Source organism: Cupriavidus sp. YAF13 (assembly GCF_052113425.1).
Classification (GTDB): Bacteria; Pseudomonadota; Gammaproteobacteria; order Burkholderiales; family Burkholderiaceae; genus Cupriavidus.
On sequence record NZ_JBFRDD010000033.1, the window covers coordinates 1 to 56,531 of the forward strand.

Annotated in this window: 53 protein-coding genes and 3 pseudogenes; 31 read left to right on the forward strand and 25 right to left on the reverse strand. The window is 66.1% G+C overall.

The features are described 5' to 3' along the window. The 6 genes and pseudogenes from AB4061_RS24540 to AB4061_RS24565 form a co-directional block, all read left to right on the forward strand. A pseudogene (locus AB4061_RS24540) lies at positions 1-237 on the forward strand (iron-containing redox enzyme family protein); the annotation flags it as partial. 82 nt (positions 238-319) lie between these two features. Further along, on the forward strand, positions 320-688 hold the full coding sequence (locus AB4061_RS24545; RefSeq protein WP_441638361.1) for a 2Fe-2S iron-sulfur cluster-binding protein: 369 nt from the start codon (positions 320-322) through the stop codon (positions 686-688). A gap of 29 nt (positions 689-717) precedes the next feature. Further along, positions 718-1,071 (forward strand): ferredoxin, encoded by a 354-nt coding sequence (locus AB4061_RS24550; RefSeq protein WP_441638363.1) that lies wholly within the window; start codon positions 718-720, stop codon positions 1,069-1,071. A gap of 60 nt (positions 1,072-1,131) precedes the next feature. Beyond that, a complete protein-coding gene (locus AB4061_RS24555; RefSeq protein ID WP_441638365.1) occupies positions 1,132-1,467 on the forward strand; it encodes a 2Fe-2S iron-sulfur cluster-binding protein in 336 nt (111 codons plus the stop codon). Positions 1,468-1,623: 156 nt separating this feature from the next. After that, a complete protein-coding gene (locus AB4061_RS24560; protein ID WP_441638367.1) occupies positions 1,624-3,117 on the forward strand; it encodes a gamma-glutamyltransferase family protein in 1,494 nt (497 codons plus the stop codon). A gap of 113 nt (positions 3,118-3,230) precedes the next feature. Next, positions 3,231-3,401 (forward strand): annotated as a pseudogene (locus tag AB4061_RS24565) (IS4 family transposase); the annotation flags it as partial. 48 nt (positions 3,402-3,449) lie between these two features. On the opposite strand, the gene AB4061_RS24570 reads toward AB4061_RS24565, so the two are convergent. From AB4061_RS24570 to AB4061_RS24585, 4 genes and pseudogenes are all read right to left on the reverse strand, one after another. After that, complete coding sequence (locus tag AB4061_RS24570) at positions 3,450-3,884, reverse strand: hypothetical protein (RefSeq protein WP_441638369.1); 435 nt, start codon at positions 3,882-3,884, stop codon at positions 3,450-3,452. Further along, positions 3,838-4,500 carry a M35 family metallo-endopeptidase gene (locus AB4061_RS24575; RefSeq protein ID WP_441638541.1) on the reverse strand — a complete coding sequence of 221 codons (663 nt, stop codon included), beginning with the start codon at positions 4,498-4,500 and terminating at the stop codon, positions 3,838-3,840. Before AB4061_RS24575 ends, AB4061_RS24570 begins: the two co-directional genes overlap by 47 nt. Before the next feature lie 120 nt (positions 4,501-4,620). Then, positions 4,621-4,893 (reverse strand): annotated as a pseudogene (locus AB4061_RS24580) (PAAR domain-containing protein); the annotation flags it as partial. Further along, positions 4,835-5,491: a hypothetical protein gene (locus tag AB4061_RS24585; RefSeq protein WP_441638371.1), complete on the reverse strand. Its 657-nt coding sequence runs from the start codon at positions 5,489-5,491 to the stop codon at positions 4,835-4,837. The pseudogene AB4061_RS24580 and the gene AB4061_RS24585, both read right to left, overlap by 59 nt. A gap of 444 nt (positions 5,492-5,935) precedes the next feature. On the opposite strand from AB4061_RS24585, the gene AB4061_RS24590 reads away from it, so the two are divergent. Further along, positions 5,936-6,178, forward strand: coding sequence for a hypothetical protein (locus AB4061_RS24590; protein WP_441638373.1), 243 nt, complete (start codon positions 5,936-5,938; stop codon positions 6,176-6,178). 158 nt (positions 6,179-6,336) lie between these two features. Here the strand turns inward: AB4061_RS24590 and AB4061_RS24595 are convergent, their stop codons facing one another. Further along, entirely contained in the window at positions 6,337-7,023 is a 687-nt protein-coding gene (locus AB4061_RS24595; protein ID WP_441638375.1) for a GntR family transcriptional regulator, read from the reverse strand. Positions 7,024-7,351: 328 nt separating this feature from the next. On the opposite strand from AB4061_RS24595, the gene pdxA reads away from it, so the two are divergent. From pdxA to AB4061_RS24620, 5 genes are all read left to right on the forward strand, one after another. Further along, positions 7,352-9,793, forward strand: coding sequence for a 4-hydroxythreonine-4-phosphate dehydrogenase PdxA (gene pdxA, locus AB4061_RS24600; RefSeq protein WP_441638377.1), 2,442 nt, complete (start codon positions 7,352-7,354; stop codon positions 9,791-9,793). A 29-nt stretch (positions 9,794-9,822) separates the two neighbouring features. Continuing rightward, positions 9,823-10,803: a Bug family tripartite tricarboxylate transporter substrate binding protein gene (locus tag AB4061_RS24605; RefSeq protein WP_441638379.1), complete on the forward strand. Its 981-nt coding sequence runs from the start codon at positions 9,823-9,825 to the stop codon at positions 10,801-10,803. 76 nt (positions 10,804-10,879) lie between these two features. Then, the gene (locus tag AB4061_RS24610) at positions 10,880-11,647 is read left to right on the forward strand and encodes an HpcH/HpaI aldolase family protein (RefSeq protein WP_441638381.1); all 768 of its coding nucleotides are present in this window, start codon (positions 10,880-10,882) and stop codon (positions 11,645-11,647) included. Between the two features lie 78 nt (positions 11,648-11,725). Continuing rightward, positions 11,726-12,757, forward strand: a complete 1,032-nt coding sequence (locus AB4061_RS24615; RefSeq protein ID WP_441638383.1) for an aldo/keto reductase — start codon at positions 11,726-11,728, stop codon at positions 12,755-12,757. 95 nt (positions 12,758-12,852) lie between these two features. Continuing rightward, the gene (locus AB4061_RS24620) at positions 12,853-13,842 is read left to right on the forward strand and encodes a Bug family tripartite tricarboxylate transporter substrate binding protein (RefSeq protein WP_441638385.1); all 990 of its coding nucleotides are present in this window, start codon (positions 12,853-12,855) and stop codon (positions 13,840-13,842) included. A gap of 57 nt (positions 13,843-13,899) precedes the next feature. On the opposite strand, the gene AB4061_RS24625 is transcribed toward AB4061_RS24620, so the two are convergent. The 3 genes from AB4061_RS24625 to AB4061_RS24635 all read right to left on the reverse strand — a co-directional run bounded on the left by AB4061_RS24625 (position 13,900) and on the right by AB4061_RS24635 (position 17,545). Next, a complete protein-coding gene (locus AB4061_RS24625) occupies positions 13,900-15,069 on the reverse strand; it encodes an OpgC domain-containing protein (protein WP_441638387.1) in 1,170 nt (389 codons plus the stop codon). Positions 15,070-15,493: 424 nt separating this feature from the next. Continuing rightward, entirely contained in the window at positions 15,494-16,240 is a 747-nt protein-coding gene (locus AB4061_RS24630) for a hypothetical protein (protein ID WP_441638389.1), read from the reverse strand. A gap of 381 nt (positions 16,241-16,621) precedes the next feature. Further along, positions 16,622-17,545: a LysR substrate-binding domain-containing protein gene (locus AB4061_RS24635; RefSeq protein ID WP_441638391.1), complete on the reverse strand. Its 924-nt coding sequence runs from the start codon at positions 17,543-17,545 to the stop codon at positions 16,622-16,624. A 107-nt stretch (positions 17,546-17,652) separates the two neighbouring features. Here AB4061_RS24635 and AB4061_RS24640 point away from each other — a divergent pair, with 107 nt between their 5' ends. The 7 genes from AB4061_RS24640 to AB4061_RS24670 all read left to right on the forward strand — a co-directional run bounded on the left by AB4061_RS24640 (position 17,653) and on the right by AB4061_RS24670 (position 24,482). Continuing rightward, entirely contained in the window at positions 17,653-17,901 is a 249-nt protein-coding gene (locus AB4061_RS24640) for a DUF2917 domain-containing protein (protein WP_441638393.1), read from the forward strand. Positions 17,902-17,991: 90 nt separating this feature from the next. After that, positions 17,992-18,810 (forward strand): crotonase/enoyl-CoA hydratase family protein, encoded by an 819-nt coding sequence (locus tag AB4061_RS24645; RefSeq protein WP_441638395.1) that lies wholly within the window; start codon positions 17,992-17,994, stop codon positions 18,808-18,810. A gap of 175 nt (positions 18,811-18,985) precedes the next feature. Further along, positions 18,986-20,284, forward strand: coding sequence for an MFS transporter (locus tag AB4061_RS24650; protein ID WP_441638397.1), 1,299 nt, complete (start codon positions 18,986-18,988; stop codon positions 20,282-20,284). A gap of 163 nt (positions 20,285-20,447) precedes the next feature. Further along, positions 20,448-20,939 (forward strand): hypothetical protein, encoded by a 492-nt coding sequence (locus AB4061_RS24655; protein WP_441638399.1) that lies wholly within the window; start codon positions 20,448-20,450, stop codon positions 20,937-20,939. Positions 20,940-21,221: 282 nt separating this feature from the next. Beyond that, positions 21,222-22,775, forward strand: a complete 1,554-nt coding sequence (locus AB4061_RS24660; protein WP_441638401.1) for a class I adenylate-forming enzyme family protein — start codon at positions 21,222-21,224, stop codon at positions 22,773-22,775. Between the two features lie 128 nt (positions 22,776-22,903). Beyond that, on the forward strand, positions 22,904-24,070 hold the full coding sequence (locus tag AB4061_RS24665) for a thiolase domain-containing protein (RefSeq protein ID WP_150988223.1): 1,167 nt from the start codon (positions 22,904-22,906) through the stop codon (positions 24,068-24,070). 4 nt (positions 24,071-24,074) lie between these two features. Next, entirely contained in the window at positions 24,075-24,482 is a 408-nt protein-coding gene (locus AB4061_RS24670) for a Zn-ribbon domain-containing OB-fold protein (protein WP_150988226.1), read from the forward strand. Positions 24,483-24,814: 332 nt separating this feature from the next. Here AB4061_RS24670 and AB4061_RS24675 read toward each other — a convergent pair whose 3' ends face one another. The 6 genes from AB4061_RS24675 to AB4061_RS24700 form a co-directional block, all read right to left on the reverse strand. Continuing rightward, entirely contained in the window at positions 24,815-25,849 is a 1,035-nt protein-coding gene (locus tag AB4061_RS24675) for a D-2-hydroxyacid dehydrogenase (protein WP_441638404.1), read from the reverse strand. Further along, on the reverse strand, positions 25,846-26,844 hold the full coding sequence (locus tag AB4061_RS24680; protein WP_441638406.1) for a Bug family tripartite tricarboxylate transporter substrate binding protein: 999 nt from the start codon (positions 26,842-26,844) through the stop codon (positions 25,846-25,848). The genes AB4061_RS24675 and AB4061_RS24680 overlap by 4 nt, the downstream gene beginning before the upstream one ends. 94 nt (positions 26,845-26,938) lie before the next feature. After that, positions 26,939-27,727 (reverse strand): class II aldolase/adducin family protein, encoded by a 789-nt coding sequence (locus AB4061_RS24685; protein ID WP_441638408.1) that lies wholly within the window; start codon positions 27,725-27,727, stop codon positions 26,939-26,941. 33 nt (positions 27,728-27,760) lie between these two features. After that, the gene (gene tcuB, locus AB4061_RS24690) at positions 27,761-28,933 is read right to left on the reverse strand and encodes a tricarballylate utilization 4Fe-4S protein TcuB (protein WP_441638410.1); all 1,173 of its coding nucleotides are present in this window, start codon (positions 28,931-28,933) and stop codon (positions 27,761-27,763) included. Further along, on the reverse strand, positions 28,920-30,347 hold the full coding sequence (gene tcuA / locus AB4061_RS24695; RefSeq protein WP_441638412.1) for an FAD-dependent tricarballylate dehydrogenase TcuA: 1,428 nt from the start codon (positions 30,345-30,347) through the stop codon (positions 28,920-28,922). The genes tcuB and tcuA overlap by 14 nt, the downstream gene beginning before the upstream one ends. Before the next feature lie 184 nt (positions 30,348-30,531). Beyond that, positions 30,532-31,482, reverse strand: coding sequence for a LysR family transcriptional regulator (locus tag AB4061_RS24700; protein ID WP_441638414.1), 951 nt, complete (start codon positions 31,480-31,482; stop codon positions 30,532-30,534). A gap of 461 nt (positions 31,483-31,943) precedes the next feature. Here AB4061_RS24700 and AB4061_RS24705 point away from each other — a divergent pair, with 461 nt between their 5' ends. Next, positions 31,944-33,776, forward strand: coding sequence for a methyl-accepting chemotaxis protein (locus AB4061_RS24705; protein WP_441638416.1), 1,833 nt, complete (start codon positions 31,944-31,946; stop codon positions 33,774-33,776). Between the two features lie 217 nt (positions 33,777-33,993). Beyond that, a complete protein-coding gene (locus AB4061_RS24710; RefSeq protein ID WP_441638418.1) occupies positions 33,994-35,241 on the forward strand; it encodes a cation:proton antiporter in 1,248 nt (415 codons plus the stop codon). A gap of 54 nt (positions 35,242-35,295) precedes the next feature. Here the strand turns inward: AB4061_RS24710 and AB4061_RS24715 are convergent, their stop codons facing one another. Together AB4061_RS24715 and AB4061_RS24720 are read right to left on the reverse strand one after the other, a co-directional pair. Beyond that, positions 35,296-36,300, reverse strand: coding sequence for a sulfate ABC transporter substrate-binding protein (locus AB4061_RS24715; protein WP_441638420.1), 1,005 nt, complete (start codon positions 36,298-36,300; stop codon positions 35,296-35,298). 202 nt (positions 36,301-36,502) lie between these two features. Further along, positions 36,503-37,039 carry a carboxymuconolactone decarboxylase family protein gene (locus tag AB4061_RS24720; protein WP_441638422.1) on the reverse strand — a complete coding sequence of 179 codons (537 nt, stop codon included), beginning with the start codon at positions 37,037-37,039 and terminating at the stop codon, positions 36,503-36,505. Positions 37,040-37,207: 168 nt separating this feature from the next. Here AB4061_RS24720 and AB4061_RS24725 point away from each other — a divergent pair, with 168 nt between their 5' ends. Next, a complete protein-coding gene (locus AB4061_RS24725) occupies positions 37,208-38,167 on the forward strand; it encodes a cupin domain-containing protein (RefSeq protein ID WP_441638424.1) in 960 nt (319 codons plus the stop codon). Here the strand turns inward: AB4061_RS24725 and AB4061_RS24730 are convergent. The 7 genes from AB4061_RS24730 to AB4061_RS24760 form a co-directional block, all read right to left on the reverse strand. Continuing rightward, complete coding sequence (locus AB4061_RS24730) at positions 38,164-39,102, reverse strand: 2-dehydropantoate 2-reductase (protein WP_441638426.1); 939 nt, start codon at positions 39,100-39,102, stop codon at positions 38,164-38,166. The two genes, AB4061_RS24725 and AB4061_RS24730, sit on opposite strands and share 4 nt — an antisense overlap. An 89-nt stretch (positions 39,103-39,191) precedes the next feature. Continuing rightward, positions 39,192-39,740, reverse strand: a complete 549-nt coding sequence (locus AB4061_RS24735; RefSeq protein ID WP_441638428.1) for a winged helix-turn-helix transcriptional regulator — start codon at positions 39,738-39,740, stop codon at positions 39,192-39,194. A gap of 85 nt (positions 39,741-39,825) precedes the next feature. Next, positions 39,826-41,013 carry a thiolase family protein gene (locus AB4061_RS24740; RefSeq protein WP_441638430.1) on the reverse strand — a complete coding sequence of 396 codons (1,188 nt, stop codon included), beginning with the start codon at positions 41,011-41,013 and terminating at the stop codon, positions 39,826-39,828. After that, on the reverse strand, positions 41,013-41,240 hold the full coding sequence (locus tag AB4061_RS24745) for a hypothetical protein (RefSeq protein ID WP_441638432.1): 228 nt from the start codon (positions 41,238-41,240) through the stop codon (positions 41,013-41,015). Before AB4061_RS24745 ends, AB4061_RS24740 begins: the two co-directional genes overlap by 1 nt. Positions 41,241-41,266: 26 nt before the next feature. Beyond that, on the reverse strand, positions 41,267-42,901 hold the full coding sequence (locus tag AB4061_RS24750) for a DHA2 family efflux MFS transporter permease subunit (protein ID WP_441638434.1): 1,635 nt from the start codon (positions 42,899-42,901) through the stop codon (positions 41,267-41,269). After that, positions 42,898-44,010, reverse strand: coding sequence for an HlyD family secretion protein (locus AB4061_RS24755; RefSeq protein WP_441638436.1), 1,113 nt, complete (start codon positions 44,008-44,010; stop codon positions 42,898-42,900). Before AB4061_RS24755 ends, AB4061_RS24750 begins: the two co-directional genes overlap by 4 nt. A 59-nt stretch (positions 44,011-44,069) precedes the next feature. Next, a complete protein-coding gene (locus AB4061_RS24760) occupies positions 44,070-44,603 on the reverse strand; it encodes a winged helix-turn-helix transcriptional regulator (protein WP_441638438.1) in 534 nt (177 codons plus the stop codon). 158 nt (positions 44,604-44,761) lie between these two features. On the opposite strand from AB4061_RS24760, the gene AB4061_RS24765 reads away from it, so the two are divergent. The 6 genes from AB4061_RS24765 (at position 44,762) to AB4061_RS24790 (ending at position 50,473) form a co-directional block, all read left to right on the forward strand. After that, entirely contained in the window at positions 44,762-46,273 is a 1,512-nt protein-coding gene (locus AB4061_RS24765) for an efflux transporter outer membrane subunit (protein WP_441638440.1), read from the forward strand. 410 nt (positions 46,274-46,683) lie between these two features. Further along, entirely contained in the window at positions 46,684-47,418 is a 735-nt protein-coding gene (locus tag AB4061_RS24770; RefSeq protein WP_441638442.1) for a GntR family transcriptional regulator, read from the forward strand. Between the two features lie 91 nt (positions 47,419-47,509). After that, the gene (locus tag AB4061_RS24775) at positions 47,510-48,292 is read left to right on the forward strand and encodes a transporter substrate-binding domain-containing protein (RefSeq protein WP_441638444.1); all 783 of its coding nucleotides are present in this window, start codon (positions 47,510-47,512) and stop codon (positions 48,290-48,292) included. 153 nt (positions 48,293-48,445) lie between these two features. Beyond that, positions 48,446-49,111 (forward strand): amino acid ABC transporter permease, encoded by a 666-nt coding sequence (locus AB4061_RS24780; RefSeq protein WP_441638446.1) that lies wholly within the window; start codon positions 48,446-48,448, stop codon positions 49,109-49,111. Further along, positions 49,108-49,764: an amino acid ABC transporter permease gene (locus AB4061_RS24785; RefSeq protein WP_441638448.1), complete on the forward strand. Its 657-nt coding sequence runs from the start codon at positions 49,108-49,110 to the stop codon at positions 49,762-49,764. The genes AB4061_RS24780 and AB4061_RS24785 overlap by 4 nt, the downstream gene beginning before the upstream one ends. After that, a complete protein-coding gene (locus AB4061_RS24790; RefSeq protein ID WP_441638450.1) occupies positions 49,745-50,473 on the forward strand; it encodes an amino acid ABC transporter ATP-binding protein in 729 nt (242 codons plus the stop codon). The genes AB4061_RS24785 and AB4061_RS24790 overlap by 20 nt, the downstream gene beginning before the upstream one ends. A gap of 235 nt (positions 50,474-50,708) precedes the next feature. Here the strand turns inward: AB4061_RS24790 and AB4061_RS24795 are convergent, their stop codons facing one another. Both AB4061_RS24795 and gnd read right to left on the reverse strand, forming a co-directional pair. Beyond that, a complete protein-coding gene (locus AB4061_RS24795) occupies positions 50,709-51,671 on the reverse strand; it encodes a chemotaxis protein (RefSeq protein ID WP_441638452.1) in 963 nt (320 codons plus the stop codon). Positions 51,672-51,875: 204 nt separating this feature from the next. After that, positions 51,876-52,913, reverse strand: a complete 1,038-nt coding sequence (gnd, locus tag AB4061_RS24800; protein ID WP_441638454.1) for a phosphogluconate dehydrogenase (NAD(+)-dependent, decarboxylating) — start codon at positions 52,911-52,913, stop codon at positions 51,876-51,878. A gap of 545 nt (positions 52,914-53,458) precedes the next feature. Here gnd and AB4061_RS24805 point away from each other — a divergent pair. From AB4061_RS24805 to AB4061_RS24815, 3 genes are all read left to right on the forward strand, one after another. Next, entirely contained in the window at positions 53,459-54,697 is a 1,239-nt protein-coding gene (locus AB4061_RS24805; RefSeq protein ID WP_441638456.1) for an MFS transporter, read from the forward strand. A gap of 485 nt (positions 54,698-55,182) precedes the next feature. After that, the gene (locus AB4061_RS24810) at positions 55,183-55,884 is read left to right on the forward strand and encodes an MgtC/SapB family protein (protein ID WP_201777403.1); all 702 of its coding nucleotides are present in this window, start codon (positions 55,183-55,185) and stop codon (positions 55,882-55,884) included. Positions 55,885-55,911: 27 nt separating this feature from the next. After that, positions 55,912-56,268 (forward strand): hypothetical protein, encoded by a 357-nt coding sequence (locus AB4061_RS24815; protein ID WP_441638458.1) that lies wholly within the window; start codon positions 55,912-55,914, stop codon positions 56,266-56,268. The last annotated feature ends 263 nt before the right edge of the window (positions 56,269-56,531 follow it).

Sequence of the window (56,531 nt, forward strand, 5' to 3'; positions counted from 1 at the left end):
TACAACTTCACCGACGAAGAAGTCGAGTTCTTCGACCTGCATATCGTCTCCGATGAAATCCACGGCGAACGCGGCTACCAGATCGTGCTGGAACACGCCAACACCCCGGAGCTGCAGCAGCGCTGCCTCAAGATCTGCGAGATCGGCGCACAGATGCGCCTGCTCTACACCACCGCCCTCTATCACGACTACGTCGCACAGGAAATTCCCCTGCCTGAACTGGACATGGCCGCCTGAAGCGCCGCCAGGTCCAGCAATCACGCGCGGCCGGTGCGCATCCGCCCGGCCGCCCCTGACAGACCGCTTACGGAAACGTTGTATGCCTAAAGTCGTATTTCACAAGAACGGCCAGACCTTCGAGGACGAGGTCAAGCCCAGCACCAACCTGGTGGTGCGCGCCGGGATCAAGCAGTTTCCGTATCCAAACCTGCGCTACGAGTGCGGCATGGGCAAGTGTTCCAAATGCGCGTGCCGCGTGATCGCCGGCGCCGAGCACCTGCCGCCGCCAAACTGGAAGGAGAAGAAGCAGCTCGGAGAGCGGCTGGCGCAAGGCTATCGCCTGACCTGCCAGATCTGGCTGGAGCATGACATCGAGCTGATCCAGGACGAACTGCCAGTGCAAAGCGCAGCTGCCGCCAGCGGCGGGGCCCATGCCGCGCAAGCCAGCGTCCCGGGCAACGCGCAGTAATCCATCAGCATCCGTCAAGCGGCGCACTCATGTACGTAATACTCAGCAGCAAGCCGGGGCAGTTTCGCACCGAACTGGTCGAGGGGCTGGTGGCCGTCGAGGCTTACGACTATCTCTTCTACGGCCGCAGGACGGCGCACTTCGTCATCGCCGAAATAGCGCACCCGGTGAAGGTGAAGGTCGTGGAGGAGTTCAGCGAAGACGTCGATGCCGCGAGCCGCCCCGCCCCCACCATCAACTACGTGCCCTCCAAGTTCCTCGAGCAGTTCGACACGCTGCAGGGCGCACGCGACGAGCTCACGCGCCTGGCCACCTTCGGCAGCATGGACATCACGCTGGTCAAGCGTGATGTCCATGCGCGCGACTGGCGAGCAACCGACTGAATCCACCGAGTATGACCGGCACAGCGCCGGGCAGCCCCCTCATGCCATCGGACCGTTTCCATGATTGAAATCACCTTTGTCAGCAACGACGGCAAGGTCGTCAGCGCCCCCGAGAACAGCAACCTGCTGCGCGTTTCCCTGCGCGAGAAAGGCGGCATCCCCTTCAAGTGCGGCGGCGGCCTGTGTGGCACCTGCAAGTGCAAGATCGAGCGCGGGCTCGAGTTCACCGACGCCATCAAGCCAAAAGAGCGCAAGCACCTGTCGGAGGCGCAATTTGGCGAGGGCTACCGCATGGCCTGCCAGACCTTCGTCACCGGCGACATCGCCGTGTCCTGGGAGGCCCAGGCGAGCCCGGCCAAGGTTGCCGTTCCGGTTGCCGGGACGGTGGCCGACTAGGCCCGCGGCGCCAGGCCAGCTACGACGCCGCTTCGGCGCAGACCGGCAGGCCTGGCGGCATCGACGGCGTGCGCGGTGGTCTGGAGGCGCTGCATTGCCGCTCACGCACGCCATTGTGTCAAACCCGATTGATCCGAATCTCCTGGAGCGCCACGCATGACAACCACAGCTTGCGCCAGCCGTGCCAACACCGCCGAGGGCGTGCGCGCGCCGCACTGCATGGTCGCCACAGGCCACCCGCTCGCTGCCGAGGCCGCGCTTCAGGTGCTGCGTGAAGGTGGCAGCGCCATTGACGCGGCGCTCGCGGCCGATGCCATCCTGGGCGTGGTGGAGCCGATGGCAACAGGCATCGGCGGCGACATGCTGGCGATGATCGTCGAGCCCGACGGCCACGCAGTCAGCTACAACGGCACCGGGCGGGCGCCGGCAGCGTTCCCCATGCACGCGCTGGCGGCCCTGCCCGGGCAGCGCATCCCCGAGCGCCACGCCCTCTCGCTGACCACGCCTGGCGCGGTGCGCGGCTGGGAGGACCTGCACCGCCGCTACGGCCGGCTGGCATGGAAACGGCTGTTCACGCCCGCCATTGCGCTAGCGCGCGACGGCTTTGCGGTAGCGCCGGTAGCCGCGCGGGAATGGGCGCTGTTCGACCGCGTGCTGCACCAGGACCCGGTCTGCGCCGCGCTCTATCGCGCCGGGCGGCCGCCGGCAGCCGGCGAGACCTTGCGCAACCCTGAGCTGGCCGCCACGCTGACCGCCATCGCCGCCGAGGGAGCCGATGCCTACTACCTCGGCCAGCCCGCCCAGGCCGCCGAAACAGCCAGCCGCAACGCAGGTGGCGCGCTGGCTGCCGTGGACTTCGCCGCCCACCGGGGCGATTTCTGCACGCCCGTCTCCACGGATTTCCGCGGACTGACCGTGCTGGAATGCCCGCCCAATACGCACGGCGTGGCCATCCTGCACGCGCTGGATGAACTCGGCGGACTCGATCCTGCCATGCTGTCCGAGGACGATCCCGCGGCCGTGCTGCGCACGGTGCGGGCCATGGGCCGCGCCATGCAATACGCCAAGGAAACCGTGGCAGACCCGGCCGGCAACACGGTATGCACCGTGGTGGTGGACCGCGACGGCCTGGCGGTCACGCTGATGACCAGCATCTTCAAGCGCTTCGGCTCGGGCATCGCCGTGCCCGGCTGCGGCTTTGTGCTGCAGAACCGCGGCTTCGGCTTTGCCGGGCCTGGCCATATCAACAGCCCCGCTCCGGCCAAGCGCCCGTATCACACCGTGGTGCCTGGCGCGGCCCTGCGCGGCGGGCGCTTCCACGCGGGCTTCGGCGTGGTGGGCGGGCTGATGCAGCCGCAAGGCCAGTTGCAGTTGCTGGTAAGGCTGGCGGCCTGGCAGCAACCCCTGCAAGCCGCGCTGGATGCCCCGCGCTGGCGGCTGGAATCCGATACCGCCCTGGCCATCGAAGCCGGCATGCCACTGGCCATCGTGCAAGCCCTGCGCGATGCTGGCTACAGCGATCCCGCCGGCCTTGGCGAACTAGGCGGGCGCAGCGATTTCGGCGGCGCCCAGATCGTCATGCGCAGTGCATGTGGCGACCTGCTCGGCGCATCGGACAAACGCAAGGACGGCATCGCGCTGGGCGAGTAGGCCTTGCCAGTCCTCTCCACAATCCATCCCAACCCGCTGGACTCCCACCGGTGACCCTGAAGATCTACGGCATCCCCGCCTCGCCACTGCGTTCACCGCGGCAGCCCCAGACAGAGACGCCGCCAAGTCTCAATGAAGTGGTTCGTCTGGTGGCCAGGCGCAGCGGTTTCCTCGCTCGCAAGGGTGATGGCGAACCGGGGGTCAAGACAATCTGGCGGGGCTTGCAACGCATCATGGACTTCGCCGCCGGCATCAAGTACGCCCGGGAAATTGGTCACGAGTGATTTGTGTGTAATCCAATTTCCCCCAGGGGAGTGCCCCACGCTTATCCGTCACTTCTCCTTTACGGGGTTCGCGCCAAGGCAACAGGGATTTGGGCAGCCTGGAACGAACTCTATAATTAAGGTCGATGGCGTGATCTTGGTGTAAAAGAAGTTCTCAGGCTTATATACCTGCGTGCCAGCAGAAACAATACTATTCTCGTCCTCACCCGCCGCAACAAGAAAGTCTTTTAACCATTTCGTTCTGCGCTCGGCGGAGTCCCCAGGTTGGCTGGCATTTTTTACATAAGATGAAATTACAAACAAATCATGATTCGAGTAGTCATTTTGCAAGCTTTTAACCCATGTTGCGAGATTTCCCGCCTCAGTGCCACTCAGTTGGTCAGCGGTATCCGAGAAGTTTGCATTAAAATGTTGTTCTGGCTTACAAGCAAAAGCTCTATCGATCGCGAGCAAAAGCACCAAAAGCGTCAGGAATCGCGCCATGAACGACAATGTATCCCGCCACATTGTCGGCATTTTTAATACACAGAGGCGAATCTTTTCTGGCATATGCAATTGCATTCCAAAGGCTGTAGTATTCATCCGTAGTATCCATTGTGTCTTGGAAATGCGAGACCTCATGGGCGATTGTTAACAATTTTGAATCTTGCCTATCGTCATCATTTTGTATTTCACAGAAACGTAATGCCACCGCGATGGTGTGTGTTCTCACATCTGGCTTGCAGACTGCGGCCAATAGCTGGCGCCGCTCTGCCCCAGGCTTGGCGACGCACCCAACATACTCAAGGGCGGTCTCAGAGTAGCGGACGAAATTCGAAGGGGTCAGAGTTTCAAAAACGGCCTTCATCCGTCCCAGCCCTTTCACCAGCACTTGCCTCATATTGTCGTTTGCCATGCCAAACCACGTCGCAACGTTCCTTTGATCCTGGACGTTCCACCGCTGCAGTTCCGACAGCCGGATCTCGGTGCGCTTTACAAGCTCTGCGCAGAGATGCATCGCCATAGACGCAAACGCCTCATTGGTCATGTTTGGACAGATACGCGTCTTGTCCTCCGCGAACGTCCTTTCTTGCGGGTCCGCCACCAGCTTACTTGACATATCTGGCGTAATGGCCCCGAACGTATCGGCCGGAGCAGTAAATCGCCCTCCGCGATTTACTGCGATGGTAAAGCTATTCTGCGATGGGATAACGTATGGCTTGTTGTGGCACCTACAGTGGACGCGAGCACCCTCAACGAGGATTGACTTGTCCATCACAACAAAGCTTGGCTCGCAATTGTTGAATACGGGCCCGCCAACCTTGCATGCCGGGCAAGTAGCAAAATCCCCTTGCACTGCTACCCTCGTGCCGTGGTGCGTCATCGTTTCGCCCGACCCGATAAGTACGCCTCCGGAACTCGTTTTGTTCCCGTTCAATAGTGCGCATCGCATATCAGACATTCGCAGTGTCCCCTTGTTGTCCGCTGTTTTCTGCGCCTTGATGGAACACATCAATGGGTAGAAAGTGCCATTGAGCCGCCTCGGGGTCGTAGATTGCCATCTGGTTTATTTCCTGATCCACGCCCACGGTTCCAGGAATCCGTTGGATAGCGAGGGCCACGGCTTGCTGACGTCGTCTCTCATCCGATATGAGAAAGGTTTCATGCGATTCGGTATGCGCAAATAGCCCAGCCTTCTCGCGCATGCGGTCATAGGCGGCTAAGTCGCTCTTATCGATTTTTAGATCAATTGCAGCCATTCCCTCCGGCGTGACCGCAGACGTTGAGAAGCCATAGAGACTCGCGAGGCTTCCCTTGCGTCGCATCACCAACTGACCATCATGAGCAGCCCAACCACAATGCAGGAATGTGTGAAACTGGCCACTGTTATTCCGAATAAGTTCACGAGGATCGAATTCCACCGCATGGATCGGATGAAATGACTCGCCAGGCTTCGAGATGAATGTCGCGTTTAGATAGGCATCAAAGAGAGAAAGGTGAACAGCGAGCCCATCCCCTCGCGCTGGATTATCACCATCGACGTACTCACAGGATGCCCGACAGTAGTTAGGCTCGCCATCCCTGGGCTGATAGCTGATGAGGACATACAAGTCCGGTTCCGTATGGAGGACGTGCCCACACGCCCGAGGCGGTTTACGTTGTTGAACCAAGCGATATCCTTTCGAGTGTAATTCCGATTCCGATAATGTATAACCAAAAAAATGGAAATAATCTTTAGGACAAGTACGAAAAAGTGTAAAGAATTGTCGCAAAATTCGCCGGGTCCACTAAGAACACTGCATTACGCACAAGTCGTGACTAGCAGATATAAAATCAGATAAATATCGGAAAATTCTTATTTTTTTGATGGGAAAATGCAAATTTAAGACCCGCCGGACCCGTGGCCGCGCGTTCAGCGCGTTACCCCGAGACCAAAAACGGCTGCGGGAATGGCAACGCTCCAATCGCAATGCTCCCCCTCGCGTGGCGCGCATGCACTGGGGGAGAAGCAACGGACCGGGGGTAGGTATTTGGGCTTTATCTGGAGCACAAGCTTGCGCCACACCGGTCTGTGGAACGGCAAGCGGACGCAGGATGCACATATCCAGCACACCACGCAATCGGCGCAGCAAAGCCGCCTGCTGCTGCAACCGCAGCGCAACCCGGCGCTGGTCGAAGACGCACCGGCTGGCGTATCTGGACGCGCGGGCTTCACCTGCGTGGGGGAATGGCATCAGTGCTGCGTGAAGCGGCCGGCGGCGCTGCGGGCCTTTGCGATGCGGCAGAAGGCGGTTTAGAGCGGCATGGCAGCGCGCATCATTCAAGCGCGACAGCGATCCGCGCTCGCGGGCAAGGTTGGCGTACGCGCATCTTGACGGCTCTCAAGAGCCTCGAACGATGCGCGGGGTTCTCGACAAGGATCGTGCGAGTAGGCCTTGCCGGCGTTGCCCAAGCCCTACAGCGGAAACCGCTGCATGTAATACGCCTGCCACTCATGCAGGTGCTCCTGCATGGCGCGGCTGGCGGCGTCGCCATCGCGCGCGGCCAGTGCGTCGAGGATCTTGCGGTGCTCGGCCAGCGCCTGCGGAATCAGCTCGGCACGCATGCGCAGCTGGTTGAGGCCGTGGTGCAGCAGGCGGTAGCGCAGGATGTCCTCGCGCAGGCGCTTGCTGCCACAGGCGTCTGCGATGGCCAGATGGAAGTTGTCGTCGAAATCGGCCCAGCGCACCAGTGCCTCGGCATCGTCGCCGCTGGCGGCGGCGCCGGCATCCATGGCGTCGGCCGCGTCGGACAGCGCCTTGAGCGTGACGCGGTCCAGCTGCGCGGCGGCAATGCGAGCCGCCTCGCTCTCCAGCAGCTTGCGCATATCGAACACCTCGCGGATATCTTCGCGCGAGAAGCGCGCCACCACCGGGCGCCGGTTTGCCTCCTGGGTGATGAGCCCATCCTTGACCAGTTCGCGAATCGCCGTGTGTACCGGCGTGCGGCTGACGCCGAGCTCCTGCGCGAGCCGGATTTCGTTGACCACCGCCCCCGGCTTTAGCTGCCCGCTGATGATGGCCGACAACATGGCCTGGTAGACCCGTTGCGAAAGCGGCTGGTCGTCCTGATCCAGCGGGAGCGCGGGCAATTCCTGTGACATCTCTGCGATCGACATTTCTGGTGGGAAGAAGGCCCGGCATCGCCGCCCTTTGCGGGCGGTTGGACCGGGCTGGCGAAAGCATTATGCAGCAAAGGCCCGTGACTGCGCATTTTTCGTCAGTTGAATGCCAAACCAAATAATTGCATGTATTTTTTTGATTCGGCGTGTAATATCGACCGCACGCCGAGATTCGTCGCGCTGAGACAGCAATTAAAGTGTGTTAAACGTCATATGTCAGTGTGATACGGCAAACCAGCAAGCGAGGCAGGCAGGGGCGCAGGAGACACCATCCCCCATGCCGTCCCCTTGATTCAACAAGCTCAAACCCATGCCAACAGCCGTGCCCCCACCAAGGTTCGCCGCCGTGCGCATCGTTGCCGACGATCTTTCCGGCGCGTGCGACAGCGTGGCGGCATTCGCCGGCRATGGCAGTGGCGAGGTGCGGATGCGCCCGCAAGGTGCGGCTGCCGGTGCAGCTTGCGCGGCACTGGCGGGGCGGATCCAGGCGCTCGATGCCCACTCGCGGGCACGCCCCGCCGCCGAGGCCGCGCAGGTGTTCGCCCAGGCCTTTGCCGATGGCTTCGGCCCGCGTGCGCTGGATAACGCAGCGGCAATGGACTGCCTGCATTTCCACAAGCTCGACTCCACGCTGCGCGGCCATATCGGCGCCGAGCTGATAGCGGCGCGCAACGCCGTTGGGGCCGCTGGCCCGATCTGGGTGTGCCCGGCGTTTCCGGCGCAGGGCCGCACGCTGCGCGAAGGCCAGGCTTACCTGGATGGCAAGCCGCTGTCAGGCACCAGGCTGTGGTCCACGCTGGGCCTCGCCAGCGATCACCTGCCGACGCTGCTCCGCGCGGCCGGCCTGCGGGTCAGCGTGCTGACGCTGCCGGCCTTGCGGGCACTGGGCACCACCGGTACGGCACCACTTGGCCTGGATCACGCATGCGACGCACTCGTGTGCGATGCGCAAACCGACGACGATCTCGCGTTGCTGGCCACGCTGATTGCGTCCCGGCCCGGGCCCGTGCTGGCCGCTGGCTCCGCCGGGCTCGCGCGGCAACTGGCCGCGCATGTGGCGATGGCACCCGCGGAAACTAATCCCGACACCATCCGCGCAGCAGGCGCGAGGGCGCCGGCATCCACTGGCCGGCTCGCTGTCATCGGCAGCATGTCGGTGCTTGCCGCCGAACAGGTCCAGGCGCTGTCCGCCACCTGCCTGCCGGTGCCCTGCTCGCCGCGCCTGCTGGTTGACGGCGCGGCATCCACCGCGTGGCGCGCGCAGCGCCAGCGCGCCGCTAACGCGCTGGCGCTGGGCCGCGATGTGGTGATCCACGTCGAAGGCCCGGCCGACCCGGCGTTGGACGGCAGCACCTTGTGCGCCGCGCTGGCCCGCTTTGCCGCCCCGATGGCGCAGGTGGCGGCTGGGCTGGTGCTGTCTGGCGGGGAAAGCGCGCGCGCCGTGCTGGAAATGCTGGGCGTAAGCCAGCTCACCAACGTGCGCGCACTGGTGCCCGGCGTGACCAGCGCCCGCGCGCAGCTGCGCAACGCAACGGGTGCGGCTGGCGCGGCTGGCTTCGATCACGACAACCATACCGTGCCGGTCTGCATCAAGGCCGGCGCCTTTGGCCAGCGCGACACGCTGCTGGCCTGCATGGCGCACCTGCGCCAGACCACCGCGCCGGCGTCTCCTGCCGATGCCATGCGCGCCAGCCCCACGCATCCGGAGCAGGCCAGCCCTGCCACCCCCCGCCTCAGCGAGCCCTCCATGTATCGACCGAGAATTGCCATCACCATGGGAGACGCCGCCGGCGTCGGCCCCGAGATCATCGTCAAATGCCTGTCCGACGGCACGCTCTATGCGCAATGCCAGCCTTTCGTGGTGGGCGACGCCGCGCGCCTGGAAGACGCCTGCCGCCGCACCGGCACCGCGCTGCGCATCGCGCGAGTGACCGACCCCGGCGAAGCCACGTTCGAGCCCGGCACCCTCGCCTGCATCGACCTGGCGCTGATCCCCGCCGACACGCCTTACGGCAAGGTCTCGGCCACCTGCGGCGATGCCGCCTACCGCTATATCGCGCGCGCAGTCGAACTCGTGCAGGCCGGCAAAGTCGATGCGATCTGCACCGCGCCGCTCAACAAGGAGGCCCTGCACCTGGGCGGCCACCGCTACCCCGGCCACACCGAAATGCTGGCCGCGCTCACCGGCACCGAGGAAGTCTCGATGATGCTGCTGGCGCCGAACCTGCGGGTGATCCATGTCACCACGCACATCGGCATCCTGGATGCGGTGGAGAAGATCAATGCTGGCCTGGTCGAGCGCACCATCGCGCGCGGCGTGCAAGCCTTGCAAAAGAGCGGCATCGCCCAGCCGCGCGTGGCGGTGTGCGGCATCAACCCGCACGCCGGCGAAAACGGCCTGTTCGGGCGCGGCGAGGAAGCCGAGAAGATCGCCCCCGCCGTGGCTGCCTGCCGTGCACGCGGTTGGCTGGTGGATGGCCCGCTGCCGGCCGACACCCTCTTCTACCGCGCCACCCGCGGCGACTTCGACCTGGTCGTGGCGATGTACCACGACCAGGGCCACGGGCCGGTCAAGGTGCTGGGGCTGGAAGCCGGCGTCAACGTCACCATCGGCCTGCCGGCGGTGCGTACCTCGGTGGACCACGGCACCGCGTTCGACATTGCCGGCAAGGGCGTGGCCGATCCGCGCAGCATGACCGAAGCCATGCTGCAGGCGATTGCGATGGCGCCAAAGCCGCCGCAAGCCGCCTGAAAAACCCGAAAACGAAGAAGGAGACAACCATGCTGCGCAAATGGATCACCCTGCTGGCGGCCGCATCGCTCACCGCGCTGGCGCCGCCGGCCAGCGCCGATGGCCCCGCGCCCTGGCCGCAGCGCCCGGTGCGCGTGGTGGTGCCCTATGCGCCGGGCGGTGCCTCCGACGTGCTGGCCCGCCTGCTTGGCAGCAAGCTGCAGGAGACCTGGAAACAGCCCGTGGTGGTGGAGAACCGCACCGGCGCCGGCGGCAATATCGGCACCGACAACGTCGCCAAGAGCGCGCCCGACGGCTACACCCTGCTGCTGGGCGACCTGTCCAACTTCGTGATCGCGCCGGTGGCCTACAAGAACCTGCCGTACGACGTGATCAAGGATTTCAGCGCGGTGGTCACGCTGACCTACTCGCCCTACATGCTGCTGGTCTCGCCGCAGACCAAGGCGAACTCGCTCAAGGAGCTGGTGGACTACGCCCGCGCGCATCCGGGCAAGCTCAACTGGGCCACCACCGGCATCGGCAGCGGCCCGCACCTGGCCGGCCTGCAGTTTGCCCGCAAGCTCGGCATCGACTGGCTCTACCTGCCCAACAAGGGCGGCGCGCAAGCCAATGTGGACGTGATGGGCGGCCAGGCCGACCTGATGTTCAACAGCATGGTGGCCAGCGCCTCCTATGTGCGCGGCGGCAAGCTGCGCGTGCTGGCCTTCACCAGCCGCGAGCGCAATCCCGAGTGGCCTAACGTGCCGACCGTGGCAGAGGCCGTGCCGGGCTTTACCGCCGGCGGCTGGCAGGGCATGCTCGCGCCCGCCGGCACCCCGCCCGAGGTGATCCGCAAGATCAACGCCGATGTGGTGCGCATCCTGCAGCAGCCCGAGATCCGCCAGCGCCTGGCGCAGCTCGGCGCGGAGCCGGTCGGCAATACGCCCGAAGCCACGCAGGCGTTTATCCGCGAAGAGAAAACACGCTGGGCCGACCTGATCCGCGAGAGCGGCCTGAAGCTGGACATGTGAGCGCCCCCGCGCACCCGCACGCCAGCACGCCAGTACATGGCCGCACCTTCAACAACCGAACCCCCGGAGACATTCCATGCAACTTCCCGTCAACGCCTTCAAGCAAGCCATCCTCGCCGACCAGCCGCAGATTGGCCTGTGGTGCTCGCTGTCTTCCTACCAGGTGGTGGAACTGGTGGCGCGCTCGCAGTTCGACTGGCTGCTGCTCGATATGGAGCATGCCCCCAATGACATCTCCACCCTGCACACGCAATTGATGGCCACCGAAGGCACCAAGAGCCATCCCGTGGTGCGCCCGCCCTGGAACGACATGCTGTGGATCAAGCGTTGCCTGGACATCGGCGCGCAAACGCTGCTGCTGCCCTATGTGCAAAACGCGGAGGAAGCCGCCAACGCCGTGGCATGGAGCCGTTTTCCCAAGGGCGGCATGCGCGGCGTGGCCAGCGGCACGCGCGCCGGCGGCTTTGGCCGCATCAAGGATTTCCTGCATAACGTGCAGGAGCAGACCTGCGTGCTGGTGCAGCTCGAATCGATGGAAGCCATCCGCAACGTCGACGCGATCTGCGCGCTGGACGGCGTGGACGGTGTGTTTATCGGCCCGAGCGATCTCTCCGCCGACATGAACCACCTCGGCGACATCCAGCATCCCGAGGTGCAGGAAACCATCGCCGCCGCGATCCGCCGCATCCGCGCCAACGGCAAGGCCGCCGGCATCCTCACCACCGAAGCGCAGGGCCAGCAGTACATCGACATGGGCGCGCGCTTTGTCGCCGTGGGCACCGACATGACCCTGTTGCGCCTGGCCACCGACGCGCTGGCGGCGCGCTTCAAGCAGGCGCAATAAGCCGCAGTAAGCCGCAGTAAGCCGCAACCGGCCACAACTGGCCCGCATCGCATTTATTTCTCTCCTGGAAGATTCGAGATGTCTCACTTCAAGATGCAATACCGGCGCCTGGGCGCCAGCAACCTGCAGGTGTCCGCCCTGTGCCTGGGCACCATGATGTTTGGCGACCAGACCGACGAGGCCGAGGCCGGCCGCATCGTCGACAGCGCCCGCGCGCATGGCGTCAATTTCATCGATACCGCCGACATGTACAGCCTGGGCGGATCGGAAACGATGGTGGGCAAGCTGCTGGCGGGCGATCGCCAGGACTGGGTCCTGGCCAGCAAGCTGGGCAACCCGATGCAGGCTGCCCCCAACCACTCGCACTACTCGCGCGTCTGGATCATGCGCGCCGTGGAAGACAGCCTGCGCCGCCTGGCCACGGACTATCTCGACATCCTCTACCTGCACCGCGACTACGCCGGCGAGAACCTCGAAGAAGCCGTGCGCGCCATGGGCGACCTGATCCGCGCCGGCAAGATCCGCTACTGGGCCGTGTCGAACTTCCGCGGCTGGCGCATCGCTGAGATCGCGCGCCTGTGCGACACGCTCAACGTGCCCCRCCCGGCGGTCTGCCAGCCTTACTACAACCTGCTCAACCGCATGCCCGAAGTGGAGATCCTGCCGGCCTGCGAGCATTTCGGGCTGGGCGTGGTGTCCTACAGCCCGATCGCGCGTGGCGTGCTGACGGGCAAGTACCTGCCCGGCCAGCAACCGCCGCAGGACTCGCGCGCCGGCCGCGCGGACCGCCGCATGATGGAGACCGAGTTCCGCGAGGAGTCGCTGGTGATCGCGCAGACGCTGAAGCAGCATGCGCAGGCGCGCGAGCTCAAGCTGGGCCAGTTCGCCACCGCCTGGGTGCTCGCCAACCCCATCATCAGTTCGGTGATTGCCGGGCCGCGCACGCTGGCCCAGTTCGAGGACTACTTCGGCGCCGTGGGCGTGGAGATCTCGCCGCAAGAGGAAGCCATGATCGACGCCCTGGTGCGCCCCGGCCACGCGTCCACGCCGGGCTACAGCGACCCCAGCTATCCGCTCACGGGGCGGCCGGTGGTGGTCTCGGAAAGCTGATTCCATCGGGCACTGGCTAAAACGAGAAGCGCAAAAAGCGCAGAAAGCACGAAAAGACAGACCTAACCCACCCTGGCAACGGGGGAGGAGACAAGATGACTGCAAGACGATTTCCCGCGTTGGCGGCAGCCGCGCTGGCCATGGCCGCCACCGCCCTCGCTGTGGTGCCGGCCGCCGCCCGCGCCGATGACTACCCCAACCGCCCGATCAAGCTGATCGTGCCCTTCCCGCCCGGGGGCGGCAACGACAATGTGGCGCGTCCGATCGCCCAGAAACTGTCCGACGCGCTCGGCCAGCAGGTGATCATCGACAACCGCCCCGGCGCCGGCACCATGATCGGCGCGGAAGCCGCGGCCCATGCCGCGCCGGACGGCTACACGCTGTTCCTCGGCTCGATTGCCTCGCACGCCATCAGCCCCAACCTGTATGCGCGGGTGCCCTACGATCCGATCAAGGATTTCGAGCCGGTGTCGCTGCTGGCGTCGGCGCCAACGCTGCTGGTGGTCAACACGCATACGCCCTACAAGACCTTGAAGGATGTGCTGGCGGCCGCCAAGGCCAACCCCGGCAAGCTGACTTACGGCTCCGCCGGCAGCGGCACGCCGCCGCACCTGTCCGGCGAGATCTTTCGCGGCCAGGCCGGGATCGACTTGCTGCATGTGCCCTACAAGGGAGGATCGGGGCTGCTGCCTGATGTGATCGCGGGCCGGGTCGACATGATCTTCGATACCGCGGCATCCGCCATGCCCCACGTGCGCAGCGGCAACCTGCGCGCCATCGCCATTGCCCGCGCAACGCGCCAGCCGGACCTGCCGGATGTACCCACCTTTGCCGAACAGGGGTTTCCCAAGTTCCAGACCTCAGGCTGGTACGGCATCCTGGCACCAGCCAGGACGCCCAAGCCGGTGATCGACAAACTCTACGCCGCGTTGCAGAAGGCCATGGTGCAGCCGGAGGTGACAAGCCGGCTGAAGACGCTCGGGGTGGATCCCATCGTCAGCAACCCGCAGGAGTTCGGCACCTTTATCCGCGCGGAGCTGGACAAGTACAAGCAGGTGATCCGCCAGGCGGACATCAAGGAATGACTGCGTAATCGCATGCAGGCATAGACACAAGCACAAACACAAACCCGCAAAGGCTGCCTAGGCGGCAGCCTTTTGCACGTCCTTTCTTTCTTCCCTCCGCGCTTCCCTTCTCTCTTCCTTGCGCCCTTCCTTGCGCCGCCCATACCAGCCGCCAATCACCAGCAGCAGCGCCACGGCCACGATATCGCCGCCCAGCGCGATCGGCCGCGACGGCCGGCCGCCGGCAATGCCATAGGTAAAGCCCTCGATCACCACCGACACCACGGCGCCAAAGACAAAGCAGAACAAGCTATGGCGGCCAATCTGCACCACCGGCCCCATCACCGACGCCAGCCGCGCTACCCAGCCCGCGCGGACAGCCAGATAGCACAGCCAGGCCAGCCCGAGGAAGCTCACGATGCGCAGCGCCGCCAGGCTCTTCTTGGGCAGCGGGAAGACCATGGTCGGCAGCCAGGCGGGCAGCCATGGCTCGTACACATGCGGACGCATCCACAGGTAAGCCAGCAGCACGCCGGCCAGCGTCACCGCCACGGCGAGCACCGTCACCATCCAGCGCATCAGCGCCTGGCGCGGCAGGATCACATCGGGGCGCAGGCGCGCCATCAGGCCCAGCCCAAACAGCAGTTGCCATGCGAAGGGGTTGAAGCTCCAGCCGTTGCCATCGCTGCTGGGCAGCAGCGGCGTGAGCATCGGCGCCATCAGCCACAGCAGCCCGCTGGCGCCGACAAACGTCAGTGGCGCCGCGCGCGCCATGCGGATCGCCAGCGGCGCAAACAGGATGAAGACCGCGTACATCGGCAGCACGTCCGACACAAAAGGCTGCCGCGCCACGCTGAACACCTCGATCAGCGTGCTCAACGGATGCGCCATGAAGATCGGCGCCTCGGTGGACCGGATCGCGGGCGCCGGCACCTTGGCCAGCGCCAGCAACAGGCCGAACACCAGCATCAGCATGCCGGTCAGCACGAACGCCTTGTAGATCTCCCAGCTACGGCGGATCAGGCGGTTCTGCGCGGCGGAGGCACCGTGCCGCGCCTCCATGGCGACGTAGGCCGCCCCCGCCGAATAACCGGCCAGGAAGACGAAGATCTCCGCCGCATCGAAGAACGCGAAATTGCGGATGGTGTAATCGGCCAGCACGCTGCCGTTCACATGGTCAACCACGATGAAGATCAGCGCGATGCCGCGAATCAGGTCAACCTCAGTTCTGCGCTGGGTTTCGTTCATGGACAAAAGCAACTCCTGCAATACCTGGCAATCCGGGCGCCCCGACAAAGCGTCCGGATGTCTCCGAAGCCACTTATCAGTGGCCCCTGCTTATTCAATGTGAGCAAATCCGCACCCCGGGGTGGCGATCTGGCGCCCGGCAGGCTGCCGGCGCACCTTGGCTTTGTCCCGGATTTCCTGAAAAAGTGCGATGGGGTACGCTCGCGGCCCGAAGACGGCAAAACGCCCGGCAGCGCGACGCCCGGGCGTGATGATACGGCATACTGGGGATTACCCTAGGATGGCGTCACCAGGGATTGGAAAGGAAAAAGCAAACGGGCCTTGTTGCGGCCCCGGTCAGCGAATTCCTGGCACCCATTCGATGATGGGCGCCAGCGCGCAAGCACCCTGCCGCGGCACGCGCGCGCGGCAGGATGGCTGATGCCTACTGCGCCGTGGCACCTGACGACACGGCGGCGCTTGTGGCCGTCGTCATCTGCTCCATGAATAGCGCCGCGCGCAGTTTCGAGGTAGCAGCCCGCGTGCTCGCGTCCACCGACTTCATCAGGTTGCTATATTCCGGCGCGTCATCCCATTCGCCGGTCACGGGCGTGTTGACTGCCACCGGCTCGTACCATTGCAGCCGATTGGTACGCAGATCGATCAGCTGTCCCACCAGCGATACATAGCCCTGCGGCGCTCCCAGGGGCATGAACCCATAGTAGCTGCGCGACGTGCCCAGCCAGCGCGGCGCCACCAGCAGCAACCGATCCGCGCCATACTGCTTGGCCAAAGGCCGGTAGTCCATCTCCGCAATACCGTCGCCGGAACCTTCCGTGAACTTCTTCAACTGCTCCGTATCCACAGGAGCCGCCACCAGCACGACCTTGACCTGGCGGGACTCCAGCCCCTTCGCCAGCTCCTGCGGGAGCTCCTTTACCAGCGAGAAGTCTTGCCGCTGCAAACGCTCCACGATTGCCTGTGCATTGGCCTTGTTGATGGCGTAGTCAAGGATCCCCTGCGCCCCGATCATGCTCTGGTTAGGTTCTGGCAGCTTTTGCACTGCCACCGCGACCGTGCTCATCCGATCATCAAAGAGCTTCGCGGAAGCAGGAATTGGCTTCTGCACGACCGCACAACCAGCCAACGAACACAACGCCAGGAACAGCCCGGCAAGACGGATACGACCCATGATTCTCCTGTTTTATCTCAGCCACAACTTACGAGGTTGGTGACAAGGTGCCAAGCTGATGCGCCACGCCGCCGGCCCCGTTGCACCGCTTGGATAACGGCGGGAAATCCGCTGCCCTATACCCCACCGAAGTCTGGCTTGACGGCGTCCGCGCTCAATCGAGCTGATTTCCATTCACATGGTTTCGTAAACGACCGAGACATTTAGCGCTGCAGGTCTGGGTTTCTATTAATAAAATCAATTTATAAAAAGCAAAAAAATCACGAAAATTAAATTAATATTATTAATTGAATTAACTTCTATTTGCGAATGCCGGAGAAGAGCGGCGCAGTGCTTCCCTAACTAGCCGCAAGGGCGCTTGGTATTCCCCTGCGACCGCCCTCACCCAATCACCTCCCCCGCCAATTCCGCCTCCAGCCAGGCCCGGAACCGCTCCACCCCGGGCCGCACCACGCTGGACGTCACGATCTGATAGGTCGGCCCGTCAGCCACATGCTCTGGCAGCACCACCTGCAACTGCCCGCTCTTGAGCATCGGCAACACCATCGGCGTACGCCCAATCGCAATGCCCGCCTGCTGCGCGGCGGCATTCAGCACGTGCGCGTACTGCGAGAAGTACAGGCATGCCTGCTTGGACGAGCGCATCAGCCCGAGACGCTGATACCACTGCGTCCATGACATCCAGTCAAAGCGGGCGCCGGGGTCATGGAACACCAGCAGCGGCGTATCGAGTATCTGCCGGGCGTCGGCAATGCGCGCGGCCACGGCGGGCGCGGCGACCAGCATCAGGCGCTCTTGCAGCAGCGGGCGCGGACCGTCGGGGCCGGCGGGCTGCGTGTTGAGGCGGATGGCGAGGTCGATGCTGTCGCGCTCCAGGTTGAGCATGGGCTCGGAAGCGTCGATGCGCACGTCGATGCCGGGCTCGGCGGCCTGGAAGCGGGCAAGCTTGGGCACCAGCCAGAGCGACGCGAAGGACGGCGTGGTGGTGACGGCGATGGAAATGCGGTCAACGGCAAGCAGGCGGTCGATGGCCGCGCCGAGCTGGCCGATGGACAGGCGCGCCGCTTCGTAGAGCTGGCGGCCTTCCGGGGTCAGGCTCAGGCCTTTGCCGCCGCGCAGGAAGAGCGCGGTGCCGAGCACGTCTTCGAGGCTCTTGACCTGTTTGCTGACGGCGGACTGGGTGATGAAGAGTTCTTCGGCGGCGGCGGTGAAGCTGAGGTGGCGCGCGGCGGATTCGAAGCCACGCAGGGCTTCAAGCGACATGGCGCGCAACGCATTGGCGGAGGCTCGGCTCAGGATTGTCATGACAGCCAGGCATACCCCTCATGAAAAGGCTTCCGGGCAGGGTTGGCTGTTCCCCGCAAGAATACAAGCACCGTTGCAGAAATTGGCGGGCTAGCCAGGAGGCGATCGTGAGCACAAGACAAGGCAATTGGATCCTCGGCCCGGATGCGCTGCGGATCCCGCTCGGGTTGGGATCTTACCTGATCTGCGTAGAGGGCAGCGTGTGGCTCACGCAGCAGTCAGCCATGCTGGATGCGGCTTGCCGCGACACGGTACTGGCGAGCGGCGAGCGCTTTTGCGCCAGGCAGGAGGCCGTGGTCTTTGTCTCCGGTTTTCGCGGCCGCCCGGCGCGCATCGCCGTTCGGACAATCGACTAGCCATACCGGCCAGCCTTGCAACCAATCAGGACAACAAAACAACAAAACAACAAAACAACAACACAACAAGACAACCAGGACCCGCTGAAGATGAACAACCTATCCGACATGACCAACGCAAACGATTTGGTGTGCTACGAACGATCCGGCCAGCATGCATTGCTGGTGCTGAACCGCCCCGACAAGCTCAATGCCCTGAGCTACGCGCTGATCGACGCGCTGATGGCCCGGCTCGATGCGATCGAGGCAGATCCCGCCGTGCGCTGCGTGATCCTGACTGGCCGCGGCTCGCGGGCCTTCAGCGCGGGGGCCGACATTGCCGGCTTCGCGCCGGACATCGCGGCCTCCCCCGAGCAAGCGCAGCGCCGCTTCCTGCTGCAGGGACAAGCCATGACGCGGCGCATCGAAACGTTCCCGAAGCCGGTCATCGCTGCGGTCAATGGCCTGGCCTTCGGCGGTGGCTGCGAGATCGTGGAGGCTTGCAGCCTGGCCATCGCGGCCGGGCATGCCACCTTTGCCAAGCCTGAGATCAAGTTGGGCTTCCCGCCCACGTTTGGCGGCACACAGCGCCTGCCGCGTCACGTGGGCCGCAAGCGGGCAAACGAAATGATCCTTGCCGGCGAGGCCATCGATGCCGACAGCGCATTGCGGTTCGGCCTGCTCAACGAGGTGGTGAGCGCCGCCGACCTGCTGCCCGCCTGCCTGCGGCTGGCCGAGCGGATCGCGCGGCATTCCGCGATTGCGGTCACCGCGTCGCTGCGCGCGGTCACCCGCGGCATCAACCTGCCCATCGACGAGGGGCTGGCGGTGGAGGCGATGCAGTTCATGATCGCCGCGGCCTCGCAAGACGCGCGGGAAGGCACCAGCGCTTTCGTGGAGAAACGCCCCGCCGTGTTTCGCGGCGCGTGAGTATCGGGCGAGGCACCGGGGGCGTGTGCCTCGCCGCTCGCGCCTCACACATGCGGGACTGGCGCTGGCGGCTTGCAAGACATATATTGACCAGCACAAGCGCGCCCGCGCAGGCTAGCCGACCTTTCGCGAAAGGCGGCGGATAGCCGGGACGGCGTGGCGAAGGAGACCGGCGATGCAAGCGGAAATGGCAGGCGCGGCAGTGCCTGGATCCTCAAAGCTGGGCGCGGTCCTGCGGGTTACCAGCGGCAACTTCCTCGAACAGTTCGACTTCTTCCTGTTCGGTTTCTACGCCACCTACATTGCCCACACCTTCTTTCCGGCAAACAGCGAGTTCGCCTCGCTGATGCTGACCTTCGCCGTGTTTGGCGCAGGCTTCCTGATGCGCCCGCTCGGCGCCATCCTGCTGGGTGCCTACATCGACGAGGTGGGACGCCGCAAGGGCCTGATCGTGACGCTGTCGCTCATGGCCTGCGGGACCATCCTGATCGCGCTCGTGCCTGGCTATGCCAGCATCGGCGTGCTGGCGCCGGTGCTGGTGCTGATCGGGCGGCTGCTGCAGGGCTTCTCGGCGGGCGCGGAGCTAGGCGGCGTATCGGTCTACCTGGCCGAAATGGCCACGCCGGGCCATAAGGGCTTTTATACCGCCTGGCAGTCGGCCAGCCAGCAGATCGCCATCGTGGTGGCAGCCGGACTCGGCTTCGGGCTCAACCATTGGCTGACGGCCGATGCACTGGGGGCATGGGGCTGGCGCGTTCCGTTCTTTATCGGCTGCCTGATCGTGCCGTTCCTCTTCGTGTTGCGCCGCTCGCTGCAGGAGACCGAGGAGTTCCGTACCCGCCGGCACCATCCGAACACGCGCGAGGTATTCGACTCCATGCTGCGCAACTGGCGCACGGTGCTCGCCGGCATGCTGCTGGTGGCAATGACCACCACCACCTTCTATCTGATCACCGTCTATACGCCCACGTTCGGCAAGACAGTGCTCAAGCTCAGCACGGCCGACAGCCTTGTTGTCACGCTCTGCGTAGGCATTTCCAACTTTATCTGGCTGCCCATCGGCGGTGCCCTGTCCGACCGCATTGGCCGCCGCCCTATCCTGCTGGCCATTTCGGCCATCGCGCTGGTCACCGCCTATCCCGCGCTGTCGTGGCTGGCGGGCGCGCCGAGCTTTGAGCGCATGCTGGTCGTGCTGCTGTGGCTGTCCTTCCTCTTTGGCATGTACAACGGCGCCATGGTGGTGGCCCTGACCGAGGTGATGCCGGTGGAGGTGCGCGTGGCCGGCTTCTCGCTGGCTTACAGCCTTGCCACGGCGGTGTTTGGCGGTTTTACGCCGGCGGTCTCGACCTACCTGATCGAGATGACCGGCGACAAGGCCGCGCCGGGCTACTGGATGAGCTTTGCCGCGGCATGCGGGCTGCTGGCCACCCTCATCCTTTATCGCAAGGCGCGTCCCGTGGCATCGGCTTTTTGAGGCGCTCAATTAACTTATTGCCGCACCCAGAGCCGCCGACATCACAAAATTACCTGCATTGCCCTACAGATCTGCTTCACGTGTTCGTTAAACCCGGGTACCCAGGTGCGCCGCGCGCGGCCGCCTCCCGTGCGTTCGCGCACTACCCGAAGGAACAAATCCGATGAGCACGATCGATCCGGCGTCCTCCACCGGCGGCCAGTTTGCGGCCGCCACGGCCCTGGCCGGCGCAGCCAGCCTTGCCACCACCAGCCAGGCAGCGCCCGCCAGCCAGTCGGGCGGCGGCAAGTCATCCGATGGCATCCATGTCGATCTCTCATCGGCTGGCCGCACGCTGGCGGCAGGCAAGCCGGCCGGCTCCAGCGGCCGCAACAGCGATATCGACAACAGCAACCTGCCGGATACGGCCAAGGAGCTGCTCAAGCGAATCCGTGAATTGCGCGAAGAGCTGGCGCGCAAGCAGCAGGAACTGCAAGCCGTGGCCTCGGCCCAGAACCTCTCCGCCGACCAGAAGCAGGTTCGCCTGGCAGCGCTGAACCAGGCCATGGGTTCGATTTCCGGTGCGATATCCAGCGCCAGTGGCGCGCTGGTCAAGGCCATGGAAAAGGCCTCGCCCGAGCAGCAGATGAGCGCAGCGGCCCTGGCCATGGGCTGATTCCCTCACAGGTTGATTCGGCCATAGGGTGGCGCCATCGCGGGCCACCCCGCAAGCTGGTTTTCTCTTCGTCTCCCTCCGCAGCGCCCCTCCCCTCGCTTGCCCGCTCGCTTGCCTCCGCGCCAGTTTGTGCGCCGCAACAACCATTCCCGGCAAGCCCCTCTTCCAAAAAGCCAAATTGTCGAACCCGGCACAAGGCGCGACACTCTTTCACAGCGGCGGCAGGCCAGCCAGCCATGAATGAGACATCCAAGCGCACCCCAAGAGCCCAACGGCAGCCCTATGTCACCGACAAGCACTGACTTCACCCCTCTCGCCGCCCTCGTCGACGCCCAAGCCGCGCTGCGGCCGCGGCATCCGGCCGTGGTGCTGGACGAACGCAGCGTGGATTTCGCCAGCCTCAACCGGCTTGCCGACCGCGTTGCCGCCGCGCTGCAGCGGGACGGTGTGCCGGCACAAGGCGCCGTCGCCATCTGCGCGGCCACTTCGATCGAATACGTCGCCGCCTTCCTCGGCAGCCTGCGGGCGGGCGTGGCGGTGGCGCCGCTGTCGCCCTCGCTCAACCCGCAGACGCTGCGCGGCATGGTGCAGGACTCGGGGGCGCGCCGGCTGTTGATCGATGCCAGCACGCGCGAGGCCCTGCACGGGCTGGAGGCCGAGCTAGGCATTCCCTGCATCGCGCTGGACGACAGCCGCGCGGGCCTTGCCTTCAGCCAGTGGCTGGCCTCCGAAAATGCCCGTCCGGCTCCGGTCGACGTGCAGCCCGACTGGGCTTTCAACCTGATCTATTCATCCGGCACCACCGGCGTGCCCAAGGGCATCATCCAGCCGTTCGGCATGCGCTCGTCGCACGTGCAGCGCGCCACCCAGGGCGGCTATGGCCCGGACACCGTGGCGCTGCTATCCACGCCGCTGTACTCCAACACCACACTGGTCAGCCTGTTCCCCACCTTGTCGCTGGGTGGCACCGTGGTGCTGATGCGCAAGTTCGATGCCGGCCAGTACCTGGCGCTTGCCGCACGGCACCGCGTCACCCATACCATGCTGGTGCCGGTGCAATACCAGCGCATCCTGGCCCACCCCGACTTTGCCGGCACCGATCTGTCATCGTTCCGCTATAAGTTCTGCACCAGCGCGCCCTTTGCCGCCGCGCTCAAGGCGCAGGTGCTGGCACGCTGGCCCGGCTCGCTGATCGAGTACTACGGCATGACCGAGGGCGGCGGGCGCTGCGAGCTGCGCGCGCATGAGCACCCGGACAAGCTGCATACGGTGGGGCGCCCCTCGCCGGACACCGATATGCGGCTGCTGGACGATCAAGGGTGCGAGCTCCCCGCCGATGCGCCGCGCGACACCCCAGGCGAGATCGTCGGGCATTCCCCCGCGATGATGTCCGGCTACCACAATCACCCCGGGAAGACCGCCGAGGCCGAGTGGTTCGACGCCACCGGCAAGCGCTTTATCCGCACCGGCGACGTTGGCTACTTCGACGCCGACGGCTTCCTCATCCTGATGGACCGCAAGAAGGACATGGTCATCTCGGGCGGCTTCAACATTTACCCGAGCGACATCGAAGCGGTGCTGCTCGGGCATCCCGACATCGCGGACGCGGCGGTGGTCGGCGTGCCCTCGGAGCGCTGGGGCGAAACGCCCGTCGCCTTCGTGGTGCTGCGGCCCGGCGCCACCGCCCAAGCCGCTGCGCTGCTGGACTGGGTGAATGGCCGGCTAGAGAAGATGCAGCGCCTGGCCGCGCTGGAGCTGTCGCAGGAACTGCCGCGCAACGCCATCGGCAAGGTGCTCAAGCGCGACCTGCGCGAGCAGTACGGGCGCGCACCTTGACGCTCGCGCCAACAAGCAAGAACGCAAGACTTGGGTTATAGCCATAGTCTTTAATCCATAGTCCATAGTCCATAGTCCATAGTCATCACCGCACACCAACGTATCCGGGACAACAACCAGGGAGACCCATGAGCATCAATGGCAAGGCTTATATCGTCGGGGCCTACGAGCACCCGACCCGCAAGGCACCGGACAAATCCGTCGCGCAACTGCACGCCGAGTCCGCCAAGGGCGCGCTGGAAGACGCCGGCCTCACCCTGCAGGACGTGGACGGCTATTTCTGCGCGGGTGACGCGCCTGGCCTTGGCGCGCTCAATATGGTCGATTACCTCGGCCTGAAGGTGCGCCACGTCGACTCCACCGATACCGGCGGCTCGGCGTATATCGTCCACGTCTCGCACGCCGCGCAGGCTATCGCCGCCGGCAAGTGCAATGTGGCGCTGATCACGCTGGCAGGCCGCCCGCGCTCGGAAGGCTCGAGCGGCACGCAGGCGCGCAACTGGGGCGCGAACCTGCCCGACCAGCCGTTCGAGGCGCCGTTCAGCCCGGTGACCGTGAACCTGTACGCGATGGTGGCAATGCGCCATATGTTCCAGTACGGCACCACCGCCGAACAGCTTGCCTGGATCAAGGTGGCGGCCTCGCACCATGCGCAGCACAATCCCCACGCCATGCTGCGCGATGTGGTGACGGTGGAGGACGTATTGAATTCGCCGATGATCTCGGATCCGCTGCGCAAGCTCGACTGCTGCGTGGTGTCCGACGGCGGCGGCGCGCTGATCGTCGCCCGCCCGGAGATCGCGGCCAAGCTCAAGCGCCCCATGGTGAAAATCCGCGGCGCCGGCGAAGCCGTCAAAGGCCAGCTCGGCGGCATGGTCGACCTGAGCTGGTCGGGCGCCGCCATCTCCGGCCCGATCGCGTTTGAAGAGGCCGGCATCCGCCCGTCCGACATCAAGTACGCCTCGATCTACGACAGCTTCACCATCACCGTGCTGATGCAGCTGGAAGACCTGGGCTTTTGCAAGAAGGGCGAAGGCGGCAAGTTCGTGGCCGACGGCAACCTGATCTCCGGCGTGGGCAAGCTGCCCTTCAACACCGACGGCGGTGGCCTGTGCAACAACCACCCGGCCAACCGCGGCGGCATCACCAAGGTGATCGAAGCGGTGCGCCAGCTGCGCGGCGAAGCCCATCCCGCCGTGCAGGTCAAGAACTGCGACCTGGCCCTGGCCCAGGGCACCGGCGGCTACCTCGGCTCGCGCCACGGCAGCGCCACCGTCATCCTGGAACGGGAGTAATAAGATGAGCACACCTTACACCGCGACTCCCCTCAAAGCCCCGCAGGTTGCCCCGGACAACACCGAGTTCTGGGAAGCCGCCCGCGCAGGCCGCCTGCTGGTCAAGCACTGCAAATCCTGCGGCAAGCCCCACTGGTACCCGCGCACGCTGTGCCCGTTCTGCATGGGCGAGACCGAATGGAAGCAGGCCTCGGGACGGGGCACCATCTACTCGTTCAGCGTCACCCGCCGTGCCGGCCCCACGCCTTTCTGCATTGCCTACGTGACGTTGGAAGAAGGCGTGACCATGATGACCAACATCGTGGATTGCGACCTGGATACCGTGCGCATCGGGCAGGAAGTGAAGCTGACGTTCACACCGACGGACGACGGGCCGCCGGTACCGACGTTCACGCCGGTTAGCGCTGGCTGAAGCAAACAGGAACGCGAAGGGCATCGCAATGGCAAGCGCCCGCCCTCTCCCCCGGCCCCTCTCCCACAAGTGGGAAAGGGGAGCAGACCTGCGGCATCGGCAAACTAGCGATTCGTTGTAGCCGTGATTCCCGCCCGTCAGGCGGAAATCACCCAAGCGCGATGCGAAGCGAGCCGTCAAGGTTCACTTAGGCCGTATGGCGCGCCTTTTTTGCCTACTTTTTTGGCAAGACAAAAAAGTAGGTCGCCGCCCCGCAGGGGTGGTGAAACTGCAGTTGCCCTTGACGTTAAGCAGYTGAAGTTGAAGTTAACGTTGAAATTGCAGCACCCCCCTCACCCCACCAAATTCCTCAATCCCTCGCCAACACGCCAACGCCGCAGATTATCCAGAAAAATCCCAGCCACCCGCCCTGCATTCCCATCCGAAAATCCCGCACTATGCGGCGTAGCAATGACATTAGGCAACGTCCACAGCGGCGAATCCGCCGGCAGCGGCTCGTGCGCGAACACATCCAGATAAGCACCCGCAAGGCGCCCGGCCCGCAACGCCTCGATCAGCGCCAGCTCATCCACCACCTCGCCCCGCGACACATTCACCAATCTGGCACCCGCCGGCAGCAAAGCCAACGCATCGGCGTCCACCAGCCCACGCGTTTGCGCCGTCAGCGGACAAGCCAGCAATAGCCAATCCGTGCGCGGCAGCACGCCACGCACCGCATCGAATACCACGGTTTCATAGCCGGGCCCAGCCGGCACGGCGCTCTGGCGCACCACGATCACGTGCAGTCCCAGCACCTGCAATAACTTGCCCAGCCATTGCCCGATCGGGCCCCAACCGACGATGGTGGCAGTCTGCCCCGCCAGATCGCGCGGCAGCCCGGAGCCAATCAGCGGCGCCCAGCGGCGCTCATGCTGGGCCGCCAGCATCTGCGGAAAATGCCGCGCTAGCGCCAGCACACCCGCCAACGCGGTCTGTGCCACCACGCCCGCGTTGGCACCGGAGGAAGTCGTCACCGCCACGCCGCGCGCACGCAACTCGCCAAACACGGCGCGGTCCGCGCCAGCCGAATGCGTATGCGCCCAGCGCAGCCCGGGGCTTGCCAGCATGGCATCGTAAAAGCGCCGGGTGGCGGGCAGGATTTCGTGCTTGGTGGACAGCCCGGTGACATCGCGCGAGACAAAGGCGATATCGGCGTCCAGCCCGGGGGCATCGTTTTGCCCCTGCCCCGACGGCACCACCACTGGCACGAAAGCCCCGCCAAGCGCCTCGCCAATCGGCGTGCCGTAATGCTGCAAGGCTTGTTCCGACAGCAGGATGCGCAAAGGCTGCGCGACTGCCGGCTGGTTCGTATTCACGCGCACGTTCATTCCAGGGAAGCACCCGAGTCACGCACCACGACTTTCCATTTGGCGTATTCCTTTTGCGTGAACTTGCCGAACTGCTCCGGCGAGCCACCCACGGGATCCGCCCCTTCCCGCACCATCTGCGCCTGCAGCGACGGCAGCGCTTCGTCGACGGCCTGATTGACCTTGTTGATCACCGCCTGCGGCGTGCCCTTGGGCGCGAACACGCCGAACCAGGAACCGGCCTCGAAGCCGGGGAAGCCCTTTTCGGCTACCGTGGGCACGTCCGGCAGCGATGGCGAACGGCGCGCGCTGCTGACCGCCAGCGCGCGCAGCTTGCCGGCCTTGATATGCGCGATGACCGACGGGATCGTGGCAAACATGAACTGCACCCGGCCGGACAACAGATCGTTGAGCGCGTCCGCGCCCTTGTAGGGGATATGCGTGGCCTCGGTGCCGATGCGCTGCGTCAACATGAAGCTGGAGAGCTGCGACGAGGTGCCCACGCCGGTTGAGCTGTAGTTCAGCTTGCCCGGATTGGCCTTGGCGTAGACGACGAATTCTTCGAGCGTCTTGGCCGGCAGCGAGGGATGCGCCACCAGCACGTTGGGCACATCGGCAATCTGCACCACCGGCACCAGGTCAGTCAGCGGATCGTAGTTCAGGCGCTTGTACAGCGTCTGGTTGATCGAGATCGGGCCGACCGAGTTGACCAGCAGCGTATAGCCATCGGCCGGCGAGCGGACCACAGCCTCGGTGCCGATATTGCCACCGGCGCCGGGACGGTTGTCTACCACGAAGGATTGCCTGAACTTCTGCGCCAGCACCTGGCTGACGCTGCGCGCCAGGATATCGGTGGTGCCGCCAGCGGTGAAGGCCACCACCACGCGCACCGGCTTGGCCGGGTAGTCATCGCCAGGGGCGGCGATGGCGCCCGTGCCTGCGATAGCGCAGGCGAACGAGATGGCGGCCGAGATGGCGGCCGATTTGGCGCGGGCCAGTGCGGGGCTTTTGTGCATGTTGTCTCTCTCCGTTCGTTTTTTCGTTATCGCTTTTGCAGCCACTTTGCAGCCACTTTTGCAGCCGCTATCGCCGCCGGAAGGCCGCCCCGCCTCAGTCGCGGAAGCTCGGATCCAGCCGGTCCAGCTTGCGCAGCAGCGCCGGCCACTCCATGACGCCGTAGGGGCGGCGCGTGCCGGGCTGGTAGTTGTTCCAGGTTTCCTGCAGCACGTCGGCGCCCACCTCGCGCAACGGTGTGTTGCAGGACATCGCACCGATCTGCGCGCGGCAGGCCAGCTCCAGCCGGTGCATCCAGTTGAAGGCTTCCCCAACCGTATTGCCCACCGTGAGTGCGCCGTGGTTGCGCAGGATCAGGGCCTCGCCTTTGCCGAGGTCGTCAAGCAGCGAGGCCTGCTCGGCGGTGTCGAGCACCACACCCTGGTAGTCGTGATAGCCGATCTTGAGAAAGCGCATGGCGGTCTGTGTGAGCGGCAAGAGCCCGCAGTCCAGCGACGATACGGCCATGGAGGCCCAGCTATGAGTGTGGATCACGCAGGCCACTTCCGGGCGCGCTTCGTGCACGGCGCTGTGGATCACGTAGCCGGCCTTGTTGATGCCGTAGTTGAGCGCGCCGAAATCCGGCTTGGCGAGGATGTTGCCGGCGTGGTCCACCTTGATCAGGCTGGAGGCGGTGATCTCCTCGTACATCATGCCGTAGGCGTTGATCAGGAAGGCGCCGTCCTCGCCTGGCACGCGCACCGAGATATGGTTGGCCATCATGTCGGCCATGCCGTACAGCTCCACCAGCCGGTAGCAGGCGGCCAGATCCACGCGCGCCTGCCATTCGGCATCGGTGCACTGGTCCCGCATCGAGGAAATGGCGAGGATGCCGGGCTTTGTCATGAGGTTCTCCTTGGTCTCTTGAATGCTTGATGTTCAGTCCGAGCCAAGCGCCAGGTTGCTGGGCCGGCGTTTTTCGATATTCCACTTGAGCAGCGCCGCGCTGCGGTAGATGCCGTGCGCGAACTTGCCGTAAGGCAGCGTCAGGAACAACGCCATCACCACGCCAAGGTGCACCGCCAGCAGCAGCGCCATGGCCGCGGTGTCGCGCCAGGCCAGCAGCGCCAGCCCCGTCAGGCTGGTGAAAAACAGCAGCGCGATAAAGCCGCGGTCCATCGGCTTCTGGGCCGCATCGCCGGTGCGCGGATCGCGCTTCAGGTTGAGCCAGAGCAGACCCGCCGGGCCGATCAGCAAGCCGATGCCGCCTGCCGTGCCCAGCAGCACCGGCAGGCTGGTGGGCGCATACGGTGCGTGCAGGCCCAGCAGGTAGTGGTAAAGCGTGGCGACCGCCGTGGCGGCAAAGCACAGCATGAAGCCATAGAACGTGAAATGGTGGAAGCGCCGGCGCCACAGGGTGAACGCGTCGTCCGCGTTGTTGCAACCCTGGCCGTGGCCGCCGTCCAGGTAGCGCAGCCGCAATGCATCGTGCGCCGCGCCGCCGACGGCCGGGCCGCGAGCCTCGCCTTGCAGCTCGCCGGGCGATACCTTGCGCCAGAAGCGCGTCACGCCCACGCCCAGCGCCAGCACCGCGCAGCCGAATACCAGGCCGAACATCGCCGCCAGCAGGTTGTGCGGGAAGATGGCGTAGAAGTTGCCGGCCAGCGGTGCGTGCAGCAGGCTGCCGCGCATGGCAAGCACCATCACCAGGAACAACGCCAGCCCGGCTGCCAGCGCCAGCGCGGTGGCCAGGCCGGCGCGGCGGTACAGCCCGCCGAGAGCGGCGGGCCAGGCATAGTCGGCGTAGGTCTGGACCCGCACCTTGGCCATGGCCTGCGGCACGTTGACCGCGAACTCGTGCGGCGGCGCGTACTGGCAGGCGTGGTAGCAAGCGCCGCAGTTGTGGCACAGGTTGGACAGGTAGTGGATATCGGCCTTGCCGAACTCCAGCCGGCGCGTCATGGCGGGAAACACCGCGCAAAAGCCTTCGCAATAACGGCAGGCATTGCAGATCTGCATGACGCGGCCTACTTCTGCCTCGTCCCCGGTGAGCGGCAGCGCGCCCTGGGCCAGCGCCGCCGCTTCGCGCGTCAGCGCTTCAAGATGTTGCATGCTGCTCTTCCTGGAATGCGTTGTGACTGGGCCGCCCGAGCGCGGCGGCTGCGGCCTGGGTGCCGGCGATGCGGCCGAAGGCGGTGCCGATGGCCATGCCGACACCTGCCGTATAGCCCTTGCCGAGCACGTTGCCGGCCATCATCTCACCGGCCACAAACAGGTTGGCGCTGGGCTTGCCGCCGAAGTGCACGGCGGCGTGCTCGTTCACCTTGAGGCCGAGGTAGGTAAAGGTGATGCCGGGGCGCAGGGCGTAGCCAAAGAACGGCGCGGTATCGATCGGCCGGGCCCAGTGGGTCTTGGCCGGGGCAATGCCCTCGGTGTGGCAGTCGTCCAGCACGGTGTGGTCGAAGGTGCCGACCCGGCACGCCGCGTTGTAAGCCTCGATGGTGCGCATGAAGGGGGCCTCGTCCAGCCCGAGCTGGCGCGCCAGTTCCGGCAGCGTGTTGGCGCGCACGCCCGGGAATACCGGCGGCATGAAGCGGCCTACGGCCTTGGCGTCGATGATCGAATAACCGATCTGCCCGGGCTGCTGCGCGACCAGGCGCCCCCAGATGGCGTAGCGCTTGGGCCAGAAGTCCTCGCCCTCGTCGTAGAAGCGCTCGGCGTTGCGGTTGAGCATCACGCCCAGCGAGACGCAGTCCACCCGGGTGCAGATGCCGCCGTCGTACAGCGGCGCGCGCGCGTCGATGGCCACGCAGTGCGATTGGGAAGGGTCGCCAATGGCATCCGCCCCGGCTTCGATCATGAACTTGAGCAGCACGCCCATGTTGAAGCGGGTGCCGCGGATCAGGAAGTTGTCGGCCGGCCAGTCACCGTCGGCGTTCTGGCCCCAGGCCTCGCGCAGCCATTCGCGGTTGGACTCGAAGCCGCCGGCGGCCAGCACGCAGCTGCGCGCCTCGATGCGCTCGCTGCCGATGCGGGCGGCCATGAAGCGGTCGCCGTCCAGCTCGATGGCGTCCACCGGGGCGTTGTAGCGCACCTGCACGCCAAGGGCTTCGGCGCTGCGGAAGTACGCGTTGACCAGTGCCTTGCCGCCGCCCATGAAGAAGGCATTGGTGCGCGCCACATGCAGCGCGCCTGACAGCGGCGGCTGGAAGTGCACGCCATGGCTGCGCATCCAGTCGCGGCAGGTGGAGGAGGCGCGGATGGCCAGGCGGGCCAGGCGTTCGTCGGTCAGGCCGCCGGTGACCTTGAGCAGGTCTTGCCAGTATTCCTCTTCGGGATAGGCCTCGATCAGCACGTCTTGTGGCACGTCGTGCATGCAGCGCAGGTTGCGGGTGTGCTGGGAGTTGCCGCCGCGCCACTCGCGCGGGGCGGCTTCCAGCAGCAGCACGCTGGCGCCGGCTTCACGCGCCATCAGGGCCGCGCACAGGGCGGCATTGCCGCCGCCGATAACCAGGACGTCGATCATGGGCGCGCGCCTCCGGCAAGGCTCGGCAAAGCCGGCAGGGACAGCTCCCGGATTTGAGTAATGGACAGCACGATGAGGGTTCCGGTGGGGATGCCCGCACTGTAGCGGCCCGCCGGCGTCCTGCTAAGCCCCCGGATCGCATGGGGGCATCACGAATCGTGATACCCCCGGGGGCGCCCGTGCATCATCCCTGCGGCCCAAGCAGCCGTGCACCTCGCCAAGCGCCGGAGCGCACCAGTTCGCGGGCGCAATCAGCCAGCACCACGCGCAAGGCCAGCGCGGCGGGCGACAGTTCGTCATCGGAGAGGCTGCACAGCACGTTCTGGCGCCGCACCTTGGGGTCCGCGATCTCGGCCAGGTGGAAACGCGCCTGCGCATCGGCATAGCGCCCCACCGCGGCCCAAGGCTGCAGGGTGGCGCCAAACCCGAGGTCGACGGCGTCCATCAGCATGGCCAGGGAATCCACCTCCTGCACCACCTGCGGCACGATCTTCACGCGGGCGAAGGCGGCATCGAGCGTGCTGCGCAGCCCATGCAGGCCGGTCGGCATGATCAGCGGCACGTCCCGCAACTGCGCCATGCGCAGCCGCTGCGGCGCCTCGGCCTCGGCCTCGGCCGGCAGCGCACGGCGCGAGCGGATCAGGAACAGCGTTTCCTCGAGCAGCGGCGTCACGCTCCAGCGGCGCGCCACAACGGTGTCGAACAGCACGGCCAGGTCGAGCTGGCGGGCGTTGAGCATGGCGCTGAGGTGGCCGGACAGGCTCTCCACCATATGCAGGCGCACATCGGGATAGCGCTCGCGCATGGCGCGCATCAGCGGCACGCCGATGACCGAAGCGGTGGTAGGCGCCAGCCCCACGCTGACCGTACCGGACAGCCGTGCATGGTGGGCGGCGCGCTTGGCCTGCTCGGCATGGCGCAAGGCAAGCTGGGCCTCGCGGAAGAAGGCCAGCCCGGCCTCGGTGGGCGTCACGCCGCGCGTGGTCCGGCGCAGCAGCCGGGTGGACAGCTCGCTCTCCAGCCGGCTGATCTGCTGGCTCATGGCGGATTGCACCATATCGAGGTCGAGCGCCGCGCGGCTCATGCTGCCGAGTTCCACCACGCGGACGAAATACTGAAGCTGGCGCAGTTCCATCGGGTTCCCCGGCCTGGATTCGTGTCTGGATTCGTGTCTGCGACGCTTATACCAGATGGCGAGCCAGCGGTGGCCGCCGGGTCAGGCCTCGTCGAAGCCGCTGTAACTACGCGCGCACCCGCATCCCCGGCATGACGTACCGGGCACTGGCTCGCCAGGATGCCGCCAGCCGGGTGCTGGTGGCGCATCGCACCGGGGCGCTGTCACCCATCATGCGTCGGTTCCTGGCATTTTTTAAGGTTGGCGGCTAAGGCAAGGACGGCGCGGAAAATGCGTCCCGCCGGGCAATAGCGGCGTATTCACCACGCCGCGGGGCGCCGCCATGCACTCGCGCGGGGAAATGTCTGCACATTGCTGTTTCGGCCCTACAGTTCCCCTCCAGCCTTCCGTTAGCCGGGGCATGCTGGCCGACAACAAAATTGTCGGAGGCCTTTCTTAACCACCGCCCCTACCCAACGCGCATGCTTCTCTCGCTCCGTACACGCATTACGGCGACCTGTGTCGCCATCGTTGTCACCGCCTTGTCGGCCTCCACCGGCATCACCTACGTAGTCACGAAGCACAGCGACGAACGCGCGCTGCGGCAAAACCTCGCCACCATCACCCAAGGCAACGCGCAAGCCATCACCGAGTGGCTGACCGCGCGGGCCGCCATGGTGCAAGCCGTATCGCCGGAGAGCCTTTCCACCGATCCCATGTCCGCGGTCACACAGCTGGAAAAATCCGGCGGCTTTGTCGTGGCCTATGCGGGCTACCCGGACAAGCATGCGGTGTTTTCCCGCGACCTCGGCATCCCCGCCGACTACGATCCCACGGGCCGCCCGTGGTACCAGGCCGCCGTCAGCGCCGGCAAGCTGGTCATCACGCAGCCGTATGAAGATGTCGCGACCAAGAAGCTCGTGGTGACGCTGGCCCTGCCTGTGCTGGCCAATGGCCAGTTGAAGGCCGTGGTGGCCGCCGATGTGAACCTGGACGCCGTGACCTCCACCGTCAACGGCATCCACCCCACCCCCGCCAGCTTTGCCTTCCTGGCCGACAAGAGCGGGCGCATCGTGGCGCATCCGGATGCCAAGCTCAACCTCAAGCCAGCCACTGACCTGTCCGCCGACCTGAGCGCGAACGTCCTGGCCAAGCTGTCGGATCCCGAGCAGCCCCTCGCGGTCAAGATCGCCGGCGCCACCAAGCTGCTGCATGCGGAGCCGGTCAAGAACTCCGACTGGGAACTGGTGGTTGCCATGGATGAGGACGAAGCCCTGGCCGGCCTGCGCCATGTGCTGCAGGCCATGTTCATGACCCTGGTGACGGTGGCCTTCCTCGCTGCGGGAGCCGGCTCGGTCATGACGGCCTCTGCGTTCCGGCGGCTGTCCCAGGTGCGCGAGGCCATGGATGAAATCGGCTCCGGAAACGGCGACCTGACCAAGCGCCTGCCGGCCGACGGCAACGATGAGGTCACGCAGATCGCCCGCGCGTTCAACCAGTTTGCCGACAAGCTCGCCACCGTGCTGATCGATATCCGGGACAGCAGCGAATCGGTTCGCACAGCAACCGCCGAAATCTCGCAGGGCAATATCGACCTGTCCTCGCGTACCGAGCAAGCCGCGGCCAGCCTCGAGCAGACAGCGGCTGCCATGGACGAGCTCACCGGCACCGTGCAGAACTCGGCCGAGGCCGCCGTGCGCGCCGGCGAGCTGGCGGCGGCGGCCTCGCAGGTCGCCAACCGGGGGGGCGATGCCGTCTCTCGCGTGGTGACCACCATGCAGGAAATCTCGACCGCCTCCGCCAAGATCCACGACATCATCGGTGTCATCGACGGCATCGCCTTCCAGACCAACATCCTGGCGCTCAACGCTGCCGTGGAAGCCGCCCGCGCCGGCGAACAGGGACGCGGATTCGCCGTGGTGGCTGGCGAAGTGCGCACGCTGGCCCAGCGCAGCGCCCAGGCCGCCAAGGAGATCAAGGGACTGATCAGCAAATCGGTGGCCAAGGTGGACTCGGGCGCGGAACTGGTGCGGGACGCCGGCGAGACCATGAACAGCATCGTGGCCAGCGTGAAGCAGGTCGAGCAGGTGCTGCGCGAAATCTCGAATGCCGGCAGCGAGCAAAGCGTGGGCATCACGCAGGTCAACCAGGCCGTGAGCCAGCTCGACGGGGCAACGCAGCAGAACGCGGCGCTGGTCGAGCAAGCCTCGGCGGCCGCCGGTTTCCTGCATGAGCAAGCCAACAAGCTGGCCGATGCGGTGGGCCAGTTCCGCCTGGCCAGGGCGCATGGCGGCGCAATGGGGTCCGGGGCTTGAACCGCTGACAAAGCCGGATCTGCGTTGCCGCGCTCCCCTCTCCCAACCCCCTGAGGGGAGAGGGAGAGACAGCCGTCGTCATGGCGCGCGGCTTTGGCCTGCTCAGCGGCTTTGGCGCGTGTTTGAGGAAATATCCTGAGTACTGGCATCGTCGATGTGGCATAAAATCCACACGACATCACGATCAGCGCCCCGCAAGGCAAGGAGAACTCCCCGCATGACTGTATTCCAAGGGACTGGCGCCCTTTTCACCCTCATCGCCATTTTCGGCGTCATCAACCACCGCTTCATCAAGCTGCCCGACACCCTGGGCATCACCGCCGTCGGGCTGGTGACCTGCCTGAGCGTGTCCATCCTCGGCTTCAACCATCCTGAAATGGTCGCGCAGGCCCGCAAGCTCGTGGCCCAGATCGATTTCTCCGACGTGGTCTTCCACGGCCTGCTCAGCCTGCTGCTGTTCGCCGGCGCCCTGCACGTCGACCTCTCGCGCATGCGCCGGCAGCGCCGGGCCGTGGTCATGCTGGCCACGGTTGGCGTGGTGATCTCGACCGCCGCGGTCGGGTTCGGCTTCTTCTATGTCGCACAGTGGCTGGGCCACCCGGTCAGCCTGCTGTGGTGCCTGGTGTTCGGCGCGCTGATTTCCCCTACTGACCCGATCGCCGTGCTCAGCGTGCTCAAGAACGCGGGCGCATCGGAGAGCCTGGAAACCAAGATTGCGGGCGAATCGCTGTTCAACGACGGCACCGCGGTGGTGGCATTCCTGACCCTGGTGGGGCTAGCGACCGGCGCCACCGAATTCTCTGCTTCGCACGTGGCGCTCGCGCTGGTGCGCGAAGTGCTGGGCGCCGTGGTGCTGGGCGTTGTGGTGGGCTATGTGGCGTCGATGCTGCTGCGCGGGATCGACAGTTATCCGGTCGAGATCCTGATCACGCTGGCGCTCGCCACCGGCGGCTACAGCCTGGCCGAGACGGTGCACGTGTCCGCGCCGCTGTCGGTGGTCATCATGGGCCTGGTGATCGGCAACCATAGCACCAGCAAGTCAATGTCGGAGAAAACCCGCGAGCACTTGTTCAATTTCTGGGGCCTGCTGGACGAGTTGCTCAACCTGGTGCTGTTTGGCCTGATCGGGCTGGAGATCATCGCGCTGTCGCTGCAGCTGCATATCGTCTGGCTGGGGCTGGCGGCGATTCCCGTGGTGCTGATTGCCCGCGGCATCAGCGTGGCCATCCCGCTGCTGGCGCTGCAGAATTTCCGCCGGCTCAATCCGCACTCGGCCACCATCATGACCTGGGGCGGGCTGCGCGGCGGCATCTCGATCGCGCTGGCGCTATCGCTGCCGGAGTTCGCCGGCCGCGAGATGCTGATCGGCGTGACTTACCTGGTGGTGGTGTTCAGCCTGCTGATCCAGGCCACCACGCTGGGCAAGCTGGTCAAGCACCTGAATGGCCTGAGCCCGAAGCCATAGCGGAGACGGCATCGGCAAGCGGGCGGCGGGACTCACCCGCCGCCCGTGCCTGGCTTACAGCCGGCTCTGGTAAATCTTGTCGAACTCGCCGCCATCGGCAAAATGCCGGGTCTGCGCCTGCGCCCAGCTGCCAAACACATCGCTGACGGAGAACAGCTGGATCGGCCGGAACAGCGCCGCGTGGGCCTTGAGCATCGCCGCAGAGCGCGGCCGGTAGAACTGGCGGGCGATCACGTCCTGGCCCGCATCGGACCACAGGTATTGCAGGTAAGCCGTGGCCACCTTGCGCGTGCCGCGCTTGTCCACCACCTTATCGACCACAGCCACCGGCGCTTCGGCGATGATCGACTGGCTTGGGTACACCACCTCGAAGCTGTCTCCCAGCTCCTTGCGGATCTGGTGCACCTCGCTCTCGAAGGTGGCCAGCACATCGCCAAGCTGGCGCTGCGTGAAGCTGGTGGTCGCGCCCCGGCCGCCGGTATCGAGCACCGGCACATTGCGGAACAGCCGGCCCACCGCATCGCGCGCCTGGGCCTCGCTGCCGCCCTTGCGGATGGCCGCGCCCCATGCCGCCAGATACGTGTAGCGCCCGTTGCCCGAGGTCTTGGGATTCGGCACGATCACCTGCACGCCAGCGCGGCCCAGGTCCTCCCAGTCCAGGATGCGCTTGGGATTGCCCTTGCGCACCAGGAACACGATGGTGGAGTAGTACGGCGCCGCGTTGTCCGGCAGGCGCTTCTTCCAGTCCTGCGCCACCACGCCCCGCTGCACCAGGATGTCGATGTCGGTCTCCTGGTTCATGGTCACCACGTCGGCCTCCAGGCCATCCGCTACCGATCGCGCCTGCTTGCTCGATCCGCCGTGCGACTGATTGATGACCAGCGTCTCGCCACTCGCTTGCTTCCAGTTAGCGATAAAACCGGGGTTGATCTCACGGTACAGCTCGCGGGTGACGTCGTAGCCGGCGTTGAGGATGGCGGTGTCGGCCAGCGCGGGAAACGTGGCGCCGAGCAGCAGGCCGGTGGCGAGAATGCGGAGTAGGGATCGGGGTCGGGACATGAATGGCCGCTGGTAGGATCGATCGGATTAATGTCTTGCCGAAAAGACAGGCATGACGCTCGTGATCCTCATTGTCCACAGCAGGGGCATCACAGCGGAACGAAAGATTCCGCATGTCGATAGACGCGAACAAGACAACAGGCGGGGCACGATCACCCCGCCGTCCGCCCTCTCTCACCTCTCACCTCTCACCTCTCACCTCTCACGCTACCTTGGGGAAGTCGATCACCGTATCGTTGACGCGGTTGATCATGTTGGTGAACAGGATCGCGCTGATGGCCTGGATGCTCTCGACGATCTGGCGATCGGTGTAGCCGGCTTCGCGCACATTGGCGACGACGTTGGCGGGCACCGTGCCGGAAGTCGTGGCCACGGCCAGTGCAAAGCGGACCAGCGCGTCGATCTTGCTGTCTTGCGGGTACTCGCCGGCGCGCAGCGCACGCGTTTGCTCGGCGGTATAGCCGGCCATCTTGCCGGTCATGGTGTGCGCGGCCACGCAATAGTCACAACCCGAAGCTTCGCTGACGGCAAGGTTGATCGCTTCGAGCTCACGGGCGCTGAGCGTCGCATTCTTGAGCAGCGCGCCGGTTTGCAGCGCGTGGGCCAGCACCTCGGGGGCATTGCTGCCGATCACCGCGTACGCGTTGGGCACCTTGCCCACGGCGCCCTTGATGGCGGCGAACAGTTGGGCGGCCTGGCCGGTGGCTTCGGCGGGGTTGATGGTGTGAAGACGGGACATGACGGCACTCCTTTCCGGTTGGTTGATGGACCCGCGCTGTGTTTGTTGCGCTGCTTCCATGGACTGAAGTCTAGGCGCGCCAGCCGCGACTTACCGCATATAATCGTCGCATTATCTTGCTCCATCATCTCAATACCGCGTATCCGTCTTGATCTCACCGTTCCCGCCATGGATAGCCTGACCGAACTTGTGCGCATGCTTTCGCCCGCCGGCACCGTCGACCTGCACTGCCACTTCGCCGGCAACTGGCGGGTGGACAACGCGGCGGCGCCCGCCGGCCACCTGCCGTATCACATCATCCTGAACGGGCGGGCGCGCGCGCTGGTGGCGCAAGAGGCCATCTCGCTCGATACGGGCGACGTGCTGCTGTTCCCCCACGGCAGCGCGCACACGCTGCGCAGCCTGCCGGAGGGGACCGAAGGGGCCGCCGGCGCGCCGGCCCAGACGACGCGCTTCAATGGCTTGCTGACCGAGGTGACGATGCCCGGCGACACGCATCCGCTGGACATGCTGTGCGGCACGTTCGTGCTGGGCTTGCCGGGCACGATGCTGTTACGCAACCTGCCACCGGTGCTGCGCGTGGCCACCGCGCAGCGCGCCGATTGCGCCTGGCTGCATGCGCTGATCGACATGATGTGCAGCGAGGCGCAGGCGCCCGAGCCAGGTGGCGCGGCGGTCATCGGACAGCTCTCCACCGCGCTGCTGACCCTGCTCTTGCGCGCGCTGATCGCGCAGGGCGGTGTCACGCATAGCCTGCTGGCGCTGATGGCCGACGCGCGGCTGTCCAAGGCGATCGATGCGGTGCTGCGCGCGCCGGCCGAGCCGTGGTCGGTGGCGTCACTGGCGGCGGTGTGCAATGTGTCGCGCGCCACGTTCGCGCGGCGCTTCACCCTGCTCAGCGGCGAGACGCCGCTGCAGTTCGTGACCACCTTGCGCATGGAAATGGCCGCCCGCCTGCTGACGCTGGACCGCGGCTCCGCAGCCAGCATCGGCGAGCATTGCGGCTATGCCTCGGAGGCCGCGTTCGGGCGCGCCTTCAAGGCGTACTTTGGCGTCGGGCCGGGTATGTTCCGGCGTGCGGCGCGGGAGCGCCGCGCGGCCGCCGCGCAGGCGGCCTCGGCGCGCTAGGCTGCGGCGCGCTGCGCTTCGTAGACCTGCAGGTGGCTATAGGCAATGCGCACCAGCGGCACCGCATGCCCCAGCCGCGCGGCACGCTGCGCCATGTCGCCGACGATGTCGTACGCCTCCAGGCGGGGCGCGCCCTGCGCGATATCGCGCATCATGGAGGCGGCCCAGGCCGAGTCCTCGTCCAGCAGGCGCGCGGCCATGGCCTGAGCCACCGGCTCGGGCAAGGCGTGCCCGGACAAACGCGCCACCGCCGCGCACTCGCCCATGGCCTGCTGCATCAGCGCGCGGCCGTCCACTGTCCTGACGATCTCGCCGACGGCACCACGCATCAGGCAGGTCATCAGCGCGCCGGCCGAGATCATCACCCACTTGTTCCACAGCGCCTGGTCGATGTCCGGTGACAACTCGCGCGTGCCGGGCGTGCTGGCGGCAAGCGCATGGAAGGCGCTGGCCAGGCCCTGTGCCGACTCGGCACGCGCACCCACGATGAGCCTGTCGACCGCGCCTTGATGCACCACCGCGCCAGAGGCGTCCAGCGTGGTGGCAATGTACGAGACGCCGCCAAGCACCCTGTCGCGGCCGTAGCGCGCGTCCAGCGTCTCATACGCGCGCAGCCCGTTGACCAGCGGCAGGATCGCCGCGCGCTTGCCCCCGCGGGCAGACAGTGCCGGGCCCAGCGCGGCCATCGCGCTGTCCAGGTCATAGGTCTTGCATGCCAGCAGGACCAGGTCGTAATCCGCCTTGGCGTGCTCGGCCAGCACCGTCTTCACGGCGGCGCGGATATCGCCAAGCTCGCTGCGCACGGTCAGGCCGTCTCTCGCCAGCGCTTGGGCACGCCGTGGCCGCACCAGGAACGTGACATCCGCCCCCGCCTGCATCAGGCGAGCGCCGTAGTAGCCACCCATGGCGCCAGCGCCCAGGACCAGAATCTTCATGACGTTCCCCGCATCGATGTCCGACTTGCCTAACAGTGGTTAACAGCGCAAAGACAGTGCAAAGACAGTGCAAAGACAGTGCAAAGCGCCTACGGCAGGTCGCTGGCGAGCACCGCGTCGCCCGCTTCCCCGGCTTGCTCCACGCCCCCCAGGAAACCAGCGGCGGATGCCAGGCGCCGGCGCATGCCGTCCGCGGCGGCCGGGCCCGCCACCAGGGCATGCCGCTTGAAGCTCAGCCGCTCGCCCGTGCCGGCATCCACCAGCACGGGATCGACCACCTTGCCGGTTTCCTTGTCGCGCAATTCCACGCTGGGGCCTTCCGGCGCGAAGTGCTTGTTGCCCCAGGCAAGCATGGCCAGCAGCACGGGCAGGAAATCACGCCCGCATTGCGTCAGCACATACTCATAGCGCGGCGGCTTCTCCGAGTACTGCTGGCGCTCCAGCAGTCCCTCCTCCACCAGCGCGGTGAGGCGGCGCGTGAGCATATTGGGCGCGATGTCCAGGTTCTTCTGGAAGTCGTCGAAGCGCCGCGCGCCATAGAACGCTTCGCGCATCAGCAGCATGCTCCACCACTCGCCAACCCGCTCCAGCCCGCGGGCGATGGGGCATTGCATGTTCCTGAAGGTTTTTCTTTGCATGGTTGAGGGCTCCGCTCCGGCATCTTGATACTTTCAACATGATAGCTGGATTGAAACGCCGCAATGCCGCCCCCACCGGTGGCGCTTAATCCAGGGCTTCGAGCGCCAGCGCAATGCCCTGCCCGCCCCCGATGCACAGCGTCACGATGCCGCGGCGCAGCCCATGCGCGCGCATCGCGTACAGCAGGCGCGTGGTGAGCACCGCCCCGGTTGCGCCGATGGGATGGCCATGCGCGATCGCGCCGCCCTCCACGTTGATGATGTCGAGCGGCAATCCGAGTTCGCCCGCCACTGCCAGGGGCACGGCCGCGAAGGCCTCATTGATCTCGATCCACTCGACATCGCCCAGCGCCCATTGCGCGCGCTGCAGCGCCTGGCGCACGGCCGGAACGGGCCCAAGGCCAAACAAGCCCGGCTCGACGGCGCCTACGCCATAGGCCGCCAGCCGGGCCATCGGTGCCAGCCCAAGACGCTCGGCCAGCGATCGTTCGGCGACCAGCATGGCGGCCGCGCCGCTATTGAGCCCCGGTGCATTGCCCGCGGTGATGGTGCCGTCCTTGCGAAACGCCGGACGCAGCTTGCTGAGAATCTCGAATGTGGTGTCCGGCCGCATCGCTTCATCCACGTCGAACGTGGACGTGCCGCCCTTTGCCTTCACGGGCACACCGATAATCTGCTCCACAAAGCGGCCTTGCTCCTGCGCGCGGGCAAAGCGGCTCTGCGAGCGTTCGGCCCAGCGGTCCTGTTCGTCGCGGCTGATCTTGTTACGCGCCACCAGGTCCTCGGTATGCCAGCCGGAGTGCTCACCCGAGAATGCGTCCACCAGACCATCGCGCAGCATGCTGTCCTGCAGTGCCGCGTCGCCCATGCGGCTGCCCCAGCGGGCGGCCGGCATCAGGTAGGGCGCCTGGTCCATATTCTCCATGCCACCGGCGATCGCCACGTCGACATGGCCAAGCCAGATTTCATCGGCGGCGCTGGCAATGGCCTGCGCGCCGGACCCGCACACGCGGTTGACCGTCATCGCCGGCAGCGACACCGGCAGGCCGGCGCCGATGGCCGCCTGCCGGGCGGGATTCATCCTGTTGCCCGCCTGGATCACATTGCCGAACACCACGCTGCCGATCCGCTCCGGATCGACGCCGGAGCGGCGCACCGTCTCGCGGATGACCGCCGCGCCCAGCTCGGTCGCCGGCGTCGCCTTGAGCGAACCGTTATAAGCGCCAATGGCGGTGCGAACGGGGTGGCACAACACGACTTCCCTGGTTTTCATCACAGGCTCCTTGGGTTGGTGGATGAAGCTGGCCGCGCAGCGGCCGGCCATTGCGCTTGCGTATCGCCGGCGCCCGCACCCTGCGGCGCCTTGCAGTAGCGGTTGTCGGCGCGGGCGCATCCCACGCCGGAGTCGCGCGGGCGCTCCGTGCTGGCGTGGATGGTTTGGGCAGCCATGGCGGCAAACAGCGTGGCACAGGCCAGCGCGCTAGTTAAACGGGTGTTCATGATCGATCTCCCTGCGGTGGAAGGCCTCAATGCGCATCGGCCAACGGCGCTGCTGGCGGCCCCGCCTTGCGCAGTAGCGGCACCATGGCGGTGGCGATGACAAAGCACACCATGATGACCAGGAAGGCATCGCCAAACGTCTGCGTCTGCGCCTCGCGCCAGGTCAGTGCCCACAGTTGCCTGAGCGCGGCGGACTGCGCGTCGGCGACGTCGTGGCCCAGCGCGGCCATATTGCTGCCCACCGCCTGCAGCAGCGCGCCCATGGCCTCGTTGCTGTAGTTCAGGTGCTCCGCCAGGCGCTGGAAATGCAGGTTGGTGCGGTCGTTCAGGATGGTCGCGCAGCTGGCGATGCCGATCGCGCCGCCCAGGTTGCGCATCAGGTTGAACAGCCCGGACGCCAGCTTGAGCCGCTCCGGCGCTAGCGACCCCAGCGTGAGCGTGACCGCCGGCGCCACCGAGAACTGCTGCGCCATGCCGCGGAACGCCTGCGGCAGCAACAGTTCCTGCGCGCCCCAGTCATGCGTGATGGGCGAGAACTGCCACATCGAGAAGGCAAAGCAGCCCAGCCCGAACATCATCAGCCAGCGCAGGTCCACACGATTGGCGAAGAACGCATAGACGGGGATCGACATGACCTGGAACACACCGGTGGAGAACACCGCCAGCCCGATCTGCAGCGCGCTGAAGCCACGCACGTGGCCCAGGAACAGCGGCGTGAGATAGATGGTGGCGAAGATGCCCACGCCGGTGACGAACGAGAAGAAGCAGCCGAGCGCGAAGTTGAGGTCCTTGAGCGCGCGCAGGTCCACAACCGGATGGGCGTAGGTCAGGCTGCGCCAGACAAAGCCGACGCCCGCCATGCCCGAGATCCAGGCGGTGGTGCGAATCACGTCGTCGCCAAACCAGTCCCAGCGCGGGCCTTCTTCCAGCGTGTACTGCAGGCAGCCGAGGAACAGCGCCATCAGCGTCATGCCGAGATAGTCGGCGCCGCGCACCAGCGACCAGTTGGGCTGGTCCACGCGCACCAGCAGCGGCACCGCCACGGTGATGAAGATGCCCGGCACCAGGTTGATGAAGAACAGCCAGTGCCAGGAGTAGTTGTCGGTGATCCAGCCGCCCACGGTGGGCCCGAGCGTGGGCGCCAGCGAGGCCAGGGCGCCGATGGTGGCCGCGGCAATCACGCGCTGCTTGCCGCCGAAGAAGGCGAAGGCGGTGGTAAACACCAGCGGAATCATCGAGCCGCCCAGGAAGCCCTGCATGGCGCGAAAGGCGATCATGCTCTGGATGTTCCAGGCGAGGCCACACAGCAGGCTGGTTAGCGTAAAGCCCGCGGCCGAAACGGCAAACAGCCAGCGCGTGGACATCACGCGCGAGAGCCAGCCCGACAGCGGAATCACGATGATCTCGGCGATCAGGTAGCTGGTCTGCACCCACACGGTTTCATCGGTGCCCGCCGACAGCCCGCCGCCGATGTCGCGCAGCGAGGCCGAGACGATCTGGATATCCAGCAAGGCGATGAACATGCCCACGCACATGGTGGCGAAGGCCAGCACCTTGGCGGCCGTGCTCATGGAGGCCGCGGAAGACGCCGGCGCAGACGGCTGAGCGGGCTCGACTGGCTGCGTGGCCTGCGCGGGCCCGGCCAGGACGCTGCTGCTCATGGCTGCACCTGCGCGTCGGCGCGGGAATCGACTTGCGCCAGTACCGACAAGCCGGGCCGCAGCATGGCCAGCGCGGCCTCGTTGTCATCCAGCATGATGCGCACCGGCACGCGCTGGACGATCTTGGTGAAGTTGCCGGTGGCGTTCTCCGGCGGCAGCACGCTGAACTGTGCCCCCGTGGCCGGCGCCAGGCTGAGCACGCGGCCGTGGAACACGCGGCCGGGCAACACATCGGCCTCCACCGTGGCGCGCATGCCTGGCCGCAGATGCGCAAGCTGCCCTTCCTTGAAATTCGCATCGACCCACAGGCCGCGCGCCGGCACCACCGACAGCAGCTGCGCGCCGCCCGCGGCGTAGGCGCCCACGCGGGCGCGGCGGTTGCCGATGGTGCCGTCGATGGGCGCGCGCAGCTCCGTGTAGCCCAGGTTCAATTTGGCGATGTCGCGCTCGGCAACGGCTTGCGCGAGCGCCGCCTGCGCTTGCAGCTTCTGCGTGTTGATCACGTCCACCTGGCGCTGCGCGGCTAGCAGGCTGGCCTGCGCCTTCTGCGTGTTGGCGAGAGCTTGCTTGTAGTCCGAGTCGGCCTTTTGCGAGCTCTGGACCGATACGGCCGATTTGGCCGCCAGGCTCTGGTAACGAGCCTGGTCGTCGCGCGAGCGCAGGGTGTCGGCATTCACCGCGGTGACCGCCGCCCGGGCCTGGCCGATCACGGCTTCCTGCAAGGAGCGGGTGGCGTCCAGATTGGCCAGCAGCGCCTGCTGGGCGGCCACCGCCCCTTCCGCCTTGGCCAGCGCGGCGCGGTAGTCGCGGTCATCGATGCGGGCCAGCAAGTCGCCGGCATGCACCTGCTGGTTGTCGGTCACCAGCACTTGCGCCAGGTAGCCCGGCACCTTCGGCGCAATCACTGTGACTTCGCCGCCGACATAAGCATCGTCGGTGCTTTGCAGGAAGCGGCCGTGCGTCCACCAGTGCTGACCATAGGCGGCGGCGCCAAGGCCGGCGGCGATGAGCGCGCCGGTCATGATCAGCCGCTTGCGGCTGATGCGGGGCTTGCTGGTAACGGGGATGGGCGCCGGGCCTGCACGCTCGGCGGTGATATCGCTTGTCATGACGCTTCCTCTGGTTTTCGCTCTAACTTTTGCTTCAACGCGCTAACGCTGCTGTGCTTTCACATATGGGCTGTTGCCTGCGGGACATCGGGGATGGGGGCCGCGCGTGCCCGCGCCGACTTTTCGAGCTTGGCGCGGACGCCCCCGCTGGCGGCCGGGCCGGCCACGACCACGTGATCGGCATCGGTGATCGGATGCCCGGTCTGCGCATCCACCAGGATGGGGATAACGGTGGCGCCGGTCTGGCGGTCCACCAGCAGCACGCTCTCGCCCTCGGGCGAGAAGTGGCGGTTGCCCCAGGCCAGCAGCGCCAGCATCACCGGGCGGAATTCGCGGCCCCGGTCAGTCAGCAGGTATTCGAAACGCGGTGGCCGCGCGCAGTACTGGCGCCGCGCAAGCAGGCCCTCGCGCACCAGGGTTTCGAGGCGGCGCGCCAGCATGTTGGGCGCAATGCCCAGCTGCTTCTGGAATTCGTCGAAGCGGCTGTTGCCATAGAACGCCTCCCGCAGGATCAGGATGCTCCACGGCTCACCCACCCGCGCCAGGCTGCGGGCAATGGGGCAAGGCGCATTGTCGAGCGGCTTCTTCTGCATGTTCGCCACCTCCGGGAAATCAGGTTGCTATCAAGATGAAAGTTAGTATAGAGTTGTAAATATCATCATGCAAGTAACTTGTTGAACAAAACCACTGGGGCGGCGATCAAGCCGCTTCCTGGTTTCCCTGAATCCCAGAATCCCTGAAGGAGATGGACATGAGCCGTACCCCGCCCCGCCCCGGGTTCGCGCCCCAACAGCCGCAGCCGCAGCCGTACCGGCACCTGCGCCAGCACGCGGCGCGGGCCACCGCGCTTGCCGCGGCAGCGCTGACGGCGCTTGGCCTGGCGGCTTGCGCCGCCGTCGGTCCGGACTACAAGGCGCCCGCGGCCGACACCCCAGCCAGCTTCCCGCATGCCGATGCGCTGGCCGCACGCGCCACGCGCCCGCCGGCGCCACCGCTGGATACCTGGTGGACGGGATTCGACGATCCCGCGCTCACGCGCATCGTCCAGCGCGCGCTGGACCAGAACCTGGACCTGGCCGCCGCGTTTGCCCGCGTGCAGCAGGCACGGGCCGCTGCCGCCGAGGCCGGCGCGCAGTTGCTGCCCCAAGGCAGTTTGTCGGCGCAGGCGGCCAAGGTGCATCAGTCGCTGGAAAGCCCGCTAGGCAGGATCGCGAGCAAGTTCCCCGGCTACGACCGCAATGCCGCGCTCTACGATGTAGGCGCGGGCGCGAGCTGGGAGATCGACCTGTTCGGCGGCCTGCGGCGTGGCGCGGAGGCGGCCGACGCCGAGGCGCAGGCCGCGCAGGCCGACCAGCTCGGCGCGCGCATCTCGGTGGCGGCCGAGGCCGCCGATGCCTACTTCCGCGTGCGCGGCGCGCAGCAACGCATTGCCATTGCGCAGGAGCAGGTGACGAACAACGACAAGCTGCTGGACCTGGTGCAATTGCGCTTGCACGACGGGCTTGCGTCCAGCCGCGAGCTGGCCCAGGCGCAAGCGCTGGTGGCGCAGGCGCGCGTCACCATCCCCCCCTTGCGGATCGAGCTGCAAACCCAGTTGAACCGGCTCGATGTGCTGATGGGCGCGCAGCCGGGCACCTACGCAGCCGAGCTTGGCCCCCTGCCGAATGGCGTGGCCGTGCCGGCCATCTCCGTGGCCCAGGGGCCCGCCGACCTGCTGCGCCGCCGCCCCGACGTGATCGCGGCGGAGCGCAGGCTGGCCGCCAGCAGCGCGCGCATCGGCGCGGCCACGGCCGAGTACTACCCCAAGCTGTCCCTATCCGCCCTGCTCGGCTTTGAGAGCCTGAGCGGCGGCAAGCTGTTTTCCGCTGCCGCGTTCCAGCCGGTGGCGGCAGCGGGATTGCGCTGGCGCCTGTTCGACTTCGGCCGGGTGGATGCCGAAGTGGCGCAAGCCAAAGGCGCCAACGCCGAGGCGCTGGTCAACTACCGCAAGGCCATGCTGCGCGCCACCGAAGACGTGGAGAATGCCATCGTCACGCTGACCGAGCTGGAAGCGCAGGGCAAGGAACTGAGCACCGAGATCGACGCCCACGAACGCGCGCGCGGCGCTTCCGAAGATGCATACAAGGGCGGGGCCGTCAGCCTGTTCGAGGTGTTGGATGAGGAGCGCCAGTTGCTGGCCGCGCGCGACCAGCAGGCCCGCGTGCACGCCGACAACGCGCGCGCCGCGGTGGCGACGTTCCGCGCGCTCGGCGGCGGGTGGTAATCGGGTCAGGCCGGGCCTGGGCGGTACCGGGCTCCCTCGGCAAGATGGAAACGTCCTCGGATGCGAGCGGCCCGAAGCAGAGGTAGCTCATGCCGGTAGCTCATGCCGGTAGCTCATGCCGGTAGCCCATGCCGGTAGCCCATGCCGAAATCGTCGACGCTGATGCCCACGCCCAGGCCGCGCGGCCCTTTCTCGGCAAGGGCCTCGGGCTCCACGCGCGCCTTGCACACGCAGCCTGAGCACGTTGCCGGCAGCGCTCGCCGCACCACTGCCGTGCACCTGCACTCGCCAGCGGCATAAGCCGCGCCCAACTGGTGCGCGCCCAGCCCGGGCCAAGGCCGTTTTGTGTACAAAACCTGCACATCACGGTTGTATATAAGTCTGGCATACCTCTTGCGTCTGAGGCTGGCATGACTTTCGCCGCTCCCTCCATGCCAACCTTCAGCGATGCCGCCGGCCACGTCCGCGGCAGCACTTCCGCCGAAATTGCCGAACGCATCACGCAATCGATCCTGGCCCAGCGCCTGGCGCCCGGCACGCGGCTGGGCGAGCAGGCGCTGGCCGGGCTGTTCAGCGTCAGCCGCACGCTGGTGCGCGAAGCCCTGACCCGGCTGGCGGCGCGCGGCATTGTCACGGTGTCGGCCCGGCGCGGCTGGTTTGTGATCGAGCCTTCGCGCCAGGAGGCCCGGCAGGCGYTTGCCGCCCGYCGCGCGATCGAGCTTGGCTTGCTGCGCTATGCGGCGCCGGTCTCCGCCGCTGCCATCGGCCGCTTGCAGGAGCACGTGGCGCAGGAGCAGCGCGCGCTGAGCGCCGACGACGCCGCCCTGCGCAGCTACCTGCTGGGCGACTTCCATGTGTGCCTGGGCGAATGCGTGGGCAATGTGCTGCTGGCCGACACGCTGCGCGACCTGACGGCGCGCACCACGCTGATTGCCATGCGCTACCAGTCCAGCCACCAGGCCAACGAGTCCTGCGCCGAGCATGCGCTGATCGTGGCGGCGCTGGCCGCGGGCGATACCGAGCGCGCCATTGCGCTGATGGACGCCCACCTGTGCCACGTCGAGGCTGGCCTGAGCGCCGCCACGCCGGCGGCCCCGCCGGATCCGCTGCGCCAGGCGCTGAGCCCGCTGGGGCATGCGGCCTGAGCGCGCGGGCAACCGGTAGATAGCAACGATCCGCTTCCTCGATTTCGATTCTTTGAATTTCCACCCCAACGGCAAGCTAGCAAGGACCCTAATGAAGCTCTCCAAACTCCTCCTCGGCCTCGGTGCCGCTGCCCTCGCCTTCTCGATGCAAACCGCCGGCGCCGAAGCGCTGGACGATGTGGTCAAGGCTGGCGTGCTCAAGGTCGCGGTGCCGCAGGACTTTCCGCCGTTCGGCTCGGTCAACGCCGAGATGAAGCCCCAGGGCCTGGACATCGACGTAGCGGCGCTGATCGCCAAGAAGATGGGCGTGAAGCTGGAACTGGTGCCCGTGACCAGCACCAACCGCGTGCCCTACCTGCAGACCAGGAAGGTGGACCTGGTGATCTCCAGCATGGGCAAGAACGCCGAGCGCGAGAAGGCCATCGATTTCAGCGAGGCTTACGCTCCGTTCTATAACGGCGTGTTTGGCCCGGCCGACCAGAAAGTGACTGGCGCCGCCGAACTGGCCGGCAAGACCATCGGCGTGACGCGCGGCGCGGTGGAGGACCTGGAGCTGACCAAGATCGCCCCGGCGACGGCCACCATCAAGCGCTACGAAGACAACAACGGCACCATTAGTGCGTTCCTGTCCGGCCAGGTGCAACTGGTGGCGACGGGCAACGTGGTGGCAGCCGCCATCCTCGCCAAGAACCCGCCCAAGAAGCCGGAACCGAAGTTCCTGATCAAGAACTCGCCCTGCTTCATCGGCCTGAACAAGAGTGAGCCCAAGCTGCAAGCCAAGGTCAACGCGATCCTGGCGGAAGTGAAGAAGGACGGCGAGCTCAATGCGATCACGGTGAAGTGGCTGGGCATGCCGCTGCCGGCCACGCTTTGATGCGTCGATGCATTGATGCGTTGATGCGTTGATGCACTGACGACCCAAGCCACGGGAAGCCGTGCCCGGCGGGCAGCCGCTGCGGCATGGCGTACTGCGCCAGCTCCGCGCTCATGAGCGCCCCAACCGGGCGCCTCCACCGATCGCTACCGCATGTCCTACCAATTCGATTTCCTCTCGGCCTTCGACTACGCCGGCGTGTTCGCGCACGGCATCAAAGTCACGGCTGAACTCACCGCCATGGGCGGCGTGCTGGGGGTGACCCTCGGCATCGCCTGCGCCTGGGCGCGCACCCAGGGGCCGGCCTGGCTGGCGGCCGTCGCGGGCGGCTACGTGGAGCTGATCCGCAATACGCCGTTCCTGATCCAGCTGTTCTTTATCTTCTTCGGCCTGCCCAGCGCGGGCGTGCAACTGGGAGAAATACAGGCCGCCATCCTGGCCATGGTGATCAACCTTGGCGCTTACAGCGCGGAGATTGTCCGCGCGGGCATCGCGGCCGTGCCGCGCGGCCAGCTTGAGGCGGGCGCCAGCCTGGCGATGTCGCCCTTCCAGGTATTTCGCCACGTGGTGCTGCGCCCCGCCCTGAAGAAGATCTGGCCGGCGCTGTCCAGCCAGGTGGTGATCGTCATGCTGGGCTCGGCGGTGTGCTCGCAGATCGCGGTCGAGGACCTGACCTTTGCCGCCAACTTCGTCCAGGGCCGGAATTTCCGCGCGTTCGAGGTCTACCTGCTGACCACCGCCATCTACCTGCTGCTTGCCATCGGGCTGCGCCAGGTGCTGCGCGGCATTGGCGGCATGCTGTTCCGGAGGGCGTCATGACCGATTTTTCAACCTGGGACATCCTGCGCAACCTGCTGATGGCGGTGCGCTGGACCGTGGTGCTGTCGCTGGTGGCCTTTGCCGGCGGTGCCGTCATCGGGCTGCTGGTGCTGCTGATGCGCATCAGCCGGCGCGCGCCGCTGCGCCGTGCGGCATGGGCCTTTATCGAAGTGTTCCAGGGCACGCCGCTGCTGATGCAGCTGTTCCTGGCCTTCTTCGGCCTGGCGCTGTTCGGCGTGGAAATCCCGGCCTGGCTGGCCGCTGGCCTGACGTTGTCGCTGTGGTCCGGCGCCTACCTGGCGGAGATCTGGCGTGGCTGCGTCGAGGCCATCCCCAAAGGCCAGTGGGAAGCCGCCGGCTGCCTCTCGCTGGGCCACCTGCAGCAGATCCGCTACGTGATCCTGCCACAGGCGCTGCGCATTGCCATTGCGCCCACGGTGGGGTTCGTGGTGCAGATCATCAAGGGCACGGCGCTGGCGTCCATCATCGGCTTTGTCGAACTGTCCAAGGCGGGCACGGTGATCACCAACGCCACCTTCAGCCCCTTTACCGTCTACGCGCTGGTCGCGCTGATCTACTTTGCGCTGTGCTGGCCGCTATCCCGCTACAGCCGTCACCTGGAAAGGAAGCTCAATGTCGCTCATCGCCATTGAAAACGTAAAGAAGCGCTTTGGCGCCAACGAAGTGCTCAAGGGCATCGACCTGAAGGTGGAAGCCGGCGAGGTAATTGCCATCATCGGCAAGAGCGGCTCGGGCAAGAGCACCTTGCTACGCTGTATCAACGGCCTGGAGAGCATCGACGAAGGCAACATCACCGTGGCAGGCGCCAAGCTCGGCAGCAGCGAGCTGGAGCTGCGCGCGCTGCGGCGCAAGGTCGGCATGATCTTCCAGCAGTTCAACCTGTTCCCGCACCTGAGCGCGGGGCGCAACGTGATGCTGGCGCCCACGGTGGCGGCCGGCGTCAAAGAGCCGGAAGCCTTGACCCGCGCGCGCGAGTGCCTGGCCAAGGTAGCGCTGGGGGAGAAGTTCGACAGCTATCCCGACCAGCTCTCCGGCGGGCAGCAGCAGCGGGTGGCGATTGCGCGCGCGCTGGCCATGCAGCCACGGGCGCTGCTCTGCGACGAGATTACCTCGGCGCTGGACCCGGAGCTGGTGGTGGAGGTGCTGAACGTGGTGCGCCAGCTGGCCAGCGAGGGCATGACGCTGCTGATGGTGATGCACGAAATGCGCTTTGCGCGCGAAGTGTGCAACCGGGTAGTGTTCATGCATCAGGGGCGCGTGCATGAGATCGGGCCGCCGGAGCAGCTGTTCAGCAATCCGGCTACGCCGGAGCTGCAGCAGTTCCTGGGGATGGCGGCCTGAGGGCATTCGCCGAAGCCAGCGAACAGGCCAAAGCCGCCGAACAGGCCAAAGCCGCGCGCCATGACGACGGCTGTCTCTCCCTCTCCCCTCAGGGCCGGGGAGAGGGGTGGCTAGGAGCCACTTGAAGCGAAGCCCGTGGTGTTTTCCAGCATGCAGGCGTAACGAGCGCCCGCCCTATCCCCCGGCCCCTCCCCCACAAGTGGGAGAGATGCAGAGCAAACCAAGAGACAAAAAATCAACGTGCCAGCACGCCCCGGATCGTATCCGCCAGGTCCTTCGCCAGGAACTTCGACACGTAAGCATCGGCCCCCACCTTGCGCACGTGGTCTTCGCTGGCCGTCCCGGACAGCGAGGAGTGAATCACCACCGGGATCGACTTGAAGCGCGCGTCCGCCTTGATCTTGCGGGTTAGCGTGAAGCCGTCCATCTCGGGCATTTCCAGGTCGGTCAGCACCAGCGCGATCTCGTCCTGCACGGTGCGGCCGTTGGCGGCGGCGTGATCGGCGATCTCGCCCAGTTGCTGCCAGGCTTCCTGGCCGGTCTTGGTCATCAGCACCGGCACGCCCATGGCCTTGAGGCCTTGCTCGATCAGGCTGCGGGCGAAGGCGGAATCGTCGGCGGCCAGAATCTTGGTGCCGGGGCGCAGCGTCAGTTGCGGCCCGACCGTCTTGGGGTCCACTTCCGGCTGGCGGGTCGGCAGCACGTCGCGCAGGATCTGCTCCACGTCCAGCACCTGGACCAGGCGCGGGTTCGCGGGATCGGCCTCGTTATGGAGCTTGGCGATGCTGGTCACCATGTCGCCCCGGACGCTGGTCTCGGCCGAGACCACCTGGTTCCACTCCAGGCGCACGATTTCTTCCACGGCTTCCACGGCAAAGCCTTGCGTGGAGCGCGCGTATTCGGTCACCAGCAGGATGTTCAGGCCGGTGCGCGGCGTGCTTCCCACCATCTTGGGCAGGTCGATCACAGGAATCACCTGGCCGCGGATATCGGCCATGCCGAGCATGGCCGGGCCGCCGCCGACCACGGTGGTGACCTGGGGCATTACCAGGATTTCGCGGACCTTGAAGACGTTGATGCCGAACAGTTCGCTCTGCGCGGACTGGTCCGATTCGCCCAGGCGGAACAACAGCAACTCGAACTGGTTGTTGTTGGTCAGGTTGGTCCGTTCGTCGATGTCTCTCATCGAGCTGCTCATACGCTTCCTTTGTCCCCGCAATGCGCGGGCTCGCTGCGCGGTGTTGATCGTTTCCCCGGGCCAGGCATCGCCGCGTGGCTCCAGCGGTGCTTGGCGCTGGAGCGGCGCGCTGCAATGACGGGCCACTGCACCGGCTAACGGCCAATCCTTGGGGAAATTTAGCGGCTATGCGGCAAAGGGCTGACGAATTCGCACCTCACCCCGCTAAAGTGCGGAATCAGGCAGGCCGGCGGGCCGGCTGGCGTGCGCCACACTGGCCTGCCCGCCGCCACGTTCTTCCACATGCCCGCCAAACCCAAAGCGCATGGCAGAGAGCAGCCGCTCGCCATAGGTGTGATCCTGCCGCGAGCGGAACCGCGCAAACAACGCGCTGGCCAGCACCGGCACCGGCACTGCCTGCTCGACAGCCGCGTCGATCGTCCAGCGCCCCTCCCCGCTGTCAGCGACTTCCCCGGAGAAACGCGAGAGCTTGACGTCGCTGGCAAGCGCCTGCGCGGTGAGATCAAGCAGCCACGAGGACACCACGCTGCCGCGCCGCCACACCTCGGCGATATCCGCCAGGTCGAGCTGGAAGCGCTCGGCCTCGGGCAGGCTTTCGGAGGCCTTGGTCTTGAGGATGTCGAAGCCCTCGGCATAGGCCTGCATCAGGCCGTACTCGATGCCGTTGTGGACCATCTTCACAAAGTGGCCCGCGCCCGCCGGCCCGGCGTGGATGTAGCCGCGCTCCGCGCGGTCGTTCGCCGGGTCGCGCCCCGGCGTGCGCGGGATATCGCCATAGCCGGGCGCCAACGTATCGAACAGCGGATCGAGCCGGCCGACGACCTCCTGCTTGCCGCCGATCATCAGGCAATAGCCGCGCTCCAGGCCCCAGACCCCGCCCGAGGTGCCCACGTCCACATAATGCAGCTGGCGCGCCGCCAGTTCGCCCGCGCGCCGGATATCGTCCTTGTAGAAGGTGTTGCCGCCGTCGATGATGACGTCGCCGGGCTCGAGCAGGTCCGCCAGCGCGGCGATCATCTGCTCGGTGGTGTCGCCTGCCGGCAACATGACCCAGATCGCGCGCGGGGCAGCCAGCTTGCCAACCAGCGCCTCGATGCTGGTGACGCCGACGGCACCGTCCGCCGCGAGGGCCTGCACCTTGTCGGCGCTGCGGTTGTACACCACCACCTCGTGCTGCGCGCGCAGCAGCCGCCTTGCGATGTTTGCGCCCATGCGCCCGAGCCCTATGATTCCGAGTTGCATATCCGGTCCTCTCACTGAGTCATTGGTGATGAAGCTGGTGACGAAACTGGCGATAAAACTGGTGGCGAGCCCTGCTGCTGCCACGAGGCATTGTCTACCTCTCCGTGCGCACTTGCACAGACCTCGCCGCCCTCGTGAACGTGCCATTTAGCGCACTTCGGCCTGACCTGGCACACGTTCGCCGCACTCGATGGTGCAAAATTCCGCAACCCGGATTTACACCAACTAAACACCCGCTTAAAATTGCCCAGCCAGCAGCGGCGGACTTGCATACGACCGGGCGGCTCCGATTTCACCGGCCAGCTTCTGGGGACACAGGCCGGCTAACCCGCCCCCTAGCCATGTCCCTGCTCATGCTGCCAGCCCACCGCCCGCGCCCCGCCGTATCAACCCGCCGCCTCGAGTAGCGCCCACATCACACCTCCGCTTCCCCGTTCGCATTCGCCCCAAGACCGCACTATCCCGCGTGCCCCAAGCATGGCGCGCCACGGTTCGTTGTCCGGGCTCTGCCCTTCCAGCGCCAAGACCCTCGCCTTCGTATCGCCATGTCCGCAAACAGCACGACCCTCGCCGCCCCGGAATCCGGGGAACACCAGCAAGGCAGCATCAACCGGCGCATCGTCGCCATCGTCTTCTTCAACTTCATCGCCTACCTGACGGTCGGCCTGCCGCTAGCGGTGGTGCCCGGCTTTGTCCACGGCGATCTCGGCTATGGCACGGTCGTGGCCGGGCTGGCGGTCAGCATCCAGTACCTGGCCACGCTGCTGAGCCGCGCCTACGCCGGCAACCTGTGCGACCTGCAGGGTGCCAAGAAATCCGTCACGCTCGGGCTCACGCTGGTTGCCGCCAGCGGGTTGCTGGCCGTGGTCTCCAGCCTGTTCGTGTCGATCGGCTGGCTTAGCCTGGCGTGGCTGTTCGCCGGCCGGCTGATGCTGGGCGCGGGCGAGAGCCTGGTGACCACCGGCACCATTGCCTGGGGTATCGGCGACGTGGGCGCCCGCCATACCGGCAAGGTGATCTCGTGGAATGGCATGACCACCTATGGCGCGCTGGCGCTGGGCGCGCCGGTTGGCGTACTGCTGGATGCGCGCTGGGGCTTTGCCTCGCTGGGCATCGTCACCACCGTCATGGCCCTGGCCGCGTTCATGCTGGCCCGGCGCAAGGCAGCGGTGCCCACGGTAAAGGGCGCGCGCATGCCGTTTCGCACCGTGTTCCGCCATATGACGCCATTTGGCCTGTGCCTGGCGCTGGGCTCGGTGGGCTTTGGCGCCATCACGGCCTTTGTGACGCTGTACTACGCCAGCCACGGCTGGGACCATGCCGCGCTGGCGCTGACCAGCCTGGGCGTGACCTTTGTGGTGGCGCGCCTGCTGCTGGCCGATAGCATCGGCCGCTTTGGCGGCTATCGGGTGGCGCTGTGCTCGTTTGCCGTGGAAGCCGCCGGCCTGGCCCTGATCTGGCTTGCGCCGTCACCCGCGCAGGCGCTGATCGGCGCCGCCGTCACCGGCTTTGGCTTTGCCTTGGTGTTCCCGTCGCTGGGCATGGAGGCGGTCAAGCTGGTGCCCCAGAGCAACCGCGGCTCGGCGCTTGGCGCCTATGCGCTGTTCCTGGACCTGGCGCTGGGGCTGACCGGCCCGGTGGCCGGCGTGATCGCCAGCCATGCGGGCTATGGCTCGGTATTCCTGTTCTCGGCGGTGGCGGCGCTGGGCGGGCTGGGCCTGAGCCAGTTGCTGGCGGCGCGGTCGCGGCGCGCTGCCGTACCGGCGCCGACGCCGACGCACTGACTATCGCGACGCGCCAATCTCGCGGCACGCCAGATAAGGCCGTGAGACATTCCAATGCGATGCTTTGATTCGATAATTCTCTGATCTATTTTCGGACTTGTCCGATTGATTTTCAGGCAATTCACACGCATTCAACCGTCAATATCGATGAATCGCAGGCATCGGCCGTTTTGTGCTTGACCCATTCAACTTGCACCGCTACAGTACGCGGGTTCTTAATTCCAGGGCTACCCAGTGAGCACTTGTTCCGACGACAGTAGTCGATCCAGGATCGGCACCTCCGCCTGACGGGCCACGGTATCCCTAGCGACCGTGCCCCGCTTGCGGCACGGTGCTTCGAGGCCGGACGTCCTGTCCCGCCTCTCTTCTTGAATACGGCTTCATTCTTCTGATCGCGCCTGCGTTGCAGCACGCCGCTGCCTGCGCTTGTCCGCGATTTGCACAAGACTCACCGGTGCTTCCTGCTCAATACGGGAGTTCTCATGGTGTGGCACGAATTTGCCCTGCGTTTGCTCGAAGCGCTGGCGCTGGGCGCTTGCATCGGTACCGAACGGCAACTGCGCCAACGCATGGCGGGGCTGCGCACAAACGCGCTGGTCGCCGCCGGCGCGGCCTTGTTTGTTTCGGTTTCCGCCTTTACGTTTGACCCGCAGGGGCATGCGCGCATTGCCGCGCAGGTCGTCTCGGGCATTGGCTTTCTCGGCGCCGGCGTGATCATGCGCGACGGCCTGAACGTGCGCGGCCTGAATACCGCTGCCACGCTGTGGTGCTCCGCCGCCGTCGGCGTGCTCGCCGGCCTTGGCCATGCGCTGGAAGCCGCCATCGGCACCGCCTGCATCCTGTGCGCCAACTTTGGCCTGCGCATGCTGGGCCAGCGCATCAATCGCAACGGCACGGCCACCGCGCCGGAAGTGGAGATGGTCTATCGCATCACCACGGTATGCACGGCCCAGGAAGAAATCCGCGTGCGCGGCTTGCTGCTGCATGCACTGACCGAAATGCCCGCCCTGCTGCTGCAGTCGCTGCACAGCGAGGACACCGCCGCTGGCGGGCACATAGAAGTCCGCGCCGATGTGCTGGCCGCGCCCGGCAATGAAGGCAAGCTGGAGCAGATCGTCAGCCGCATCAGCATGGAGAAGAGCGTTTCCCTCGTGCGCTGGGCCATTCCGGCCGGCGCGCTCGAATAACCCCAAGGAGAAGGAAAGGAGCTGGATATGCGTTTGTTCAACTGGATGCTCCCCCAGGCCCCCAACCGCCGCACCGCCCAGGCGAGCCGCGGCACAGCCGCCCAGCTGTTCCAGGTGGTGCTGCTCTGCAAGGACGACTATGGCGCCCGGCTGGAGCAGCAGATCCGCCAGGAGCTGGCCGCGCGCGAACTCTCGCTGCAGCGCCTGCGCACCCGGCAGTGCGAGCGCCGCGAGCTGGTCGAGATGCGTGTGCTGGTGCATTGCCAGCCGGGCGGCAGGCCCGGCATGGTCAAGCTGGTGCAGCGCCTTGGCCTGGAGCCGCTGGTTCGCGCCGTGCGCTGGGAAACCGTGCCGCAGCCCGAGCGCGCGTTGGCCGCGGCCTGAGCGCAAGGCCCACCCGCCAAGATCCACCCTGATTGCCTGAGGAAAGACATGGACCCAGACCCTTCTAGTAGGCAGCGCCGAAGGCACGGCGCGTTCCAGCTGGCCTGACTCCGCTTCCGGCATCCTGCCGGAGCCGCGGCACCGGCTACCTGGACCCGCCAGGCTCCCGTTGCGTTTCGCGCCGTCCCGGCCGCGTGCGCGCCGGACCCGCCCCGCCTTCCGCGCCGCCTCCCCACCGTTAGCAAAGCGGGCGCTTTCGCCCA

Coding starts and splice junctions, on each gene's coding strand:
- AB4061_RS24720 (WP_441638422.1), bottom strand. CDS start 37,039: ATGTCCCGTCTTCACACCATCAACCCCGCCGAAGCCACCGGCCAGGCC.
- AB4061_RS24715 (WP_441638420.1), bottom strand. CDS start 36,300: ATGTCCCGACCCCGATCCCTACTCCGCATTCTCGCCACCGGCCTGCTG.
- AB4061_RS24610 (WP_441638381.1), top strand. CDS start 10,880: ATGCAACTTCCCGTCAACGCCTTCAAGCAAGCCATCCTCGCCGACCAG.
- AB4061_RS24635 (WP_441638391.1), bottom strand. CDS start 17,545: ATGACAATCCTGAGCCGAGCCTCCGCCAATGCGTTGCGCGCCATGTCG.
- AB4061_RS24705 (WP_441638416.1), top strand. CDS start 31,944: ATGCTTCTCTCGCTCCGTACACGCATTACGGCGACCTGTGTCGCCATC.
- AB4061_RS24660 (WP_441638401.1), top strand. CDS start 21,222: ATGTCACCGACAAGCACTGACTTCACCCCTCTCGCCGCCCTCGTCGAC.
- AB4061_RS24760 (WP_441638438.1), bottom strand. CDS start 44,603: ATGCAGAAGAAGCCGCTCGACAATGCGCCTTGCCCCATTGCCCGCAGC.
- AB4061_RS24605 (WP_441638379.1), top strand. CDS start 9,823: ATGCTGCGCAAATGGATCACCCTGCTGGCGGCCGCATCGCTCACCGCG.
- AB4061_RS24550 (WP_441638363.1), top strand. CDS start 718: ATGTACGTAATACTCAGCAGCAAGCCGGGGCAGTTTCGCACCGAACTG.
- AB4061_RS24790 (WP_441638450.1), top strand. CDS start 49,745: ATGTCGCTCATCGCCATTGAAAACGTAAAGAAGCGCTTTGGCGCCAAC.
- tcuA (WP_441638412.1), bottom strand. CDS start 30,347: ATGATCGACGTCCTGGTTATCGGCGGCGGCAATGCCGCCCTGTGCGCG.
- AB4061_RS24765 (WP_441638440.1), top strand. CDS start 44,762: ATGAGCCGTACCCCGCCCCGCCCCGGGTTCGCGCCCCAACAGCCGCAG.
- AB4061_RS24735 (WP_441638428.1), bottom strand. CDS start 39,740: ATGCAAAGAAAAACCTTCAGGAACATGCAATGCCCCATCGCCCGCGGG.
- AB4061_RS24730 (WP_441638426.1), bottom strand. CDS start 39,102: ATGAAGATTCTGGTCCTGGGCGCTGGCGCCATGGGTGGCTACTACGGC.
- AB4061_RS24805 (WP_441638456.1), top strand. CDS start 53,459: ATGTCCGCAAACAGCACGACCCTCGCCGCCCCGGAATCCGGGGAACAC.
- AB4061_RS24665 (WP_150988223.1), top strand. CDS start 22,904: ATGAGCATCAATGGCAAGGCTTATATCGTCGGGGCCTACGAGCACCCG.
- AB4061_RS24680 (WP_441638406.1), bottom strand. CDS start 26,844: ATGCACAAAAGCCCCGCACTGGCCCGCGCCAAATCGGCCGCCATCTCG.
- AB4061_RS24655 (WP_441638399.1), top strand. CDS start 20,448: ATGAGCACGATCGATCCGGCGTCCTCCACCGGCGGCCAGTTTGCGGCC.
- AB4061_RS24710 (WP_441638418.1), top strand. CDS start 33,994: ATGACTGTATTCCAAGGGACTGGCGCCCTTTTCACCCTCATCGCCATT.
- gnd (WP_441638454.1), bottom strand. CDS start 52,913: ATGCAACTCGGAATCATAGGGCTCGGGCGCATGGGCGCAAACATCGCA.
- AB4061_RS24740 (WP_441638430.1), bottom strand. CDS start 41,013: ATGAAAACCAGGGAAGTCGTGTTGTGCCACCCCGTTCGCACCGCCATT.
- AB4061_RS24670 (WP_150988226.1), top strand. CDS start 24,075: ATGAGCACACCTTACACCGCGACTCCCCTCAAAGCCCCGCAGGTTGCC.
- AB4061_RS24570 (WP_441638369.1), bottom strand. CDS start 3,884: ATGGCGCGATTCCTGACGCTTTTGGTGCTTTTGCTCGCGATCGATAGA.
- AB4061_RS24675 (WP_441638404.1), bottom strand. CDS start 25,849: ATGAACGTGCGCGTGAATACGAACCAGCCGGCAGTCGCGCAGCCTTTG.
- AB4061_RS24575 (WP_441638541.1), bottom strand. CDS start 4,500: ATGTCAAGTAAGCTGGTGGCGGACCCGCAAGAAAGGACGTTCGCGGAG.
- AB4061_RS24755 (WP_441638436.1), bottom strand. CDS start 44,010: ATGACAAGCGATATCACCGCCGAGCGTGCAGGCCCGGCGCCCATCCCC.
- AB4061_RS24625 (WP_441638387.1), bottom strand. CDS start 15,069: ATGAACGAAACCCAGCGCAGAACTGAGGTTGACCTGATTCGCGGCATC.
- AB4061_RS24785 (WP_441638448.1), top strand. CDS start 49,108: ATGACCGATTTTTCAACCTGGGACATCCTGCGCAACCTGCTGATGGCG.
- AB4061_RS24795 (WP_441638452.1), bottom strand. CDS start 51,671: ATGAGCAGCTCGATGAGAGACATCGACGAACGGACCAACCTGACCAAC.
- AB4061_RS24815 (WP_441638458.1), top strand. CDS start 55,912: ATGCGTTTGTTCAACTGGATGCTCCCCCAGGCCCCCAACCGCCGCACC.
- tcuB (WP_441638410.1), bottom strand. CDS start 28,933: ATGCAACATCTTGAAGCGCTGACGCGCGAAGCGGCGGCGCTGGCCCAG.
- AB4061_RS24555 (WP_441638365.1), top strand. CDS start 1,132: ATGATTGAAATCACCTTTGTCAGCAACGACGGCAAGGTCGTCAGCGCC.
- AB4061_RS24545 (WP_441638361.1), top strand. CDS start 320: ATGCCTAAAGTCGTATTTCACAAGAACGGCCAGACCTTCGAGGACGAG.
- AB4061_RS24560 (WP_441638367.1), top strand. CDS start 1,624: ATGACAACCACAGCTTGCGCCAGCCGTGCCAACACCGCCGAGGGCGTG.
- AB4061_RS24685 (WP_441638408.1), bottom strand. CDS start 27,727: ATGACAAAGCCCGGCATCCTCGCCATTTCCTCGATGCGGGACCAGTGC.
- AB4061_RS24630 (WP_441638389.1), bottom strand. CDS start 16,240: ATGGGTCGTATCCGTCTTGCCGGGCTGTTCCTGGCGTTGTGTTCGTTG.
- AB4061_RS24750 (WP_441638434.1), bottom strand. CDS start 42,901: ATGAGCAGCAGCGTCCTGGCCGGGCCCGCGCAGGCCACGCAGCCAGTC.
- AB4061_RS24745 (WP_441638432.1), bottom strand. CDS start 41,240: ATGAACACCCGTTTAACTAGCGCGCTGGCCTGTGCCACGCTGTTTGCC.
- AB4061_RS24620 (WP_441638385.1), top strand. CDS start 12,853: ATGACTGCAAGACGATTTCCCGCGTTGGCGGCAGCCGCGCTGGCCATG.
- AB4061_RS24645 (WP_441638395.1), top strand. CDS start 17,992: ATGAACAACCTATCCGACATGACCAACGCAAACGATTTGGTGTGCTAC.
- AB4061_RS24725 (WP_441638424.1), top strand. CDS start 37,208: ATGGATAGCCTGACCGAACTTGTGCGCATGCTTTCGCCCGCCGGCACC.
- AB4061_RS24775 (WP_441638444.1), top strand. CDS start 47,510: ATGAAGCTCTCCAAACTCCTCCTCGGCCTCGGTGCCGCTGCCCTCGCC.
- AB4061_RS24700 (WP_441638414.1), bottom strand. CDS start 31,482: ATGGAACTGCGCCAGCTTCAGTATTTCGTCCGCGTGGTGGAACTCGGC.
- AB4061_RS24595 (WP_441638375.1), bottom strand. CDS start 7,023: ATGTCACAGGAATTGCCCGCGCTCCCGCTGGATCAGGACGACCAGCCG.
- AB4061_RS24780 (WP_441638446.1), top strand. CDS start 48,446: ATGTCCTACCAATTCGATTTCCTCTCGGCCTTCGACTACGCCGGCGTG.
- AB4061_RS24650 (WP_441638397.1), top strand. CDS start 18,986: ATGCAAGCGGAAATGGCAGGCGCGGCAGTGCCTGGATCCTCAAAGCTG.